Origin of the sequence: Tepidiphilus olei (genome assembly GCF_006980705.1) — a bacterium.
Classification (GTDB): Bacteria; Pseudomonadota; Gammaproteobacteria; order Burkholderiales; family Rhodocyclaceae; genus Tepidiphilus; species Tepidiphilus olei.
The window spans coordinates 1-56,464 of sequence record NZ_SBHO01000001.1; the positions used below are offsets into that span (position 1 = coordinate 1).

General features: G+C 62.7%; 52 protein-coding genes, 2 tRNA genes and 1 rRNA gene (1 of these 55 cut by a window edge). 38 read left to right on the forward strand and 17 right to left on the reverse strand.

Annotated elements, in window-relative coordinates:
- Positions 1–146 precede the first annotated feature (146 nt).
- Positions 147–261: ribosomal RNA gene (gene rrf, locus EPD80_RS00010) — 5S ribosomal RNA — on the forward strand.
- 120 nt (positions 262–381) lie between these two features.
- Here rrf and efp read toward each other — a convergent pair.
- Positions 382–939 (reverse strand): elongation factor P, encoded by a 558-nt coding sequence (efp, locus tag EPD80_RS00015; protein WP_142809299.1) that lies wholly within the window; start codon positions 937–939, stop codon positions 382–384.
- 39 nt (positions 940–978) lie between these two features.
- The gene (earP, locus tag EPD80_RS00020) at positions 979–2,133 is read right to left on the reverse strand and encodes an elongation factor P maturation arginine rhamnosyltransferase EarP (RefSeq protein WP_142808456.1); all 1,155 of its coding nucleotides are present in this window, start codon (positions 2,131–2,133) and stop codon (positions 979–981) included.
- 106 nt (positions 2,134–2,239) lie between these two features.
- Here earP and EPD80_RS00025 point away from each other — a divergent pair, with 106 nt between their 5' ends.
- From EPD80_RS00025 to gstA, 18 genes are all read left to right on the forward strand, one after another.
- Positions 2,240–2,728 (forward strand): MliC family protein, encoded by a 489-nt coding sequence (locus EPD80_RS00025; protein ID WP_185957655.1) that lies wholly within the window; start codon positions 2,240–2,242, stop codon positions 2,726–2,728.
- A gap of 95 nt (positions 2,729–2,823) precedes the next feature.
- Complete coding sequence (gene ndk / locus EPD80_RS00030; protein WP_142805281.1) at positions 2,824–3,249, forward strand: nucleoside-diphosphate kinase; 426 nt, start codon at positions 2,824–2,826, stop codon at positions 3,247–3,249.
- A 41-nt stretch (positions 3,250–3,290) separates the two neighbouring features.
- Complete coding sequence (rlmN, locus tag EPD80_RS00035) at positions 3,291–4,424, forward strand: 23S rRNA (adenine(2503)-C(2))-methyltransferase RlmN (protein ID WP_142805282.1); 1,134 nt, start codon at positions 3,291–3,293, stop codon at positions 4,422–4,424.
- Between the two features lie 113 nt (positions 4,425–4,537).
- A complete protein-coding gene (locus EPD80_RS00040; RefSeq protein WP_185957656.1) occupies positions 4,538–5,236 on the forward strand; it encodes a tetratricopeptide repeat protein in 699 nt (232 codons plus the stop codon).
- An 11-nt stretch (positions 5,237–5,247) separates the two neighbouring features.
- Positions 5,248–6,132 (forward strand): helix-turn-helix domain-containing protein, encoded by an 885-nt coding sequence (locus EPD80_RS00045; RefSeq protein WP_142808463.1) that lies wholly within the window; start codon positions 5,248–5,250, stop codon positions 6,130–6,132.
- 43 nt (positions 6,133–6,175) lie between these two features.
- Entirely contained in the window at positions 6,176–7,435 is a 1,260-nt protein-coding gene (gene ispG, locus EPD80_RS00050; protein WP_142809301.1) for a flavodoxin-dependent (E)-4-hydroxy-3-methylbut-2-enyl-diphosphate synthase, read from the forward strand.
- Positions 7,432–8,727 carry a histidine--tRNA ligase gene (hisS, locus tag EPD80_RS00055; RefSeq protein WP_142808465.1) on the forward strand — a complete coding sequence of 432 codons (1,296 nt, stop codon included), beginning with the start codon at positions 7,432–7,434 and terminating at the stop codon, positions 8,725–8,727. Before ispG ends, hisS begins: the two co-directional genes overlap by 4 nt.
- A complete protein-coding gene (locus EPD80_RS00060; protein WP_142805286.1) occupies positions 8,717–9,343 on the forward strand; it encodes a YfgM family protein in 627 nt (208 codons plus the stop codon). Before hisS ends, EPD80_RS00060 begins: the two co-directional genes overlap by 11 nt.
- A gap of 2 nt (positions 9,344–9,345) precedes the next feature.
- A complete protein-coding gene (gene bamB, locus EPD80_RS00065) occupies positions 9,346–10,500 on the forward strand; it encodes an outer membrane protein assembly factor BamB (protein WP_142805287.1) in 1,155 nt (384 codons plus the stop codon).
- Positions 10,500–11,840, forward strand: a complete 1,341-nt coding sequence (gene der, locus EPD80_RS00070) for a ribosome biogenesis GTPase Der (protein WP_142808467.1) — start codon at positions 10,500–10,502, stop codon at positions 11,838–11,840. The genes bamB and der overlap by 1 nt, the downstream gene beginning before the upstream one ends.
- Positions 11,841–11,937: 97 nt before the next feature.
- The gene (hfq, locus tag EPD80_RS00075) at positions 11,938–12,189 is read left to right on the forward strand and encodes an RNA chaperone Hfq (RefSeq protein ID WP_142805289.1); all 252 of its coding nucleotides are present in this window, start codon (positions 11,938–11,940) and stop codon (positions 12,187–12,189) included.
- Positions 12,190–12,260: 71 nt separating this feature from the next.
- Positions 12,261–13,403 carry a GTPase HflX gene (hflX, locus tag EPD80_RS00080; protein WP_142808469.1) on the forward strand — a complete coding sequence of 381 codons (1,143 nt, stop codon included), beginning with the start codon at positions 12,261–12,263 and terminating at the stop codon, positions 13,401–13,403.
- Entirely contained in the window at positions 13,390–14,646 is a 1,257-nt protein-coding gene (gene hflK, locus EPD80_RS00085) for an FtsH protease activity modulator HflK (protein WP_142805291.1), read from the forward strand. The genes hflX and hflK overlap by 14 nt, the downstream gene beginning before the upstream one ends.
- The gene (gene hflC, locus EPD80_RS00090) at positions 14,646–15,527 is read left to right on the forward strand and encodes a protease modulator HflC (RefSeq protein ID WP_142805313.1); all 882 of its coding nucleotides are present in this window, start codon (positions 14,646–14,648) and stop codon (positions 15,525–15,527) included. Before hflK ends, hflC begins: the two co-directional genes overlap by 1 nt.
- 17 nt (positions 15,528–15,544) lie before the next feature.
- Positions 15,545–15,733: a DUF2065 domain-containing protein gene (locus EPD80_RS00095; RefSeq protein ID WP_142805292.1), complete on the forward strand. Its 189-nt coding sequence runs from the start codon at positions 15,545–15,547 to the stop codon at positions 15,731–15,733.
- A gap of 8 nt (positions 15,734–15,741) precedes the next feature.
- A complete protein-coding gene (locus tag EPD80_RS00100) occupies positions 15,742–16,896 on the forward strand; it encodes an ATP phosphoribosyltransferase regulatory subunit (RefSeq protein WP_142808471.1) in 1,155 nt (384 codons plus the stop codon).
- 18 nt (positions 16,897–16,914) lie between these two features.
- Positions 16,915–18,225 (forward strand): adenylosuccinate synthase, encoded by a 1,311-nt coding sequence (locus tag EPD80_RS00105; protein WP_142805294.1) that lies wholly within the window; start codon positions 16,915–16,917, stop codon positions 18,223–18,225.
- Between the two features lie 84 nt (positions 18,226–18,309).
- Positions 18,310–18,915, forward strand: a complete 606-nt coding sequence (gene gstA, locus EPD80_RS00110) for a glutathione transferase GstA (RefSeq protein WP_142808473.1) — start codon at positions 18,310–18,312, stop codon at positions 18,913–18,915.
- 61 nt (positions 18,916–18,976) lie between these two features.
- Here the strand turns inward: gstA and EPD80_RS00115 are convergent, their stop codons facing one another.
- From EPD80_RS00115 to EPD80_RS00140, 6 genes are all read right to left on the reverse strand, one after another.
- Positions 18,977–20,062, reverse strand: coding sequence for an alkene reductase (locus EPD80_RS00115; RefSeq protein ID WP_142808475.1), 1,086 nt, complete (start codon positions 20,060–20,062; stop codon positions 18,977–18,979).
- Between the two features lie 182 nt (positions 20,063–20,244).
- The gene (gene thpD, locus EPD80_RS00120) at positions 20,245–21,162 is read right to left on the reverse strand and encodes an ectoine hydroxylase (RefSeq protein ID WP_142808477.1); all 918 of its coding nucleotides are present in this window, start codon (positions 21,160–21,162) and stop codon (positions 20,245–20,247) included.
- Between the two features lie 93 nt (positions 21,163–21,255).
- Complete coding sequence (locus EPD80_RS00125; protein WP_142808479.1) at positions 21,256–21,657, reverse strand: ectoine synthase; 402 nt, start codon at positions 21,655–21,657, stop codon at positions 21,256–21,258.
- Positions 21,654–22,964 carry a diaminobutyrate--2-oxoglutarate transaminase gene (ectB, locus tag EPD80_RS00130; RefSeq protein ID WP_142808481.1) on the reverse strand — a complete coding sequence of 437 codons (1,311 nt, stop codon included), beginning with the start codon at positions 22,962–22,964 and terminating at the stop codon, positions 21,654–21,656. The genes EPD80_RS00125 and ectB overlap by 4 nt, the downstream gene beginning before the upstream one ends.
- Complete coding sequence (gene ectA / locus EPD80_RS00135; RefSeq protein WP_142808483.1) at positions 22,961–23,524, reverse strand: diaminobutyrate acetyltransferase; 564 nt, start codon at positions 23,522–23,524, stop codon at positions 22,961–22,963. The genes ectB and ectA overlap by 4 nt, the downstream gene beginning before the upstream one ends.
- Before the next feature lie 269 nt (positions 23,525–23,793).
- Positions 23,794–25,074 carry a chloride channel protein gene (locus EPD80_RS00140; protein ID WP_221928746.1) on the reverse strand — a complete coding sequence of 427 codons (1,281 nt, stop codon included), beginning with the start codon at positions 25,072–25,074 and terminating at the stop codon, positions 23,794–23,796.
- Positions 25,075–25,622: 548 nt separating this feature from the next.
- Here EPD80_RS00140 and EPD80_RS00150 point away from each other — a divergent pair.
- The 8 genes from EPD80_RS00150 to ehuA all read left to right on the forward strand — a co-directional run bounded on the left by EPD80_RS00150 (position 25,623) and on the right by ehuA (position 35,884).
- Positions 25,623–26,417, forward strand: a complete 795-nt coding sequence (locus EPD80_RS00150) for an enoyl-CoA hydratase/isomerase family protein (RefSeq protein ID WP_142805301.1) — start codon at positions 25,623–25,625, stop codon at positions 26,415–26,417.
- A gap of 4 nt (positions 26,418–26,421) precedes the next feature.
- Positions 26,422–28,620, forward strand: a complete 2,199-nt coding sequence (locus tag EPD80_RS00155; RefSeq protein ID WP_221928747.1) for an acetate--CoA ligase family protein — start codon at positions 26,422–26,424, stop codon at positions 28,618–28,620.
- Positions 28,621–28,730: 110 nt separating this feature from the next.
- The gene (locus tag EPD80_RS00160) at positions 28,731–29,705 is read left to right on the forward strand and encodes a TAXI family TRAP transporter solute-binding subunit (protein ID WP_185955426.1); all 975 of its coding nucleotides are present in this window, start codon (positions 28,731–28,733) and stop codon (positions 29,703–29,705) included.
- 28 nt (positions 29,706–29,733) lie between these two features.
- On the forward strand, positions 29,734–32,331 hold the full coding sequence (locus EPD80_RS00165; protein ID WP_142808487.1) for a TRAP transporter permease: 2,598 nt from the start codon (positions 29,734–29,736) through the stop codon (positions 32,329–32,331).
- 328 nt (positions 32,332–32,659) lie between these two features.
- Positions 32,660–33,580, forward strand: a complete 921-nt coding sequence (gene ehuB, locus EPD80_RS00170) for an ectoine/hydroxyectoine ABC transporter substrate-binding protein EhuB (protein WP_221928748.1) — start codon at positions 32,660–32,662, stop codon at positions 33,578–33,580.
- Positions 33,581–33,738: 158 nt separating this feature from the next.
- The gene (gene ehuC / locus EPD80_RS00175; RefSeq protein ID WP_142808489.1) at positions 33,739–34,410 is read left to right on the forward strand and encodes an ectoine/hydroxyectoine ABC transporter permease subunit EhuC; all 672 of its coding nucleotides are present in this window, start codon (positions 33,739–33,741) and stop codon (positions 34,408–34,410) included.
- A 5-nt stretch (positions 34,411–34,415) separates the two neighbouring features.
- Positions 34,416–35,108, forward strand: coding sequence for an ectoine/hydroxyectoine ABC transporter permease subunit EhuD (gene ehuD / locus EPD80_RS00180; protein WP_142805304.1), 693 nt, complete (start codon positions 34,416–34,418; stop codon positions 35,106–35,108).
- Positions 35,105–35,884 (forward strand): ectoine/hydroxyectoine ABC transporter ATP-binding protein EhuA, encoded by a 780-nt coding sequence (gene ehuA, locus EPD80_RS00185; protein ID WP_142808491.1) that lies wholly within the window; start codon positions 35,105–35,107, stop codon positions 35,882–35,884. The genes ehuD and ehuA overlap by 4 nt, the downstream gene beginning before the upstream one ends.
- 254 nt (positions 35,885–36,138) lie before the next feature.
- On the opposite strand, the gene EPD80_RS00190 is transcribed toward ehuA, so the two are convergent.
- Positions 36,139–36,223, reverse strand: a tRNA-Leu gene (locus tag EPD80_RS00190).
- A gap of 375 nt (positions 36,224–36,598) precedes the next feature.
- Here EPD80_RS00190 and rnr point away from each other — a divergent pair.
- Together rnr and rlmB are read left to right on the forward strand one after the other, a co-directional pair.
- Positions 36,599–38,704, forward strand: coding sequence for a ribonuclease R (gene rnr / locus EPD80_RS00195; RefSeq protein WP_390613022.1), 2,106 nt, complete (start codon positions 36,599–36,601; stop codon positions 38,702–38,704).
- On the forward strand, positions 38,701–39,471 hold the full coding sequence (gene rlmB, locus EPD80_RS00200; protein WP_142808495.1) for a 23S rRNA (guanosine(2251)-2'-O)-methyltransferase RlmB: 771 nt from the start codon (positions 38,701–38,703) through the stop codon (positions 39,469–39,471). The genes rnr and rlmB overlap by 4 nt, the downstream gene beginning before the upstream one ends.
- On the opposite strand, the gene EPD80_RS00205 is transcribed toward rlmB, so the two are convergent.
- The 3 genes from EPD80_RS00205 to EPD80_RS00215 all read right to left on the reverse strand — a co-directional run bounded on the left by EPD80_RS00205 (position 39,453) and on the right by EPD80_RS00215 (position 44,422).
- On the reverse strand, positions 39,453–42,698 hold the full coding sequence (locus EPD80_RS00205; protein ID WP_142808497.1) for a mechanosensitive ion channel domain-containing protein: 3,246 nt from the start codon (positions 42,696–42,698) through the stop codon (positions 39,453–39,455). The two genes, rlmB and EPD80_RS00205, sit on opposite strands and share 19 nt — an antisense overlap.
- Positions 42,699–42,742: 44 nt before the next feature.
- Positions 42,743–42,815: transfer RNA gene (locus EPD80_RS00210), tRNA-Thr, on the reverse strand.
- 77 nt (positions 42,816–42,892) lie between these two features.
- Positions 42,893–44,422 (reverse strand): fumarate hydratase, encoded by a 1,530-nt coding sequence (locus EPD80_RS00215; RefSeq protein WP_142803640.1) that lies wholly within the window; start codon positions 44,420–44,422, stop codon positions 42,893–42,895.
- A 178-nt stretch (positions 44,423–44,600) separates the two neighbouring features.
- Here EPD80_RS00215 and acs point away from each other — a divergent pair, with 178 nt between their 5' ends.
- Positions 44,601–46,553: an acetate--CoA ligase gene (gene acs, locus EPD80_RS00220; RefSeq protein WP_142803639.1), complete on the forward strand. Its 1,953-nt coding sequence runs from the start codon at positions 44,601–44,603 to the stop codon at positions 46,551–46,553.
- A gap of 165 nt (positions 46,554–46,718) precedes the next feature.
- Here the strand turns inward: acs and rpmG are convergent, their stop codons facing one another.
- The 5 genes from rpmG to EPD80_RS00245 form a co-directional block, all read right to left on the reverse strand.
- Positions 46,719–46,886 (reverse strand): 50S ribosomal protein L33, encoded by a 168-nt coding sequence (gene rpmG / locus EPD80_RS00225; protein WP_028874582.1) that lies wholly within the window; start codon positions 46,884–46,886, stop codon positions 46,719–46,721.
- A gap of 20 nt (positions 46,887–46,906) precedes the next feature.
- Positions 46,907–47,143 (reverse strand): 50S ribosomal protein L28, encoded by a 237-nt coding sequence (gene rpmB / locus EPD80_RS00230; RefSeq protein WP_142803638.1) that lies wholly within the window; start codon positions 47,141–47,143, stop codon positions 46,907–46,909.
- A 93-nt stretch (positions 47,144–47,236) separates the two neighbouring features.
- A complete protein-coding gene (locus tag EPD80_RS00235; protein WP_221928750.1) occupies positions 47,237–47,632 on the reverse strand; it encodes a GtrA family protein in 396 nt (131 codons plus the stop codon).
- Complete coding sequence (locus EPD80_RS00240; protein ID WP_142803637.1) at positions 47,629–49,206, reverse strand: ArnT family glycosyltransferase; 1,578 nt, start codon at positions 49,204–49,206, stop codon at positions 47,629–47,631. Before EPD80_RS00240 ends, EPD80_RS00235 begins: the two co-directional genes overlap by 4 nt.
- Positions 49,207–49,262: 56 nt before the next feature.
- Positions 49,263–50,252, reverse strand: a complete 990-nt coding sequence (locus EPD80_RS00245) for a glycosyltransferase family 2 protein (RefSeq protein ID WP_206673364.1) — start codon at positions 50,250–50,252, stop codon at positions 49,263–49,265.
- Between the two features lie 54 nt (positions 50,253–50,306).
- On the opposite strand from EPD80_RS00245, the gene EPD80_RS00250 reads away from it, so the two are divergent.
- The 8 genes in view from EPD80_RS00250 to EPD80_RS00285 are tightly spaced (at most 60 nt apart) and all read left to right on the forward strand, a layout consistent with a single transcriptional unit that may run on beyond the window.
- Positions 50,307–51,299, forward strand: a complete 993-nt coding sequence (locus EPD80_RS00250; RefSeq protein ID WP_142803636.1) for a ChbG/HpnK family deacetylase — start codon at positions 50,307–50,309, stop codon at positions 51,297–51,299.
- A gap of 60 nt (positions 51,300–51,359) precedes the next feature.
- On the forward strand, positions 51,360–52,001 hold the full coding sequence (gene ccmA, locus EPD80_RS00255) for a cytochrome c biogenesis heme-transporting ATPase CcmA (protein WP_142803635.1): 642 nt from the start codon (positions 51,360–51,362) through the stop codon (positions 51,999–52,001).
- Positions 52,001–52,669, forward strand: a complete 669-nt coding sequence (ccmB, locus tag EPD80_RS00260) for a heme exporter protein CcmB (RefSeq protein ID WP_142803634.1) — start codon at positions 52,001–52,003, stop codon at positions 52,667–52,669. The genes ccmA and ccmB overlap by 1 nt, the downstream gene beginning before the upstream one ends.
- A 17-nt stretch (positions 52,670–52,686) precedes the next feature.
- Positions 52,687–53,502 (forward strand): heme ABC transporter permease CcmC, encoded by an 816-nt coding sequence (gene ccmC / locus EPD80_RS00265; RefSeq protein ID WP_178086761.1) that lies wholly within the window; start codon positions 52,687–52,689, stop codon positions 53,500–53,502.
- A 4-nt stretch (positions 53,503–53,506) separates the two neighbouring features.
- The gene (gene ccmD, locus EPD80_RS00270) at positions 53,507–53,698 is read left to right on the forward strand and encodes a heme exporter protein CcmD (protein ID WP_142808499.1); all 192 of its coding nucleotides are present in this window, start codon (positions 53,507–53,509) and stop codon (positions 53,696–53,698) included.
- Positions 53,695–54,141 (forward strand): cytochrome c maturation protein CcmE, encoded by a 447-nt coding sequence (gene ccmE / locus EPD80_RS00275; protein WP_142808501.1) that lies wholly within the window; start codon positions 53,695–53,697, stop codon positions 54,139–54,141. The genes ccmD and ccmE overlap by 4 nt, the downstream gene beginning before the upstream one ends.
- A 10-nt stretch (positions 54,142–54,151) precedes the next feature.
- Positions 54,152–56,149, forward strand: a complete 1,998-nt coding sequence (locus EPD80_RS00280; RefSeq protein WP_142808503.1) for a heme lyase CcmF/NrfE family subunit — start codon at positions 54,152–54,154, stop codon at positions 56,147–56,149.
- A protein-coding gene (locus EPD80_RS00285; protein WP_142803630.1) for a DsbE family thiol:disulfide interchange protein crosses the window boundary here: on the forward strand, positions 56,146–56,464 show its 5' portion. The gene runs 278 nt beyond the window's last position; only the first 319 of its 597 coding nucleotides appear in the window; the start codon lies at positions 56,146–56,148; its stop codon lies off the right edge, out of view. The genes EPD80_RS00280 and EPD80_RS00285 overlap by 4 nt, the downstream gene beginning before the upstream one ends.

Here is a 56,464-nt window from a genome sequence, read left to right on the forward strand (position 1 = left end):
AGGGCGCAGGTGTAAGGCGGGTAACCGCTTGAGCTGAGCGCTACTAATTGCCCGTGCGGCTTGATCCTATAGCCGTGCCATGCACCCCACCCCTCACACACACCCCCACCCAACACCCCCTTGCCCCGCTTGTTGCCCCGTCACTGTCTGACGCCCATGGCGCGCCGGCACCACGCCTTCCCATCCCGAACAGGACCGTGAAACGGCGCCGCGCCGATGATACTGGAGCTCCGCCTCCGGGAACGTAGGTCAGCGTCAGACATCCCCTACCCCGCACACAAAAACCCCCCTACCAAACGGTAGGGGGTTCTTGCGTCGACCCGATGCACACACCAAAAAACCCGCTGGCAGCGGGTTTTTTTGTGCTGGACGATCGAAACGTCAAACGCGCCGTTTGTATTCACCGGTTACCGTGTCGATCTCGATCTTGTCGCCAATCTCGACGAAAGCCGGAACCATGATTTCGTGGCCGGTCGGTTTGATGCGAGCCGGTTTCATGACTTTGCCGGAGGTATCGCCGCGTACGGCCGGTTCGGTATACTCGACTTCGCGCACGATGGAGGAGGGTAACTCGACGGCGATGGCTTTTCCCTGATAGAGAACGACCTCGCAGCTCATGCCATCTTCGAGGTAGGGGAGGACGTTCTCCATGTTGTCCTTTTCCACTTCGTATTGGTTGAATTCCTCGTCCATGAACACGTACATCGGGTCGGCGAAGTAGCTGTACGTGCATTCCTTGCGCTCGAGGATCACGGTGTCGAATTTTTCATCGGCTTTGTAGACCGATTCGGTAACGTTGCCGGTGAAGAGATTCTTCAGCTTCATTTTTACGACGGCAGCATTACGACCGGATTTGTTGTATTCGGCCTTCTGGACGACGAAAGGTTCATCCTTGATAAGGACGACGTTTCCGGCGCGCAGTTCTTGGGCTTGCTTCATCATGGGTGTGATTCCCGCAGTTTCGTTGAAAATAAACAATCATTTTATCGCGTTTCTGGCGACGAAGTCGAGCAGCCGGGTACAGAGATCTTCTTGTAGGGTGAGATACTGGCACCAGTGATGGCAATGAGCTTGCCAGAGATCGCGTCGTTGCCATAGACAGCGCCAATCCTCGGGGGTTTCCCTGCCGCGGTTGCTGTTGAGAAACCACTGTGTCGCCAAATCTGCAAGGGATGGGGGGGTGTCGGCGAGGTAGTGCCCGAGGAATGCCTCGAGTTTGGTTAGATGAATGTCGTCTTCCTGGCGATAGGGATGCCAGAGGAAAGGGCGGGCGCTCCATTGAGCGCGAACGAAAGAATCTTCGCCTCGTACCCAATTGAAATCGCAGCTCCACAGTAATCGATCGAAATCGTCCTGCGGTAGCATGGGCAAAGGGACGAATCGCACCTGAGGTGCATGAGGATGGATAAGAATCTTGGTGTCGAGTTCCAGACCCGCGCGGGCGAGCGCTTGGCGCGGCTGTCCCGGGGGAACGAAGACCGCCGTCGCTTGGGGATCGTGAGCGAGCCAGGCAAGGAAGGCACCGAGTTCGGCATCGGCGTAGCAAAAAAGGGTGATTCTCCGCGTCTCTAGCGTTTCGGCCTGCCCGATGCGATCCAGGAATCGAGCAATCCGTTTCGGATCGCCTTGAAAGCGGTTCCGCTGCTCGAGGAGCGTGCGTTCGCGCAAGAGTCCTCCAGTGCGGGGAGTGAAACCGGGGACGAAGAACCATGCGGTGAGTGGTAACCGAGGGTGGGGGGAAGGCAGACCATGGACCTCTTCTGCCCAAAGTTCGGGGGTGAGGTGCTCGAGGTGGATCCAGAGCAGGGGAGGACATTGTCTAGCAAGCGCTCCGAGCCAGGGTTCGCTCAGGCCGCAGCCAAAGGCTTCGATGGCAACGTCGATTTGAGCCAACATTTCGCAATCGCTCTCGTCCGGTTGCGAGCGATCCCAGAGTCGTAGCGTGAGTTTGCCGCACTGCTGCACTTTCTCCGTGGTGCGGATTTCCGGTGCCAATTTGGCGAGGGTGTGGAGATCGTCGATCCAGAGCGTGACGTCTTGGCCGAAGTCGTCTCGCAGTTGGCGGGCGAGGCGCCAGGTGGTGCCCGCGTCGCCGTAGTTGTCGACGACGGCGCAGAAGATGCCGAAACGCATGATGGTCCAAAAATAATGAAAGTCTAGCCCCTCTTGCGGGTTCCGTGGGAGGTGTATAATGTTTTTTCAGGGATTTTTCGGCAGCTGTCTGTTGGGGGAGGTAAAGATGCGCGGGAAAACGATGCGTTGGTTGCTCGCAACGGTGATGGGGGTGTCGTATGCGGGTGTATGGGCCGATGAAGGGGCATTGCCCCAGCTCGATCTCGACTTGCCGAGTGGTGTCTATCGGTGCGAAGAAGGGCGAAAGCAGCTCGGGGTGGAGCGGGTGCGCTACGATAGCGATCAGGTCGTGGTGCGTTGGGAGGGCAAACGCTATACCTTGGCGCGCGATGTTTCGTTCTCGGGGCTGCCCCGTTACGAGGATCGGCAAAACGGCTTGCTGTGGGTCGATCTACCTTGGAAGAGCGTCCTGCTCAACACCAAGACCGAACGGCCGATGGCAGCCGATTGCGTCTATGCCCAAGGGGTCGACCCCTCGGTGCTCGATGCGCCGGTGAAAGTGGCCGATGCCAAGACGAAGAAAAAAGTCGTCGCGCGTTCATCCAAGCCTGAGCCGCAGAAAACGGCCAGTGCTGTGGCCGCTTCGTCCAACTGAAAGGTTCTTCATGCGCGGCGGGCGTGGCGTCGTCGTGACGTCCGCCCGCCGTTGGTTTGATAGAATGTCTTTTTTTGCTTGTCTAGGAGTGATTCATGGCCGTAGAGCGTACGCTATCCATCATCAAGCCCGATGCCGTCGCCAAGAACGTGATTGGCAAGATCTATCAGCGCTTCGAGGATGCTGGTCTCAAGATCATCGCTGCGAAGATGGTGTGGTTGTCGGAAAAAGAGGCCGGCGCTTTCTACGCGGTGCACAAGGAGCGTCCCTTCTACAAGGACCTCGTGGCCTTCATGACCTCTGGTCCGGTGATGGTGCAGGTGCTCGAAGGCGAGAATGCCATCGCCAAGAATCGTGAGCTGATGGGGGCGACCGATCCGAAGAAGGCCGCGCCAGGGACGATTCGCGCCGATTTCGCCGATTCGATCGATGCCAATGCGGTGCACGGTTCCGATGCGCCCGAAACGGCCAGGGTGGAGATCGCTTTCTTCTTCCCCGAAATGAACATTTATTCACGCTAATTGGTCCACTCCGTCGGTGCCTCCCCGCCGACGGTTCGACGATGACCCCGACCAATCTGCTCGATTTCGATCTGCCCCAGCTCACCGACTGGATCCAGTCCCTCGGTGAGCGTCCTTTCCGTGCACGTCAGATCTTTCGCTGGATTCATCGCGAGGGCTGCGAAGACTTCGCGGCGATGAGCGACGTGGCGAAGAGTCTGCGCGCCAAGCTCGCGGAGCAGGCGATCATCGCTGCGCCGAGGGTGCTGCGCGATAGCGTCTCCCGTGACGGCACGCGCAAATGGTTGCTCGACGTGGGTGGGGGCAACGCCGTGGAGACGGTGTTCATTCCCGAGCGCTCGCGTGGCACACTATGCATTTCTACTCAGGCCGGCTGCGCGCTCGAGTGCGCCTTTTGCTCCACGGGCAAGCAGGGATTCAACCGCAATCTCAGCACCGCGGAGATCCTGGGGCAGTTGTGGCTCGCCAACCGATTGCTGGGCGCGGCTAAAACAGAGGGCGATTGGGATACGACCGAGGGCCCAGACAATGGCCGCGTGGTGACGAACGTCGTCCTCATGGGCATGGGCGAACCGTTGGCCAATTTCGAGGCGGTGGTGCGTGCTCTGCGCGTGATGCTCGACGATCACGGTTATGGTCTCTCGCGACGACGGGTCACGGTGTCTACTTCCGGAATCGTGCCGGCCATCGACCGACTGCGCGAGCACTGTCCCGTGGCGCTGGCGGTATCGTTGCATGCGCCCAACGATGCGCTGCGCGATCGACTCGTGCCGATCAACCGCAAGTATCCTTTGCGCGAGTTGCTGGCGGCTTGCCAGCGCTATCTTGAGCGTGCGCCGCGCGATTTCATCACGTTCGAGTATGTCTTGCTCGCGGGGGTCAATGACGAGCCGGAGCATGCACGCGAGTTGGTGGCCTTGGTGCGCGACGTGCCCTGCAAGTTCAACTTGATCCCGTTCAATCCCTTCCCTGGGGCGCCGTTTGCGCGACCCGAAGAGGGACGGATTAGGCGCTTTGCCGCTATTCTGATGGAGGCGGGATTGGTGACGACGACGCGCAAGACGCGCGGTGACGACGTGGCTGCCGCCTGCGGTCAGCTCGCTGGCCAGGTGCGCGATCGGACCCGCCGTTCTCGGGGGGGCGAGCCGATCATTTTTCCTCAGAGGGCGTCGTGATGAAATCTTGGAGGCTTGCTGTTGCCTTGTTTTGTTCCCTTGCATTGGTAGGGTGCGCGAATCAGGCGGTGCGGCCGGCAACGGGGATTTTCGAAACGAGCCATGACCGGCCGATGTTGGAACGTCAGCCGGATCGACCCAATGAGGTGAGGGCGAAGGCACACATCGAGCTCGCTCTCGCCTACCTGGACATCGGACGGGTAGACGTAGCCCTGGACGAATTGCGCGCCGCTGCAGCCGAGGCGCCGGATTATCCTCCCCTTCATTACGCATGGGGCGTGACCAACCTGACGATCGGCGATCGCGTTCAGGCCGAGCGCGCTCTGACTCGAGCCTTGCAGGCCGCGCCGCGAGACCCTGATTTCAACCTTGCTTATGGCTGGTTTCTTTGTACGGGTCCGCAACCTGCCAGTGGTCTGCCTTATCTCCAGCAGGTGGCGGCCAATCCCTATTATGGAAACAAGGCGCGGGTCTACGCCAATCTTGCTTGGTGCCAGGAATTGGCGGGGGAGCGGGAGGCGGCTAGGGCGAGTCTGCAGGAGGCGATTCGTTTGGATCCGCGCAACACCCTGGTGCTCTACCAGGGGGCCCGTTTGGCACAACGCTGGGGTGAGTGGGATCGTGCCTCCGATTACTTGCAGCGCTTGATGAGGGAAGTCGATCCCGATCCGAGCCTGCTGTGGATGGCCATCAATGTCGAGCGCAAGCGCCGGGATACTGCGGCATTCGAGCAGTATGCGCGACGTCTCAGAGCGGAATTCCCCGATAGCCCAGAGGCGGAACTCCTGAGACAGGGGGCTTGGGATCTGTGACGGAGGGAGCATTGATCGAGCCTCGTGAAGTTGGTGTGCTGCTGGCACGAGCGAGGATGGAGCAGGGGCGCAGCGTCGCCGAAATGGCGCAGCAATTGAAGTTGCTGCCGCGCCAGATCACGGCGCTCGAAGAGGGGCGCTTCGATGAATTGCCCGGTCCGGTTTTCGTTCGTGGCTTCGTGCGAAATTATGCACGTGCGCTCGGGTTGGATCCCGAGCCTTTGCTCGCTTCGCTGGAGGTCAAACCCGGTGCCGAGGCGGTGACGCTCACGCCAGCGTCGAATGCCGAAGGGGAGATCCGGATACGGCGCTCTCGCCCGTGGCGAATCGTTCTTCGCTATGTATTGCCCCTGTTCGTTTTGCTTCTACTCGTCACCGTCTATTTCGACTGGTTCCGGATGCCGTCTCCGACACGGCAGGAGACGGCGGTCTTGCTGCCGCCTGCCGTTGAAGCGCAGGATACAACTACGGATGTACTGGGCAGCCATTCACGATCGGCGGTGGCTGAGCCATTTTCCTCGCCTGCCGTTTCGGTCGCTTCAGAGGATGATTCTTTAGGCGAGACGACGCAAAGCGCTCCTGCATCCGATGTCTCTGAGCCAGAAAAGGCTCGCGCTGAGGCGCCGTCGGTAGTCAGCCCAGAAAATCCTTCTGAACCTGAGTCTGTGTTGCGTTTCCGGGCCGAGGGGCGATCCTGGGTCGAGGTGCGTGATGCCAGCGGAACGGTCGTGTTCTCCCGGATACTCGATGCGGGTCAGGAGGCTTCGCTGGACGGCACGCCGCCGTTTTCCCTGGTGGTTGGGAATGCGGCGGTGGTGCGAGTGGAGTTTCGAGGCGAACCCATCGAGATCAAAGAAGTGAGCAAGAATGGGGTCGGCAGAATCAGGTTGCCATGACGAGGTTGAAATGAAGGCGAACGACGCGCTTCTGGAAGAAGTCATGGCCGAGCCCACCGTTGGTCCGCAGCAGCGCCGATCCACCCGGCAGGTGCGCGTGGGGAACGTGACGATCGGCTCGAGTGCACCCATCGTCGTGCAGTCCATGACCAATACCGCGACGAGCGAAGTCGAGTCGACGGTGCGTCAAGTGCTGGCGCTCGCGCGTGCCGGGTCCGAATTGGTGCGGCTCACGGTCAATGACGAGGCGGCTGCGCGCGCGGTGCCCGAAATTCGCGAGCGCCTGGTGCGCGCCGGCTGTCGCGTGCCGCTCGTGGGTGATTTCCACTATAACGGCCACCAGCTGCTGCGCGAGTATCCGGCTTGTGCCGAGGCGCTGGACAAATGGCGCATCAACCCGGGCAACGTCGGACAGGGGGAAAAACGCGACCGACGTTTCGCCGAGATCGTCGAACTCGCCTGTCGGTACGACAAGCCCGTGCGCATCGGGGTGAATTGGGGCAGTCTCGACCCGGCCGTGCTCGCGCGCCTCATGGACGAGAATGCCCGGCGCGAGCGGCCTTGGTCGGCAGGGGCGGTGATGCGCGAGGCGCTCGTGACGTCCGCCCTCGAATCGGCGGCGCTCGCCGAGCGCTACGGCCTCCCTGGTGACCGCATCGTGCTCTCGGCCAAGGTCTCGAGCGTGCAGGATCTCATCGCCGTCTATCGCACACTCGCGCAGCGCTGTGATTATCCGCTGCACCTGGGCCTTACCGAGGCGGGCATGGGCAGCAAGGGCATCGTCGCCTCGACTGCGGCCTTGGCGGTGCTGCTGCAAGAGGGGGTCGGCGACACCATCCGCGTCTCGCTCACGCCTGCGCCGGGGGGGGAACGTACCGAGGAAGTGGTGGTGGCCCAGCAGATCCTGCAGACCATGGGACTGCGGGCGTTCACGCCGATGGTGACGGCCTGCCCGGGATGCGGGCGCACGACGTCCTCTTTTTTTCAGGAGTTGGCCGAATCGACCCAGTCCTACGTGCGCGCGCGCATGCCCGAGTGGCGCGAACGCTACGACGGGGTGGAGCAGCTGACGCTGGCCGTGATGGGCTGCGTCGTCAATGGCCCGGGTGAATCCAAGCATGCCCACATCGGCATCTCTCTGCCGGGCACGGGCGAGGCGCCGGTCGCCCCCGTTTTCGTCGATGGACAGAAGGTGGCCACGCTGCGCGGTTCGGACCTTGCCGCGCAGTTCCACGCCATGATCGAAGCCTACGTGGCGCGGCGTTTTCCGCCGAAGGTCCCGCAATACGACGAGGAAGCATGAGCGCAACGAAATTACAGGCGGTGCGCGGGATGAACGACATCCTGCCGCCCGAATCCGATTGGTGGGAAGAATTCGAGGAGCGGGTGCGCACCTGGGCGCGTGCCTACGGCTATCGCCCCATCCGCACGCCCATCGTCGAGCCGACGGCGCTCTTCAAGCGTGCCATCGGCGAGGTGACCGACATCGTCGAGAAGGAGATGTATTCCTTCGAGGACGTGCTGAACGGCGAACACCTGACCTTGCGTCCCGAGGGGACGGCAGGCTGCGTGCGTGCAGTGATCGAGCACAATCTCCTCTTTCAGGGGCCGCAGCGGCTCTATTACCTGGGCCCGATGTTCCGCCACGAGCGGCCGCAAAAGGGGCGTTACCGGCAGTTCCACCAGGTCGGCATCGAGGCGCTCGGTTTTTCCGGTCCCGACATCGATGCCGAACTCATCCTCATGGGCGCACGTCTGTGGGACGAGCTGGGATTGCAGGACGTGCGGCTCGAGATCAATTCCCTGGGTTCGAGCGAAGAGCGCGCTGCACACCGCCAGTCCTTGGTCGAGTACTTCCGGGTACGCTACGACGAACTCGATGAGGACGGCAAACGTCGCCTCGAGCGCAATCCGCTGCGTATCCTGGATTCGAAAAATCCGGCGATGCAGGAACTCATCGAGGGAGCACCACGTCTGTTGGATTTCCTCGGCGAGGAATCGAAGACGCACTTCGAGCGGGTACTCGCGCTCATCGAGGCAGCCGGCGTGCCCTATCGCATCAACCCACGGCTGGTTCGAGGGCTAGATTACTACAACCGTACCGTCTTCGAATGGGTGAGCCCGCGGCTCGGGGCGCAAGCGACGATCTGCGCCGGTGGCCGCTACGACGGCCTCATCGAACAGCTGGGGGGCAAGCCTGCCCCCGCGGCCGGCTTTGCCATCGGCGTGGAACGGCTGCTGATGCTATGGCAGGCGAGCGGCGGAAAAGTCGTGCCCAAGGTGCCCGACGTTTACGTGGTGCATCAAGGTGCGCGCGCCGAGGCCGTGGCGTTCCAACTCGCCGAGCGCCTGCGTGATCTGGGGCTCGACGTGGTATTGCATTGTGGCGGCGGCAGTTTCAAGAGCCAGATGAAAAAGGCGGATGCGAGTGGCGCGACGCTGGCCTTGATCCTGGGTGAGGACGAGGTCGACAGCGGCACGGTGGGGCTCAAGCCCCTGCGCCAGGAGGCGCCGCAGCAGCGGGTAGCGATCGAAGCCTGCGAAGACGCGGTGATGCAATGGCTCTACGGCCAGGAGGAAGGTAATGGCGCTTGACTTGCAGGAACAGGAGCAGATCGACGAACTCAAGACCTGGTGGCAGATGTACGGCCGCTGGGTGACGATCGCCATCCTCGTGGCGGCGATCGTTTCCTTGGGCTGGAACGGATGGCGCTGGTGGCGCCAGCACCAGGCCCAGGAGGCGGCGCGCATCGAGGCAGAGTTGGTGGTGGCCCTCGAACGAGGGGAGTTGCCCTTGGCACGGGCCGCAGCCCATCGTTTGCGGGAATCACGGACCAATGCCTTGTTGGCCGATCTCTCCGGTTTGAAACTGGGTTACGAACTGTGGCAAGCTGGTGATCACGCAGCCGCAAAAGAAGAACTCGGGCGCGTAGCCGAGCAGGGCTCCGAACCTTACCTGCGGGATGTGGCTCGCTTGCGCGAGGCGGCCGTGTTGCTCGATTCGGGTTCGGCCCAAGAAGCTTTCGAACGGCTCGCCATCGCGCCGGTGCCGGAGTTGGCCGCGCGCTATGAAGAAGCCCGTGGGGATGCGCTCGCGGCGCTCGGACGCCTCGAAGAAGCACGGGTGGCCTATCAGCGAGCCCTCGATCAGGGGACGGATCCTGCCTGGCGAGAACTCGTCGCCCTCAAGCGCGACGGGTTGGGGGGCTGAGCATGAGCGGTCGTTTCTCCCGTGTCGCTGCGCGTCTGCTGGCGCTTTTTGCCGTCGCGACGCTCGTTGCCGGCTGCTCTTCGCTCAATCCCTTTTCGCGCAAAGGACCCCAGATCGCGCCTCTGCCGCCGCTCACCAGTCCCGTGGAAGTGAGCATTGCAGCGCAGACCAAGGTAGGGGGCAGTGAAGGACTTTTCCTCACTCCGGCCATCCTCGACAACGAGGCCATCGTTGCCGGGGGTGACGGGCGCGTTTTGCGCTGGAATGGCGGTACGCGCTGGGAGGCGAAGCTCGAAGACAGGATCATCGCGGGTGTGGGTGCGGACGAGCGCCTGGCCGTGGTCGTCACGCGCAAAGGGGAGGTGGTGGCACTTGCCGTCGACGATGGGACAGTGCGCTGGCGCCATCCGCTCCAGGCCGACGTGATCACGCCACCCTTGGTGGCCGGCGGCTTCGTCGTGGTGCGTGCGGTCGATCATCGGCTCATCGCGCTCGATGCGCGCGACGGCAAGGAGCGCTGGGTTTATCAGCGCAACCTGCCGCCCTTGTCGCTGCGCCAATCGGCCCCGCTGGTGAGCGCCGGCAACGCCATCGTCGCTGGTTATCCGGGAGGGATCGTTGCCGTGGTCGAACCGCGCAGCGGCGCACCGCTCTTCGATCTGACGGTGGCCTCGCCCAAGGGGGCGACCGAAATCGAACGGCTCACCGACGTGGTCGGTCCACCGTTGGTGGCGCGTCAGGAAGTGTGCGCCGCCGCGTATCAGGGGCGTGTGGCCTGCTTCGACGGGCGTACCGCCGAGACGATCTGGACCAAGGATCTCTCTAGCCGCACGGGGATCGATCGTGACTTTCGTTATATCGTCGTCACTGCCGACAACGACGACGTGGTCGCACTCGATGCTTACTCCGGGAGGGAACAGTGGCGCACGGGTGGATTCTCCTGGCGCTTGCTCACGCGTCCGCTCATCCTCGGAGACTGGGTGCTCGTGGGCGATCGCGAAGGTTACGTCCACGTGCTCGATCGCAACGATGGCCGCATCCGTGGGCGGGTACGTGTCGGCTCCGGACCCATCCTCGTCGAGCCGAAATCCATCGGTCCCAACCGGGCAGTGGTGCAGAATACCGATGGAACGGTGGCCGTCGTGGAGGTGCATTGATGGCGGCACTGCCCACCGTCGTGCTCGTCGGGCGGCCCAACGTCGGCAAGTCCACCCTGTTCAACCGGCTCACGCAAAGCCGGGATGCACTCGTGGCCGACGTACCGGGGCTGACGCGTGACCGGCGCTACGGTCAGGGAAAGCTCGGCCCGCGGCCCTATTTGGTCGTCGATACCGCCGGCTTCGATCCGACGAGCAAGGAAGGATTGACTCGCGAGATGGCGCGACAGGCCGAGCAGGCGATCCGCGAGGCCGACGTAGTCCTCTTTCTCGTCGACGGGCGCGCCGGCCTCACGGCGCACGACCGAGACATCGCTGATTATTTGCGCCGGCTCGGCCGCTCGGTGCGGCTGGTGGTCAACAAGACCGAAGGCATGCGGCAGACCTACGCCACCGCCGAATTCCACGCACTCGGGCTGGGCGAACCTTTGGCCATCTCGGCGGTGCACGGTGAGGGCGTGCGCCAGATGATCGCCGAAGTCTTGGCCGATTTTCCCGAAGAAGACTCCAACGAGCCGCCGCAGGAGGAAGACGCGCCGCGCGTGGCGGTGGTCGGTCGTCCCAACGTGGGCAAGTCGACCCTCATCAACGCCCTTGTGGGCGAAGAGCGGCTCATCGCCTACGACCTGCCAGGGACGACCCGCGATGCGATCGAGGTGCCGTTCGTGCGGGGCTCACGCCGCTACGTGCTCGTCGACACCGCTGGTGTGCGCCGCAAGGGGCGGGTCACCGAGGCGGTGGAGAAATTTTCGGTGATCAAGACCCTACAGGCGGTGGAGCGGGCCAACGTGGTCGTGCTCGTGCTCGACGCGGCGCAGGGGATCGCCGATCAGGACGCACACTTGGGGGGATTCATCCTCGAGACCGGCCGCGCGCTCGTGATCGCGGTAAACAAATGGGATGCCGTCGATGACTACCAGCGTAGCTTGGTGAAGACGCAGCTTGCCAGCAAGCTGGGATTTCTGTCGTTCGCGCGCACCGTTTTCCTCTCGGCCGCGCAAGGGCGAGGGCTGGAGCCGCTCCTCAAGGCCGTGGACGAAGCCCATGCCGCCGCGTTTGCCAAGCTGCCCACGCCACAGCTCACCCGGGTGCTCCAGGAGCTGGTCAAATGCCAGGCGCCGCCGCGCCACGGGCTCTTTCGTCCGAAGCCGCGCTATGCGCATCAAGGGGGCAGCAATCCGCCGGTGATCGTCATCCACGGCAACGCGCTCGAGCATTTGCCCAAATCGTACCGGCGCTATCTCGAGCATGGTTTCCTCGAAGCCTTCCGTCTGCGCGGTACGCCGCTCAAGCTCGAATGGCGCACGTCGGAAAACCCCTATGTGAAACGCAGCGATTGAACGGCTGCTGCCCAAAGCCAGCGCGACTGTGCTATCGTTGTTCGTTGTGCTGCACCATTTTTCATGAGACCAAACCCACAACACGAAAGGCCACGACATGAGCAACAAAGCCTTGCAACTGCAAGACCCCTTCCTCAACCTGCTGCGCCGCGAGCACGTCCCGGTGTCGATCTATCTGGTCAATGGTATCAAGTTACAAGGGCACATCGAGTCCTTCGACCAATACGTCGTCCTGCTCAAGAACAACGTCACGCAGATGGTCTACAAGCACGCCATCTCCACCGTCGTGCCGTCGCGCCCGGTGACGCTGCGCGAAGTCCATGAGGACGAACAGCAAGCGGAACAATGATGGATTGTGGGGAACGCCTGCGCGATTGGCGCGTCTCATGAACGTTCCTCTTTCCTCGAAGGAATCTTTCATTGTTCGAACGTCCGCAACGCGGTGAACAAGCCGTGCTCGTCCAGCTCGATATCGGCCAGGGTGCGCTCGCCGAGCGTCTCTGCGAATTGCAACTCCTGGTGGAAAGTGCCGGGGCCGACGTGGTCGGCGTGGTGCGCGGCCGTCGGCCACGCCCCGATCCGGCTTTCTTCGTCGGCCGCGGCAAGCTCGACGAAGTGCGTAGCGCCATCGCCCAAGGAGAGGGCGATTTGGTCGTCTTCGACCATACCTTGTCTCCAGCGCAGCAGCGTAACCTCGAGCGCGAATTGCAGTGTCGGGTGATCGATCGCAATGCCCTCATCCTCGACATCTTCGCGCAGCGTGCCCGCAGTCACGAAGGAAAACTCCAGGTGGAACTCGCCCAGCTGGAATATCTTTCCACGCGCCTCGTGCGCGGCTGGACCCACCTCGAGCGCCAACGCGGAGGGATCGGCCTGCGTGGACCGGGCGAGACCCAGCTCGAGACCGACCGGCGGCTCCTGGGCATTCGGGTCAAGCAGCTGAAGAGCCGGCTCGAGCGGCTCGAGCGCCAGCGCATCACACGCCGGCGCGCGCGCAACCGTCGGGGGGTGCCGCAGGTCTCGCTGGTGGGCTATACCAACGCTGGCAAGTCGACCCTCTTCAACGCACTCACCAAAGCCGGCGCCTATGCCGCCGACCAGCTCTTTGCCACGCTCGACACCACATCGCGCCGCATCTGGCTGCCGCGCGTCGGTGACGTCGTGCTCTCGGATACCGTAGGATTCATCCGTGATCTGCCGCACGACTTGGTGGCGGCCTTCCACGCCACGCTCGAAGAGGTCGCCGAGGCCGACCTGCTGCTACACGTCGTCGATGGGGCGAGTGAGGATCGTGAGGCTCAGCGCGCCACGGTAGACGCGGTGCTCGCCGAGATCGGCGCACAGGACGTGCCACGGATCGAGGTGTTCAATAAAATCGACTTGCTCGCCGAGGTTCCGGCCGAGCGGACCGACGAGTGTGGTAGCATTCGCCGGGTTTGCGTCAGCGCGCGCACAGGAGAGGGGCTCGACTCCTTACGTGCGGTGCTCACCGACCGCCTGTGCCCCCTGTCGCCGATGCGTACGGTGCAATCAAGAAACGAGGAACTCCATGTCATTGAATGATCCCCGTTGGGGCGATCGTAACGACGGACCCGACGATGAGGGGCGCCGTCGTGATCCTCGCCCGGGACGTCCGCCCCAAGGCGAAGGTCCCCCCGACCTCGAGGAAGTCTGGCGTCAATTCAACGAGCGGCTCGCGGTGCTCTTTGGTGGTGGCCGCGGAGGGCGTTCTTCGGGCCCTGGAGGGGGTCGCTCCTGGGATGGCAAGCAATTCGGTGCCGGGATCGTCTTGCTCGTCGCCATCGTACTCGTGTTGTGGCTGCTTTCCGGGTTTTACAAGGTCGATGCCAACGAACGCGCGGTGGTACTGCGGTTTGGTCGGTACGTCGAGACGACCGAACCGGGCTTGCGTTGGCGCTTGCCTTACCCGATCGAACGCCATGAGATCGTCGATCTCACCGGCGTGCGCACCGTCGAAGTCGGTTACCGCGGCACCGACCGCAACAAGGTGCTGCGTGAATCGCTCATGCTCACCGACGACGAGAACATCGTCTCGATCCAGTTTGCGGTGCAATACGTGCTCAAATCCCCCGAAGACTATCTCTTCCGCGACCGTGCGCCCGACGAGAGCGTCAAGCAGGCCGCCGAGAGCGCCATGCGTGAAATCGTCGGCAAGTCCAAAATGGATTACGTCCTCTACGAAGGACGTGAGGACATCGCCGTACGCGCTCAGGAGTTGATGCAGACCATGCTCGACCGCTACCGTACCGGGGTGCAAGTGGTGCGCGTCACCCTACAAAACGCCCAACCACCCGAGCAGGTGCAGGCGGCTTTCGACGACGCCGTCAAGGCCGGTCAAGATCGCGAACGCTTGCGGAACGAAGGTGAGGCCTATGCCAACGCAGTGATCCCTCGCGCTCGAGGCACGGCCGCACGTCTATTGGAGGAGGCCAATGCCTACAAAGGTAGGATCGTGGAACAGGCCACTGGTGATGCCGCGCGCTTCACCCAGATCCAGCAGCAATACCGGCAGGCGCCGGCGATCACGCGCGAACGCCTCTATCTCGAGACGATGCAACATATCTTTACCAACACGAGCAAGGTGCTGGTCGATGCACCAGCCCACAACAACCTCATGGTTTTGCCGCTCGAGCGTTTGCTCACCCCTTCCGGGGGCACGACGGCGCCAACTTACCAAGGGCCTAGCAGCGGCGATGGCAGTGCCGAGGCTGCGGCCGAATCGACCCGTAAGGAACGGGACATGACGAGACAAGATCTGCGCAACCGTGAGCGGGGGAGCCGATGATGCAAGCTAGGATCGCCACCGTGCTCGGGGTGTTGCTGCTGATTGCCGCGATCGCCTCGATGTCGCTCTTTACCGTCGACGAGCGCCGCTATGCCATGGTCCTGCAGTTCGGGGAGGTCAAATCGGTAATTTCCGAACCGGGCTTGCACGTGAAACTACCCTTGGTACAGAACGTTCGTCTGTTCGATCGGCGCTTTTTGACCATCGATACGCCCGAACCTGAGCGTTTCATCACTTCCGAGAAGAAGAACGTGTTGGTGGACCACTTCATCAAGTGGCGCATCGCCGACCCGCAGCAGTATTACATCACCATGGGCGGGGACGAGACGCGTGCTCGCACACGGCTACTGCAAACGGTCAACGCCACGCTGCGCGAAGAATTCGGCCAACGCAGCGTGCACGATGTCGTCTCCGGTGAGCGCGACAAGGTCATGGAAATCGTGCGCACCAAGACCGACCGCGACGCGCGCACGTTCGGTGTCGAGATCGTCGATCTGCGCCTGAAGCGCGTCGATCTGCCGGCAGAGGTGTCCGAGTCGGTCTACCGCCGCATGGAGGCCGAGCGCAAGCGCGTGGCCAACAACCTGCGCTCCGAGGGGGCGGCGATCGCCGAGCGTATCCGCGCCGACGCCGACCGGCAAAGCGAGCTGATCATCGCCGAAGCCTATCGTGAGTCGCAGCGGCTCAAAGGTGAAGGGGATGCCGAAGCCACGCGCATCTTCAACGAAGCCTATGGACGCGATCCCGAGTTCTTCAGCTACTATCGCAGCCTCGAAGCCTATCGCGAGAGCTTCTCTCGGCGTGAGGACGTGTTCGTTCTCGATCCAAGCTCCGCGTTCTTCAAACACTTCAAGACGCCACAGTCGTCGGGCAACCGCTGAGCCTTGCCGTCCAGAGCATGTCCGAAATCTTCTGGAAAGCCTTGGGTCTGATGCTCGTTTTCGAGGGCTTGATGCCTTTCCTCGCACCGCATGCCTGGCAGCAAGCCCTGAAGCGTCTGGCAGAGGTGCCTTCCGAGCGCTTACGCTGGTTTGGTGCCGCGGCCATCGTCCTGGGGTTGCTCATCGTCAATGACGTCATCCTGTGAGGCCATCCATGCGTTGGGTTTTGCCCGACTATCTCCGTGACGAGCTGCCCCCGGCGGCGGAGCACCTCGAGCGCTTACGACGCGATCTGCTCGATCTCTTCCGTCTTCATGGCTACCAGCTCGTCGCTCCTCCGCTCATCGAATTCCTCTCTTCGCTCATCGTCGGCGGAGAGGAAGACCTGAGGCTGCGTACGTTCGGGCTCACCGACCAGTTGAGCGGCCAAACCATGGGGGTGCGTGCCGACATTACGCCTCAGGTGGCACGGATCGATGCGCATCTGTTGAATCGTCGGGGCGTCACCCGTCTGTGTTACTGTGGCCCGGTGCTGCACACTCTGCCCGCCTCGCTCACCGCCACGCGCGAGCCGCTGCAGCTCGGTGCCGAGCTCTATGGTCATGGCGGTGTGGAAGCCGACATCGAGATCATTCGCCTGCTGGCGACTGCCCTCGAACGGGCACGTCTACCGGCGGTGCGTATCGACGTCGGGCACATGGGGCTCTTTCGCGCCCTCACCGAGGGCATGGATCACGAGCGGGCAGAGGCGCTCTTCGAACTGCTCCAGGCAAAAGATTCTGCGGGAATCGAGAACTTCCTCGCTACGACCGGCGCCGAGATCGATGAGGCGCGTGCTGTTTCACTGTGCGCCCTGCCTGGGCTCTACGGCGGGATCGAGGTGCTCTCTCTGGCACGGTCTCGGCTCGCACCGCTGCCGGCAGTGGTGCGGGCACTCGAAGAGCTCGAGGCGCTCGCCGAAACGCTCGCCGATTTGCCGCTGGGGTTCGATTTGGCGGATCTTCGTGGCTATCACTATCACACCGGCGTGATGTTCGCTGCCTACGGCGCCAACCACCCTTCGGCGCTCGCCTTGGGCGGGCGTTACGACGGACTCGGTGCGGCTTTCGGACGGGCTCGGCCGGCGACGGGATTTTCGATCGATTTGCGCGAACTCATCGCCCGTCTGCCGCTCGCCCCCTTGCCGGGCGCCATCCTCGCGCCCGCGGTGGACGATGAGGCGTTGGAGGCAGTAGTGGCCCAGTTGCGTGAGGCAGGGCAGGCAGTGGTGCGGGAATTGCCGGGGCATCCGCTCGAAGAATGGCGCGAAGCCGGCTGCGACCGGCGCCTCGTGCAGCGCGCCGGACAGTGGGTCGTGGAACCGTTGTGATCGTAAAAGGAAGGGCTGATGGCTAAGAACGTGGTCGTCGTCGGGACGCAGTGGGGCGACGAAGGTAAGGGCAAGATCGTCGACTGGCTCACCGACAACGCTCAGGGCGTGGTGCGCTTCCAGGGTGGGCACAACGCGGGGCACACCTTGGTGGTGGGGGAGCGTGAATACAAGCTCAACCTCGTGCCCTCCGGCATCGTGCGCGAAGGGGTGGCCTGCTTCATCGGCAACGGGGTGGTGCTCGACGTCCATCACCTACTTGCCGAGATTCGGACGTTGGAGGCTGGCGGGATCGAAGTGCGCTCGCGCCTGCGCGTCAGCCCCGGTTGCCCTTTGATCCTGCCCTATCACGTCGCGCTCGACCGGGCGCGCGAGGCGGCGCGCAGCGCTGGCGACAAGATCGGTACCACGGGCAAGGGCATCGGCCCGGCTTACGAGGACAAGGTGGCCCGTCGTGCGATCCGCCTCTACGATCTCTTCCGTCCCGAGCAATTTCGCGCCAAGCTCGAGAGCAACCTCGCCTGGGTCAATTTCGTGCTCACTCAGGCTTTCCACGCCGAGCCGCTCGAGTTCGAGCCGATCTATGAACAAGCGCTCGCCGATGCGAAAGAAATGTTGCCCTTGGTGACCGACGTCTCCGCCCGACTCTACGAGATCAACAAGGCGGGCGGCAATCTGCTCTTCGAAGGGGCGCAGGGGACGCTACTCGACATCGATCACGGCACCTATCCCTTCGTCACCTCCAGCAACTGCGTCGCCGGTCAAGCCGCCGCCGGCGCCGGGCTGGGGCCGGGGCGACTGCACTACGTGCTCGGCATCACCAAGGCGTATTGCACTCGGGTGGGCGGGGGGCCTTTCCCCACGGAATTGGACATCGACACCGAGGGCACCCCGGGCTGGCAGATGTCGACCAAAGGGCGGGAGTTCGGCACCGTCACCGGTCGCAAGCGACGCTGCGGCTGGCTGGACCTGGCCGCGCTCAAGCGTTCCATCATCATCAATGGCGTCTCGGGTCTGTGTATCACCAAGCTCGACGTGCTCGACGGCCTCGAGGATCTGAAACTGTGCATCGGTTACGAACTCGACGGTGAGCGGATCGAATTGTTGCCGATGGGAGCCGACGAGGTCGCCCGTTGTGTTCCCGTCTACGAGACCTTGCCTGGCTGGCGCGAGAGCACCTTCGGGGCGCGCCGTTGGGAGGATCTTCCCTACGAGGCCCGTGCCTACCTGCACCGCATCGAGGAATTCTGCGAGATTCCGATCGACGTGATCTCGACTGGCCCCGAGCGCGACGAGACCATCCTGCGCCGTCATCCTTTCGGCGCCTGAAACCGTTTTTCTCCGGATGTGCTACAGTGAGAAAGCTCCGTGAGGGGCTTTCAATCATACGAACCACGAAAAAGGAGGAACCCGATGAAACTGTATTTCTCGCCCGGCGCCTGTTCGCTGTCGCCCCACATCGCCCTTCGGGAAGCCGGCGTCGAGCCCGAGCTGGTGCGGGTGGATCTCGCCACGAAAAAACTCGCCGATGGGGGCGATTATCTGGCGATCAATTCCAAGGGCTACGTTCCGGCGCTGCAGCTCGACGATGGGACGATCCTCACCGAAGGCCCGGCGATTCTCATCTACATCGTGCAGAATCTGGCGCGTACGCCGCTCGGCCCCAAAGAGGGGATGGGGCTGGTGCGGTTGGTGGAATGGCTCAACTTCATCGCTACCGAGATCCACAAAGGATTCTCGCCGCTCTTCAAGCCGAACTGCCCGCAGGAATGGAAGGCGGTGGCGAAGGAGAACCTGCTCAAACGCCTGCAATGGGTGGACGGCCAGCTCGCTCAGCGGACCTGGCTTCTCGGGGAAGAATTCTCGGTGGCCGACGTCTACCTGTTCGTCTGCACCACCTGGACTGCCTATGTGCAAATCGACCTCGGTCAATTCCCAGCCCTAGCGCGTTTCGCGGAAAAAGTTTCGCAGCGTCCAGCGGTGCAAGCGGCCTTGAAGGCGGAAGGTCTGAAAAAGTAGTCTTGGGCTTGCGCCGATCAGAAGAAAAAGCCGCCTTGGGCGGCTTTTTCTTCTTTTTTGCTCAAGCGTAGAGGATGGGGTAATCGAGGTAGCCTTTCTCGCCCCCCGTATAGAAAGTGGAAGGATCGGGCGTGTTGAGCGCCGCGCCGTGACGGAATCGCTCGACCAGATCGGGGTTGGCGATGAAAAGCTGCCCGAACGAGATCATGTCGGCCTCGCCGCGAGCGATCGCCGCGTTGGCCGTCTCGAAGGTGTAGCCCCCGTTCGTCATGTAGACGGTGGGCCACAAGGGGCGCAGCGTGCGCAGGTCGAAGGCAGGGCCAGCGACTCCAGGGGATTCTTTGCCCATTTCGGTGATGTGTAGATAGCCGAGATTGAAATCGCCCAGGGCTTTGACGGCGTAAGAGAAAGTTGCCTCGGGGTTGGAGTCGCGCATGTCGTTGAACGGTTGTAGGGGCGAGAGGCGCACCCCCACGCAGCCGCGATCCCATACGCCGAGCACGGCCTCGGTCACTTCCAGGAGAAACCGGGCACGGTTGGCGATGGAGCCGCCGTAGGCGTCGGTGCGACGGTTGCTGCCGTCGCGCAGGAACTGGTCGATGAGGTACCCGTTGGCACCGTGGATCTCCACGCCGTCGAAACCCGCCGCCTTGGCATTGCGCGCGGCCTGAGCGTAATGTTCGATGGTTTCCGCGATGTCTTGCAGGCTCATGGCGCGCGGGGTGACGAAGGGTTTGTTGCCGCTCGGCGTATAGGTCTCGCCGCGGGCAGCGATCGCGGAAGGGCCGATCGGTTCCAATCCCCCATTGACCTCGGGATGTGCCACTCGGCCGCAGTGCCACAATTGGGCAAAGATGCGTCCACCACGGGCATGCACCGCTTCGGTGACGGCTTTCCAACCTTGGATTTGAGCCGGCGTGAAGATGCCGGGAGTGTTGGGGTAAGCGAATCCTTCTGGGGAGATCACCACGCCCTCACTGATGATGAGACCGGCGCTGGCGCGCTGAGCGTAGTAGCGTACCATCATGTCGGTGGGAACGCCGTGGGCACTGGCCCGATTGCGCGTCATCGGCGCCATGGCGATCCGGTTGGGCAGGGTGTAAGGGCCCAGAGCGATGGAGGTGAAGAGATCGCGCTTCTCGGTCATCGATCGATCCTTTCCGTGGTTGTTGTGTGAGCCCAATCACTATAGATCGGCCAAGGAAAAAAACCAATGGCTTCGGTTCGCAATGGGATCAACGGCGTCGTTCGAGCAGGTCGTTGCACCTTTCCGCTGTGATCCGGGTTCCCCGTGGTTGCCCCGATCGAGGCGATTTTCCGTCCAGAGCGCTAGCGTTTCACGGCCTCGGTCAACAGGCCGGTTTGGGGCGTGATCGGTTGGGGCTCGCGGGTTCCGAGAAACCAGGGGCGAGGTTTTTCCGGACCGAAAGGAGCCTGTAATCGGTTTGAGAGGGCGTTGTATACGAAAAAGGCGTTGGAGCGCGGCTGTGGTGTGATGTTGCCGTTCGAACCGTGCATGACGTTGCAGTGAAATACCAACACCGTCCCAGGTTTTCCCCCGGCAACGACGATTCCCTGCTGGTCGACGAGGGTCGCTAGGCTCACATCGTCTGGCACGCCGTATTCTTGCTTTTTCAGGGAGTGGAGGTAGTGCTCCGCGGGCGTCTCGCCTACGCAGGAGATGTAGGTGGTGTGTGACCCCGGGATGAGCATTAGCGCCCCGTTGATCGCATCGTTTTCCGTGAGTAGGACCGAAATCGAGACTGCGCGCATTCGCGGCATGCCATCTTCCACGTGCCAGGTCTCGAAATCGCTATGCCAATAGAATTCTTTGCCTCGAAATCCCGGCTTGTAATTGAGGCGTGATTGGTGGATATAGACCCGATCGTCGAGTAGAAACTCGGCAATTCCGACCAGCCGCCGGTCACTTGCCAGGCGCTGCATCACTGGGGCCTGTTGATGGATGGCGAAGATGGAACGCACCTCGCTGCTGTTGGGTTCGGTGATGAGCGTCTCGGGGTCGAGGACTTGCGCCTGGGTGCGGAGCCGCGCAGCTTCTTCTTGCAAAAGGCGCACTTCTTCGTCGGTGAAAAGTCCGTCGAGGACGAGGAACCCTTCGCGCTCGAAACGGGAGGCTTGGCCGGCCGTGAGAGGAGCTTCCGGCGTCCAAGGGCGATAGAGCACGGGGTCCTTTATGGGGCTCATCATGGCCTCATGGCTGCGACGAGAGGGATAGAGATCTTCCATACAGCCTCTTTTCTGGCTGATTTGCAAAAGCAACGATGGCACCCCTCCTCGACGAAGCGAGGGGTGCCGACGAGGGAGGGGGCGATGCAGCGGCTATTGGGATCGAGCGTATTCGTGCTCGGCCGGGTAGGCGCCGGTCTCGTCATGTACTTCCGCGCCGGTGACCGGAGGATTGAAGGCGCACACACAGACGATGTCCGTGGTCGGGCGTATGATGTGCCGATCGTGCTCATTGAGGGCGTACATGACCCCTGGGCGAAGCACGTGGATTTGACCCGTACCCAGATCTTCGATGGTGCCGGTGCCTTCGATCACCAAGACGGCTTCGAGGTGGTTGCGGTAGTGGAATTCCAGCGTCTCTCCCGAGTAGAGGCGAGTGACGTGATAGGAAAAACCCATACCGTCTTTCTTCAGCAGCAAACGGATGCTGTCCCAGCCTTTGGATTTGACGTGACGCTCACCATCACGCAGCTCGTCGACCGAACGCACGATCATTTGGTTACCTCCAGCGATGCTTCGACGTACTCATTCATGACGTTGGCTACGCATTCTTCGACGATGTCCAAGCCCTTGGCGAATATCTCGTCGTCGATGTTCAGCGGGGCGAGCACTTTGACGACTTCATCGTCGGCTCCGCTCGTCTCGATGATGAGCCCCCGGTCGAAGCAGGCAGCGGTGACCTTGGCTGCAAGTTCACCATTGGGTAGGACGATGCCGCGCATCATGCCGCGGCCGCGGGTTTCGAGTCCGTGTGCTTCGGCCATGCGTTCGAGTCGCTCGGCCAGATATTCGCCGCGCCGCGATACTTCCCCGGCGAACTCGCCGTCACTCCAGAAATGGCGCAAGGCGGCGGTGGCCGTGACGAAGGCATGGTTGTTACCTCGGAAGGTTCCGTTGTGCTCGCCCGGATTCCAGATGTCGAGCTCGCGTCGGAAGAGCGTGAGCGCAAAGGGCAATCCCAGACCCGAGAGCGACTTGGCTAGGGTAACGATGTCGGGTTCGATTCCAGCTTCTTCGAAGCTGAAGAAGCCACCGGTGCGACCGCATCCGGCCTGGATGTCGTCGATGATGAGCAGGGCCCCATGACGCTTGGCCAGGGCGGCGATCTTGCGCAACCATGCGGCCGAGGCGACATTGAGCCCGCCCTCGCCTTGCACCGTTTCCACGAGGATCGCGGCCGGGGCGTCGAGACCGCTCGAGCCGTCGGTGAGGCGACGTTCGAGTAGCTCGGCCGTATCGATGCCTTGGCCATGATAGCCGTCGTAAGGCTCATGCACGACGTTGTCGAGCGGCACTCCGGCGCCCTGACGTTTGGCCGCGTTGCCGGTACAGGCAAGCGAGCCCAAAGTCATGCCGTGGAATCCGTTGGTGAAAGCGATCACGAGGTTGCGCCCGGTCACCTTGCGGGCGAGCTTCAGGGCGGCTTCCACGGCATTGGTGCCCGTGGGGCCGGGGAACATTGCCACATAATCGAGTCCGCGAGGCTCGAGGATGAGTTCATCGAACGTGTGCAGGAATTCTGCCTTGGCCTGGGTGTGCAGATCGAGACCATGGGCGATGCCATCGTTTTGGATGTGCTCGATGAGCGCTTGTTTGAGTACGGGATGGTTGTGACCGTAGTTGAGCGTCGAGCATCCACTCAAGAAGTCGAGATAGCGCCCTCCCTGATCGTCGTACATCCAAGGTCCCCTGGCTTTGACGAACTGTCGGGGCATGGTGCGGCAGTAGCTTCGCACCTTGGATTCGCGGCGCAGGTAAATCGAACGATCGGGTAGTGTATGGGAAGGTTCGGGTCTGCTCATGGCGTATTTCCTCCGGAAGGAGTGGAATGGACGGCAGACAGGGGACCGATCGTCAGTTCCCATTCGGTCTCGTGTCGGCCGGCGAAATGGCGTTCTTTCTCGAATAGCGGCCGCTCGACGATCGAATGGCCATGGCGGGCGGCGAATCCGCGAAAGAATGCCCAGGAAGCATCATTGTCGGGAGTGATGGTGGTGACGATGAAGCGCACGTCGTCGAGCCCGGGCCGGGCGAGCAAGCGTTCGAGCAGGCTGCTGGCGAGCCCCTGACCCCGGGCCGTTTCAGTCACCGCCACTTGCCAGATGAAGAGCTTGTCTGGTGTATTCGGGATACGGTACCCGGAGATCCAGCCCAGCAACTCGTCCTCGTTCGGACGCTCGGCCAGGATGCAGGTATCGGCGAAGTGCGTACACTGCAGCAGGTTGCAATAGGCCGAGTTGGGGTCGAGCGGTGGGCACCGGGCAATGAGGCGCGTGACGCGCGGCCCGTCTTCCGGCCGGGGCTCACGGAATGTGATCGTATCGAGGGACGGGTTTTGGGCTAAAAAATATAAATCATTCATGATAATGATAATGTAATTATATGAGAATGTATTTCATGGAAATGTCCATGAAATTCAAGGGATAGAGTGACGAATAAATTCTATTGTGTTTTTTGTATTTTTACCCTATCACGCGACGAGGGAGAGGTCAACCATTTTTTTATGAGGGTTTTGGTGGGGCTCCCATCCTTCGACGGCGCATTCTTTGTAATCGATATGGGTATCTTCTTCGGTTTCGGGCGATTCTTGCCTCGGGCCGCTGTGCCCGTACGATGAAAACGATGCGCCCTTCAGTTGCCGAGTGTGTCTTGGTGGACGAGCTTTTGCTGCTTGAGGCGCTCGCTTGCCGAGCGTAGGGTGTCACGCGCCAAGGCGTGATAGAGGGGAGTGCGGATGAGGGTGCGGGAGAGGGCGAAGGCGATCAGAGACGTCGCCATGAGAGGTAGCAGCACTTCATGGTTTGCCGTCATTTCCATCACGATCACGAAGGCCGTGATGGGGGTTTGCGTCAGGGCGGACAGAAAGCCCACCATGCCGAGCACGAGGAAGACGTTGGGTGCCGATCCTGGGAAGCCCATGGCGACGAGCGAGCCTAGGCCGGCGCCAACGGCCAGCGCTGGTGCGAATACGCCGCCCGGTATGCGGCTGACGAATGCCAGGGTGATGGCGGCCATCTTGGCGAGGAAAAAGTACCATGGAAGCATGCCTTCGCCTTCCAGGGCCGACTTGACTTGCTGGTAACCGGTGCCGTAAATGTCTCCGCCGGTGACCCAACCCAATAAGGCGGTACCCAGGCCGCAGGCTGCAGCCAGGTAGATCGGGTGTCGTTTGGCCCATTGGCCGGCGCGTCCAGGCAGGCCGTGGTGCGACAAAGCGATCAGCGCGCGCGCATAGAGGCTGCCCATGAGGCCACAGGCGATGCCCATCGCGAGCACCACTTTCCAGCCATCGGCCATGCCCATGGCCAAATCGGTACGTCCGAAATAGGTATAGTTGCCGAGCAGTAGCAGCGAGACGATTCCGGAGAAGATGACGGCCGTCAATAAGGTTCCGTTTGCCTGGAAAGCGCGGCGATGGGACATCTCTTCGATGGCGAAGAGAATGCCCCCCAGTGGGGTGTTGAAGGCGGCGGCCACGCCGGCGCCCCCGCCGGCGACGATCAGCGCATGGCTGGAAGCGAGCCGCCGTCGCTTGCGTTTGCCAGCAAGGGCGTACATCACCGACGAGGCGACTTGTACTGTTGGCCCTTCGCGCCCGATCGAGGCGCCGCAAAGTAGGCCCAGGGTGGTCAGGAGAATTTTACCCAGGGCGATCGGAATCGACAGGAGCGAGCGCCTCAGCCTGCCGTCGGTGCTCAGGCTGGCGGCGATCGCTTGCGGAATGCCGCTGCCGGTGGCCGAGGGAAAGAATCGCAGGGTGATCCAGGCGATGGCGGCGAAACCCAGAGGAGAGAGGAGAAGCCCTATCCAGGGACGGCCATTGAGCAAGGCGGCATGGAATTCGATGGCCCATTCCGCCGCTTTGGCAAAACCCACGGAGAGCAGCCCCACCAGGCAGGCGGCAAACACCATGGGGAGCTCTTCTTCCCAGCGCCTCAAAGAGACCGTCAGCCGTTGCAGTCGCTGCGAACGACGGGTCGATGTGGACGAGGGCTTGTCGTTTTCAGGCATAAAGGAATTTTAGTGCAAAATGAGCCCGAGCTTGCGAAAGACGTGTCTTTGGCTCTATCATGAACCTCGCCGAGGGAGGCGGGATCACGGCGTGTTCCGTCCTATGGGCGTGCGAAAAACTTCCGCGAGCGATTGCAGGTCAGGGGGACGCTGAAGAAATGAGCGAGCGGGATGAAGCGCAAGGCGCACGGAGCGCAGCGACCGAGACATATCGAGTAGATAGGCGAGGGAGCGAGCACCGCGCAACGCAGCGATTCGCCCGCGCAGCCAATTATTCAGCGTTTCCCAAGACGCCTAGGAGGCGACATGCCCCCCTCGATGTGCGGGCATCCATGCGCCGGAGCGAGCCGCGATGCAGCCGTGCAGTCGCTCATTCGTGGTGCCGCACGGGGAAACCGTTTGAATCGTCGAGGGAGATAGCGATGGTAGAGGCGAGTGAGGCGCCGTCCATGAGCGATGAAGAAGGAGAGCCGCTGCGGTATGCGGTGCATGAGGGTTTGGCTGAAATCGCGTTCAATCGCCCGCATCGGCTCAATGCAGTCAATGAAGCCGTCTATGCTGCCATGCACAAAGCATTGCTCCGGGCCGAAGAGGACGAAACGGTCAGGGTGGTGCTACTACGTGGCGAGGGCCGGGCTTTCTGTGTGGGAGCCGACCTCAAAGCGCACGGCAGTGGTCAGCGAACGCCCTACCAGCGTCGCCGTTACCTCGAGGGAGAACAGGAGGTATGCCGGCGCATCCTGCACCTGTCGAAACCGGTGGTGGCGGCAGTGCATGGCTATGCGCTCGGAGCAGGAGCCGAAATGGCACTGGCAGCCGATTTTCTGCTGATGAGCAAAAGTGCCAAACTGGGTTTCCCGGAGTTGTCGATCGGCAACTTCCTTGGCGGGGGGGTCACGTGGTTGTTGCCGCGGCTGGTCGGATTGGCGCGAGCGCGTGAATTGCTGTTTTTTGGCGAACGCCTCGATGGTGAGCAAGCCGAACGCATCGGGTTGGCCAACCGTGCGTTCGACGACGAGGGTTTTCTCGAATCCGCCCGGCTCTATGCACGCGCCCTGGCCGAGAAGGCGCCCATTTCCATGGAACTCGCCAAGCGCACCCTGCTGCTCGCCGCGGGAAATTCGCTGGAAGCAGCCCTTGCCGCCGAGTTGGAAGGAATGACGTTCGTGGCGACCACCGAAGATTGGCGTGAAGGCGTGGTGGCATTTGCCGAGAAGCGCCCACCCAGGTTCCGCGGGAGATGAGCCGATGAATCAGCCTGAGATGCCGTCCGTCGTGTGCAGCGACGCTTCTTCCGACCCGCTCGAGCCTCTGTTCTTCCCTCGGGCGGTGGCCGTGGTGGGGGCGTCCGCCGTCGCAGGGAAACGGGGCTACAAAGCCGTGCAGGGGTTGATCGAGGCAGGCTATCGTGGCGCCATCTATCCCATTCATCCGCGCGAGGAGATGATCCTCGGACGGCGCTGTTACCGCAATGTCGAAGAACTTCCCGATGAGGTCGATTTGGCGGTGATTTGCACCCCGGCCGCCACCGTTCCCGGCTTGGTGGAAGAATGCGGCCGCAAGGGCATCAAAGGGGTGGTGGTCATCGCCGGAGGCTTTCGTGAAAGCGGTCCGGATGGTGAGCGTCTCGAAGAGGCTTTGCTGGCGGCAGCGCAGAAGCATGGTGTGCGCGTGATCGGCCCCAATACCTCCGGCATGTTCAACCTGACCATCGGACTCGACTTGCTGGGTTTGCGGGGGGTGCGTCCAGGACATGTCGCTTTCATCTCGCAGTCGGGCAACATGCTGCTCTCGCTCGTGCTCGAGGCCCAATACCACGGGGAATTGGGATTTTCCATCTACGTTGGCCCAGGAAACCAGACCGATCTGGGTTTCAACGATTACTTGCGTTTTCTGGGTCGCGAATCCCACACGCGGGTCGTGACGATGTACGTCGAGGGGTTCCGCTCAGGGCAGCGCTTTCTCGAGATCGCGCGCGCCGTGTCGCGCCACAAACCGGTCGTGGTCTATAAGTCTGGCGCAACCGAAGCCGGCAAGGTAGCGGCGCGCTCGCATACGGGGGCGCTGGCGGGAAGCTATTCGATGACGGTCGATCTATTGCGTCAAGCCGGCGTGTGCCTGGTGCAGCAATCGGACGAGATGCTGCCGGTGGCCGAGGGGTTGGCGGCCTGGAATGCAGCGCCTGGGTCGCGCGTGGCGGTGCTCTCCGACGGTGGGGGGCAGGCCACGATCGCCGTCGACCGTCTGGTCGAAGCCGGTCTGTCGCTGGCCCCGCTCGAAGAAGGGACGGTAAGGCGGCTTGCGTCCATTCTTCCCCCCCAGGCCTCCCTGCGCAATCCGATCGACGTGGCGGGTGCCTCCGACGACAATCCTGCCATTCTTGCGGAGTGTCTCTCCATCCTCGCCCAGGATGACAACGTCGATGCACTCCTGCTGGTCGGCATGTTCGGAGGCTATGCCATTAGATTCGGCGAGCAGCTCATGGGTAATGAGATGCGCTGTGCCGAAACCTTTGCTGAATGGCGGAATAAACACGAAAAACCCTTGGTGGTGCATAGCCTCTATGCGCCCATCAAACCCCCGGCGGTGCGGCGCCTACGCGAGGCGGGGTTGCCGGTATATGCCTCGATCGAGCATTCCGTTCGGGTGTTGCAGGCCCTGGCCGAGCGTGGCCATCATTTGCGCCGTTGCTCCGAACCGGATGCGCGACACGTGTCACCCCAGCCCTGTGTGAGAGAAGTCTTCTTGCGCGCGGCCCAGGAGGGGCGCAATCCTTATGAGCACGAAGCCAAAGTGGCTCTGGCCGCGCATGGCATCGCCGCCGGAGAGTCGGTGCTCATGCGCGCGCCCGAGCACGTCGAGCAGGTACTCGAACGTTTCGGGGACCGCCCGCTCGCCCTCAAGATCGTCTCTCGCGACATCCTGCACAAAAGCGATGCCGGTGGCGTTCGGCTGGACGTGCGGGGGCGGGAGGCCATCGTCGAATCGTACGAGAGCATCCTCGCGTCGTGCCGGGCGTACGCGCCCAAGGCGGACCTCCATGGGGTTCTCGCCATGCCCATGGCGCCCAAAGGGGTGGAGGTGATCATCGGGATGGTGCGCGATCCCGTCTTTGGCCCGGTGATGATGTTCGGCTTGGGCGGGATCTTCGTCGAGGTGCTCAATGACGTAGCTTTCCGTGCCGTTCCCATGACGCGTGACGACGCCGAATCCATGCTGCGGCAGCTACGCGGGAACAAATTGCTGCACGGCGTCCGGGGACTGCCGCGTGTCGATGAGGCGCGCGTGGTCGATTTGCTGCTCCAGGTGGCCGATTTCGTGCGGGCGTACCCCGAAATCTCGGAGCTCGACCTCAACCCCGTGATCGTGCATGAGCAAGGCTATGCGATCGCAGATGCTCGCTTCTTGCTCAACCCGAACGTACTGCCGCTCGAAGGAGAAGAGTAGGGGGATAGACAGTCGAAACACGCTCCGGTGCGGGTTTTCCCGAACTGGCGCCATGCGCTTCTACGCACTAGACTCGAAAAAACGCAGATTCATCACAGGAGGAGTACGCCATGAAAGGTATCAAAACGATGGGCGCCATCCTGGCGCTGGGGTTGGCGAGCTTGAGTGCGCCTCCGGTCGTGGCGCAGCAAAAATTCGTCACCATCGGTACCGGTGGGGTCACGGGGGTGTACTATGCCGCCGGCGGGGCTATTTGCCGCTTGATGAACAAGGACCGGGCTCAGCATGGATACCGTTGCTCGGTCGAAAGCACGGGGGGATCGGTCTATAACGTCAACACCATCCGGACGGGTGAGCTCGATTTCGGGGTAGTACAGTCCGATTGGCAGTATCACGCTTATCATGGCAGCAGCTCGTTCAAGGACGCCGGACCTTTCCAGGACTTGAGGGCAGTGTTCTCTCTGCACCCCGAGCCGCTCACGCTGGTGGTTCGTCCCGAAATCGATGCAAAGAAAGGGTTGGAAGCCATCAAGGGTAAACGCGTCAATATCGGTAACCCGGGGTCGGGGCAGCGCGCCACGGTCGACGTGTTGCTCCAGGCATTGGGATGGAAGTATTCCGATTTTTCCCTCGTCTCGGAGCTCAAACCCGATGAGCATGGTCCGGCGTTGTGTGACAACAAGATCGATGCCTTCTTCTTCGTCGTTGGGCATCCGAGCGCCAACATCCAGGATCCCCTCGCCACGTGTAATGCCAAACTCGCGAATGTCACGGGCCCGGCGGTCGACAAGCTCCTGGCCGAGGCGCCCTATTATGCGAAGGTCGAAATTCCCGCTGGTCTGTATCCCAATCACCCTGAACCCGTGCCCACGTACGGCGTGCTTGCCACGCTCGTGACTTCGGCCAAAGTGCCCGATGAAGTGGTCTATACGCTGGTGAAGACGGTATTCGAGAACTTCGAGGAGTTCAAGAAACTCCATCCGGCTTTCGGCCATCTGGAGCCGGGGCACATGGTCAAGGACGGCTTGTCGGCGCCGCTTCATCCTGGTGCGTTGAAGTACTACCGCGAAAAAGGCTGGCTCTGATCCCGGGGCATCGACGATGCGATCGGGGATGAAAGAGGGGCGACGGCAGCCTCTGGATGAGCCGGGTCTGCCCGACGAGGCGCTGCGCGAGCTCATCGCCGAGGCCGATACGGGGCGGCGGCAGCCGGCGGGTTGGCAGGGGTGGGTGCTCACGCTGCTGGCGCTCGCCTGGTCGCTGTTTCAGTTGTGGTACGCCTCCCCTTTGCCGTTTTTACTCGACGTCGGCATCTTCAATGACACCGAGGCCCGGTCCATCCATCTCGCCTTTGCCATCGCGCTGGCTTTTCTGGCCTATCCGGCCTTGAAGCGATCACCCCGCGATCACGTTCCACTCTTCGATTGGGGATTGGCTCTGGCCGGCATGGCCTGTGCCGGCTACATCGCGTTCTTTTATCGTGAATTATCTACCCGCCCGGGTTTGCCTTCGCCGATGGACATGACGGCTGCCGTGGTCGGGCTGGCCTTGCTGCTCGAAGCGGCACGTCGCTCGCTGGGTTGGCCTTTGACGCTGCTTGCGCTCATTTTCCTCGGCTATGTCTTCCTCGGTCCCTATATGCCCGATGCAATCGCGCATCGGGGGGCTTCGCTCGCCAAGGGGATGAGCCACTTCTGGCTCACCACCGAAGGGGTGTTTGGCGTGGCTCTGGGCGTGTCGACCAGTTTCATCTTCCTCTTCGTGCTCTTCGGCGCCATGCTGGAGACGGCCGGCGCCGGAGGGTATTTCATCGCCGCGGCCATCTCCCTGTTGGGACGATTCCGCGGAGGACCGGCCAAGGCGGCGGTGGTGGCTTCGGCCTCCACGGGCATCATTTCCGGCTCGTCCATCGCCAACGTCGTCACGACCGGAACCTTCACCATCCCGTTGATGAAACGCGTAGGCTATCCGCCCAAGAAGGCTGCGGCCGTGGAAGTGGCCGCCTCGGTCGATGGGCAGATCATGCCCCCCGTGATGGGTGCGGCGGCCTTTCTGATGACCGAGTACGTGGGCATTCCTTACATCGAAGTGCTCAAGCATGCTTTCTTGCCGGCGGTATTGTCCTACCTCGGCCTGTTTTATCTGGTGCATCTGGAGGCCGTTCGCCATGGTATCGAGGGATTGCCGGCGCGCACCTTGACGCCTTGGCAGCAACGCCTGCTACGTGCCGTCATGGCGTTCGCCGGAATCGTGATCCTGGCGGGCGTGGTCGTGTGGGGGCTTGGGTGGATCAAGGCGCTGTGGCCCCAGGGCTCGTTTTTCGTCGTCTCGGTATTGATGTTTTTCCTCTATCTCGCGCTGGTTCGTCTGGCTGCGCGTATGCCGCCGCTTCCGTTCGACGATCCCAAGGCGGAAATCACCGAGTTGCCCGAAGCGCGAAAGACGATTCCGGCCGGGCTGCATTACCTTTTGCCGGTGGCGATGCTGATCTGGAATCTCATGGTGGAGCGCCTCTCGCCGGGATTGGCCGCCTTCTGGGCGCTTACCTACCTCATCTTCATCATCCTGACCCAGCGTCCGCTCTATGCCTTCTTTCGTGCGGAAGGGTGCTATGGCGCGTCCCTCGCCGAAGGACTGCGCGATCTGTGGATGGCCATGGTGGGCGGGGCGCGCAACATGGTGCCGATCGCCATCGCTACGGCATCGGCCGGGATCATCGTGGGGACGGTCACCCTCACCGGCATCGGTCTGGTGCTCACCGAGGTGATCGAGATGCTTGCCGGCGGCAATTTGTTGTTGCTGCTGTTGTTGGTGGCTCTCATCTGTATGATTTTGGGCATGGGTCTTCCCACCACGGCCAATTACATCGTGGTCTCGACGCTCATGGCGCCGGTGGTGGTGGAGGTGGGGGGGCAGAATGGCCTGGTGGTGCCGCTCATCGCCGTGCATATGTTCGTCTTCTATTTCGGATTGATGGCCGACGTGACTCCTCCCGTGGGTCTGGCCTCGTACGCCGCGGCCGGAATCGCCCGCACAGATCCCATCGCCGTCGGGGTGCAGGCGTTCGTCTATTCCATCCGCACGGCCATTTTGCCGTTCATGTTTCTCTTCAACACCCAGCTCCTTTTGATTGGCGTGGAGAGTTGGACCGGGTTGGTGCTGACGGTGGCCGCAGGGGTGACGGCGATGATGGCATTCGTCGCGGCCATGCAAGGGTGGTTTTTTGCGCGCAATCGATGGTGGGAAGCGGGTTTGCTCTTGTTGGTGGCTTTTACCCTGTTGCGTCCAGGATTCTGGATGGATCGCCTCGTGCCGCCCTATACCGAAGTGCCCGCCGTCGAGCTCGAACGGGTGGTGACCTCTCTTCCCGCAGGCGCCTCGCTGCGACTGTTCGTGGAGGGGGTGAATCTGGAAGGAGCCGAAGTGCGCCGAGGGGTGATCCTTCCCTTGGGAGAGCCGAGCGAGAATGCCCGCGACCGCCTGCGCTCGGTCGGCATTCGGGTGATGCCACTGGGGGATCGGTGGCAGATCGTCGGCGTGGAGTTCGGCTCCTTGGCGGCGAAATTCGGCTTGGAGCCGGGGTTGTCCATTTCTCACGTGGAATTACCCAATCCTGATCGTCCGGCCAAGGAATGGCTCTACTTGCCGGCGTGGGCCGCGATGCTCGCCCTGATGGGGTGGCAAAGGCGGCGTCCGCAGCCGAGTCGGTGAGGCAGGGCTAGCCGGGTATTTTTCAACGCTTCGATCGTCCTGCTACGCGGTTTGATGAAGGCTGGGGGCCGGCTACGGTCCTCACCCATCCACGGGGTAACCTCGCCGAATAAGCGAATGCGCGCACGCACGGCGCCGATGTGCAGGGGGTGCTCGCCCATTTCCCTGTCACGTCTGCCATTATGCCTTCCATGTACTTCGCCTTGCCTTTGCCCGCGAAGTGGTTTTTTGTTATCCGATGTATCTCCATTGAAAATATCATGTTCAATATATATCAAATATTGGTTTGACATAAAAATATATTTTGTCCATTGATTTTCAATGTGTTATGAATTACAATGATAAAACATTCCCTTTGAAGTTGGGTGGGTTGATGATGAAAGTGAATTCAAAAGGCATTTTCCGCGTTCTGCTCGTCTTCTGTTTTTCCCTGTTGTCATTGGTCATGTACGATGCCCGCGCGGCTTCGCTCGAAGAGATCAAGGCGCGTGGGGTAATCCGCATCGCCGTGGCCAATGAAATTCCTTATGGATACATCGACATCGATGGCCAGGCCAAAGGGGCCGGTCCCGACGTGGCCAAAGTGTTGGTGGAACAACTGGGGATCGAGCAGATCGAGTGGGTAGGTACGGCGTTCAGTTCGCTCATTCCCGGGCTCAAAGCAGGTCGCTTCGATATGGTCGCCGCTGAGATGGCGATCCTGCCGCAACGCTGTCAGGAGGTACTCTTCTCCAACCCGAATAGTTCTTATGGAGAAGGGTTGTTGGTAAAGAAAGGCAATCCGAAAAAATTGTACTCCTATGAAGACATCGTGGCCAGGCGAGGAGTCAAGGTGGCCATCATGGCCGGAGCAGATCAGCTCGAGATGTTCCAAAAGCTCGGTCTGCCCGAGAAGCGTATCGTCACCATCGCCAGCAATGCGGATGCCATTTCCACGGTGGTTACCGGTCGTGCCGACGCCTACGCTGCTACCAGCTTGACCGTGGCCAATTTGGCTGACAAGAGCAAGGCCGTGGAGCGCGTGAAAGCGTTCAAAGATCCGGTCATCGACGGAAAGCCGGTACGTAGCTGGGGTGGGTTCGTGTTCGCCAAGGGTAACGAGGAACTGCGCGACGCCATCGATGAGCAACTGGCGCAGTTCAAGCAGACGGAAGCGTGGCGTGAGATCCTGCTCGGCTATGGGTTCGGCGAGAATGATCTTGATCATTCGTTCGATCACACGGCCGAGGAGCTGTGCGCCGCGCCCTGATCGCTTTCCGAGGAGACGTGGAAGCGAGCGTGCTCCTCGAGCCATGGGCGCTGGATTGGGGCGCAATCCTGGCGGCTGAGCAGGCTGGCGAGCGAAGCGATCGGTACGGACCATGAGATCTTGGGGCGCACTGGCGCACTGATTCGGGGAGAATCGACGTGGAATGGACGCGCTACATCGACCCTCTGCTTCAGGGATGCTGGGTGACGATTGAGCTCACCGTGTATTCCACCATCCTGGGTACCTTGCTGGCTTTTGGCGCCGGTATGGGAAAGCTGTCGCACAATCCGTTGATCAAGGCTCTGAGCGTCACTTATATCGAAGTCTTCCGCGGTACGTCGCTGCTGGTACAGCTCTTCTGGCTGTATTTTGCCCTGCCGCTACTCGGTGAGCTCATTGGCCTCGATCTTCGTTTCCATCCGGTCACCGTCGGGGTGCTGGCCCTGGGGCTGAACATTGGGGCTTATGGGGCGGAGGTCGTCCGGGGAGCGGTGCAATCGGTGCCACGTACGCAGTACGAGGCGGCAAAAGCGCTCAACTTTACGCGCACTCAGACCTTGTGGCGTATTGCCCTGCCGCAGGCGTTACCGGAGATGATGCCGCCTTTCGGCAATTTGGCGGTGCAGAATCTCAAGGATACAGCGCTCGTGTCACTCATCAGTCTGGGAGATTTGGCTTTTCGTGCCGAACAGTTGCGTAATCTTACCCAGGACAGCACCACCATCTATACCATGGTGCTTTTCATGTACTTTGGGATGGCCTTGGTGCTGGCTGCGTTGATGGGATTGCTCGAGCGCCACGTTGGTCGCTGGCGGCATCGGAGGAGATGAGCGCCATGCTTTTCGGAATAGAATGGGATACGAGCACTTCTTGGGCGTTTGCCTGGTCCATCCTGCCAATTTTGCTGCGCGGAATGGTCGTGACGATCCAAGCCTCGTTGCTGGGATTCTTCGTGGCTTTGGGGCTGGGCTTGCTGTTGGCGTCCCTCAAAGGGGTGCCTCTGAAAATCATTGCTTGGCCGGCTGCGTTCATCACCGAATTCTTGCGTGATACGCCGCTACTCATCCAGCTCTTCTTTCTTTACTACGTCTTGCCTGATTATGGCATCGTGTTGCCCGCGTTTCTCACGGGGGCGCTGGCCTTGGGAGTGCAATATAGCGCCTATACGGCGGAAGTGTATCGAGCGGGTATTCAGGCCGTGCCGCGAGGGCAGAAAGAGGCGGCCCGGGCACTCAACCTTTCCGAAAGGCTCACCTTTATCCATGTGATTCTGCCGCAAGCGGTCGTGCGTATCGTGCCGGCAATGGGGAATTATCTCGTCTCGATCATGAAAGACGTGCCGGTGCTGTCCGTGGTCACCGTGCTCGAAATGCTCAACGTCGCCAAGATCATCGGTGATCGCACCTTCAATTACCTCATTCCGCTCACCATGGTGGGGGCGCTCTATCTCCTCTTGACGCTCGTTGCTGCTTGGGGGGTGCGTGTGCTCGATACCCGTCTGCCAAAAAGAGGGATTCCGTTGAAATGAACGAACCTATCATCCGCTGCGAAGGGGTCGTCAAACGCTTTGGCGAGCTCACCGTGCTCGATCACCTCGATTTCACAGTCGATCCCGGCGAGAAAGTGACCATCATCGGCCCTTCCGGCTCGGGCAAGTCGACCGTGCTGCGCGTTCTCATGACGCTGGAGCGGATCAACGAAGGGGTGGTCTATGTCGATGGGGAGCCATTGTGGCACGAGCAGGGAGCGAAAGGGCTCGAGCCGGCCAGCGAGGCCCATCTGCGAAAGATGCGTCAGAAGATGGGGATGGTTTTCCAGCATTTCAATCTGTTCCCGCACATGACGGTGCTGCGCAACCTCACCGAAGCGCCCCGCTACGTGCTTGGTCTGTCGCCACGGGAGGCGCGCCAGCGCGCCGAGGAATTGCTCGAACTTGTGGGCCTGAGCGACAAGGCCGAGGCTTTTCCCTCGCAGCTCTCGGGCGGACAGCAGCAGCGCGTGGCAATCGCGCGTGCCTTGGCCATGCGCCCCAAGATCATGTTGTTCGATGAGCCAACCTCGGCACTCGATCCGGAATTGGTGGGTGAGGTGTTACGAGTCATTCGTAGCTTGGCCGAGGAGCATGAGCTTACGATGCTGCTGGTGACGCACGAGATGGATTTTGCGCGCCGCATTTCCGATCGCGTTTGTTTTTTCGATCAGGGACGCATTCTTGAACAGGGACCTCCCGAGGAGATTTTCAGTTCGCCCAAGGAACAGCGGACGCGCGAATTTCTGCATGCGGTATTGCATCCGGAAGAATGACGGCTCACTCGCACGTGATCCGAATGATGCAGGAGGCCCCGGTCACCGCTGCACGGCGATACGTTGTCCTAGCGATTGATATAAAGAGGCGCCCAGGATGGGCAATGGAGCTCTGTCGGAAGAGGGTGAATCGAGGGTGTCGTGGGGTGGTACGTACCACTAAAAGGTACGGATGATAACCGGTTTCAAATGATCGTCATGGACGGGGGTCAAAGCGAAATTTTTCGTCCAGCGACAGCCGAGAAAAAATGCGGTGGTGCCCAGAAGAGGACTCGAACCTCCACGCCTTGCGGCACTGGTACCTGAAACCAGCGCGTCTACCAATTCCGCCATCTGGGCGACGAGATGCGTTATTATAAGCGTGCGGCGCGTGTTGTCAACGCCATGTCGGCGTGAGCGCCTGCCGCGTACGCATGCAAGGACTTCCGATTCTCGATGAGCAAAACGTCAAAGAAAAAACCACAGCAACTTCCCGCCGATTCACCTTCTTCTTCCCGTCGGCGGCGATCACCCGCCGCTTTGCTGTCTGCGCCAACGGCTGTGGAGCCGGCGTCACCCTCTTCTGCGATCATCGAGTCGACGGCCGTGCCCACGCCCGAGGTGAGCGAGCGTCGTCGGCGTGATCCCTATTTCGCCCGTGAGGCGGCCAAATATGGGCATCCTTTGCCCAGCCGGGAATACATTCTTCAGGTGCTTACCGAGGCAGGTCGCCCCATGCGCTGGAGCGAGCTCGTGGAGGAGCTCGACATTGCCCCTCACGAGTTCGAACTCTTCGAACGGCGGCTGCGCGCGATGGAGCGCGACGGGCAGATCCTGCGTAATCGCCGCGGGGCTTATCTCCTACCGGAAAAGGCCGACCTCATTCGCGGTCGCGTCCAGGGGCATCCCGACGGATTCGGTTTCCTGATCCGCGACGATGGGGGCGAAGACATCTTTCTCGGTCCCAAGGAAATGCGTCAGGTACTGCACGGCGATCGGGTGATCGTGCGCATCTCCGGTATCGACCGGCGTGGACGGCCCGAAGGGAAAATCGTCGAAGTGCTCGAGCGGGCCAACCAGAAAGTGGTGGGGCGCGTGCTCGTTGAGCATGGGGTCACTTTGGTGGTGCCCGAGGACAAGCGTATCGCCCAGGACATCCTCGTCGCGCCGGGGGGTAAAAAGGCCAAACCGGGGCAGGTGGTGGTGGTCGAGCTCATCGAGCAGCCGACGAAATACGCCCAACCGATCGGGCGGATCGTCGAGATATTGGGCGATTACGACGATCCCGGTATGGAGATCGAAATCGCGTTGCGTAAGTTCGACTTGCCGTTCGAATGGCCGCGCGAGGTGCGCGAGGAGGCGAAGCGCTTGCCCGATGTGGTGCGCCCCAAGGACTTCGCCGGGCGGGTGGACTTGCGTGAATTGCCACTCGTGACCATCGATGGCGAGGACGCCAAGGATTTCGACGATGCGGTTTATTGCGAACCTCAGGGCAAAGGGTTTCGGTTGATCGTGGCGATCGCCGATGTCTCGCACTACGTGCGGCACGGCTCGGCACTCGATGGCGAAGCGTTCAATCGCGGCAACTCGGTCTATTTTCCGCGCCGGGTCATTCCCATGCTGCCGGAGAAACTGAGTAACGGTTTGTGTTCCCTCGTGCCGCGCGAAGATCGACTGTGCATGGCCTGCGACATGATCGTGAGCGCGTCGGGAAAGGTGCAGCGCTATCGTTTCTATCCGGCCGTAATGCATTCCCACGCCCGCCTCACGTACACCGAAGTCGCCGCTGCGCTCTATGAAGGCACGGAAGAGGTGCGTATCAAGCTCGGCGAGCTTCTGCCGCATCTACAGCACCTGGATGCCGTCTTCCGTGTGCTTTTGAAAGCACGGCGCCAGCGCGGGGCGATCGACTTCGAGACGATGGAGACGCGTATCGAGTTCGACGAGAACGGCAAGATCGCGCGCATCGTGCCGCTCGTGCGCAACGACGCGCACCGCTTGATCGAGGAGTGCATGCTCGCGGCCAACGTCTGTGCGTCCGATTTCCTCGCTGAACACGACCATCCCACGCTCTACCGTGTGCATGAGCCGCCGGCACCGGAGAAAGTGGCGGCGTTGCGTGATTTCCTCGCCGGGTTCGGGATCGAGTTGCCCGGGGGCGACGAGCCCACACCCAAGGACTATGCCAAAGTGCTGGAAAGGATCCAGCGGCGGCCGGATGCTCCATTGTTGCAGATGGTGATGCTGCGCTCGCTCAAACAGGCCGTGTATACGCCAGAGAATCGCGGTCACTTCGGGCTTGCGTACGAGGCCTATGCGCACTTTACTTCGCCCATCCGTCGCTATCCCGACTTGCTGGTGCACCGCTGCATCAAGGCGGTGCTCGCCGGGTCGCGCTACGAACCCGGCGACTGGAAGGCGATCGGCGAGCACTGCTCGATGACGGAGCGGCGCGCCGACGAGGCCACACGCGAGGTCATCGGCTGGCTCAAATGCTACTTCATGCAAGATAAAGTGGGCGAGATCTATACCGGAGTGGTCACGGCGGTGGTCCCGTTCGGCCTCTTCGTCACCCTCGACGAGCTCTTCGTCGAGGGTTTGGTACACATTTCCGATCTGGGTGAAGATTATTTTCATTTCGACGAGCGCGCGCATGCGCTGGTGGGTGAGCGCACGGGCGTGCGTCACCGCCTCGCCGACCGGGTAAAAGTGCAGGTGGTTCGGGTCGATTTGGCCACGCGCAAGATCGATTTCCATTTCCTGGAGAACCTCAGCCCGGCGCCGGCCCGGCGCGAAGGCAAGACTGAGCGCACGCGCCGCGCCAAGGCCAAGCAGCGATGAAGGAAGAAACCAGACAACGCCGCGCGGTGCCGGGTTTCCACGCGGTCACGACGCTGCTGCGCCATCGTCCCGAGGACGTCGTCGAGCTCTACATCGATCGACAACGGCAGGATGCGCGGATGCGCTCGCTGCTCGAACGTGCGCAACTGGCCGGGGTGCGTGCCGTGCCCGTCGACACGGCGCGGCTCGATGCGATCGCGGGCGGAGGGCGGCACCAAGGAGTGGTCGCCTTCGTCGCCGCGCAAGCGCGGACGCGCTCACTCGAAGAGGTGCTCGACGCGCTCGATCCGACACGGCCGGCGCTCTTCCTCGTGCTCGACGGGGTGCAGGATCCGCACAATCTAGGAGCCTGCCTGCGGGTGGCCGATGGCGCCGGCGTGGATGCGGTGATCGCGCCCAAGGATCGCGCCGCCGGTTTGAGCGCCGCCGCGGTCAAGGTCGCGAGCGGCGCCGCCGACACTGTCCCCTACGTGACGGTGACGAACTTGGCGCGGGCGCTGCGCACGCTCAAGGAGGCAGGGGTGTGGGTGGTGGGCGCGGCGGGCGAGGCGCAGAAGTCGCTCTACGAGTGCGACCTCGCCGGGCCCGTGGCCTGGGTGCTCGGGGCTGAAGGGGAAGGTCTGCGGCGGCTCACGCGCGAGCTGTGCGACGAACTCGTGCGCATCCCCATGCTCGGCGCCGTCGAGAGTCTGAACGTGTCGGTGGCCGCCGGCGTGTGTCTCTACGAGACGGTGCGCCGGCGCCTGGCTCAAGACTCCGGAGGCTGAAGTGCGTTTTGCCCGGCAGGGAAAGGTCCCGTTCTTGGCCAGGCGATGTCCCGAATATGCAAGTCGCGTTGCGGGAAGGGGATTTCCACACCGTTCTCCTTGAAGATCCGATCGATTTCCTCGTTGAGGCGGCTCATGATGCCAAGGCGCTGATCGACGTTGGCCACGATTGCCCGGATTTCGAAATCGAGCGAGCTTTCCCCGAATCGGGCGAAGATCACACTGGGGGCAGGATCCGACAGAATGCCTGGGGTGGCTTTGATGGCTTCGAGCAAGAGTGCCTCGATCTGTTTGGGATCGCTGCCGTAGGCTACCCCGATCGTGATGAAGATGCGCGCCAGCGAGTTGCTGAGTGTCCAGTTGGTGACTTGCTCCGTGATCAGTTTCTTGTTGGGCACCAGGATTTCGCGGCGATCGAAATCCTCGATCACCGTGGCGCGGATGGTGAGGCGTCGCACGGTGCCGCTGTCGCTGCCGATGGTGACCAGATCGCCCACACGGACCGGGCGTTCGAAGAGGATGATGAGGCCGGAGACGAAGTTGGCGACGATTTCCTGCAAGCCGAAACCCAGGCCCACGCTCAGGGCGGCGAGGAGCCATTGCAGCTTCGACCATGGCATCCCCAACTGCCCCAAGATGAGAATCAGTCCGATGGTGAAGATGGCGTAGCGCAGTAGTGTCACCAGCGCGTACTTGCTGCCCGCATCCAGCCGTGAGGTGCGTTGTAGAGCCAATTCGAGCAATCCCGGAAGATTGCGTGCTGCCACCCACATCGCCGCAAAACCGATCAGGGCGAGGAGCAAGTCGGCCAGGGTGACTTGCATCGTGACCGCCTCGTTGCCCAGCGCCTCCGTGTAGCGCCACAGCACCCATTCGTCCAGGATACGGGTGGCGGGCAGCAGCGACGACCAGAGGTCGAGCAGGACGAAGACGAGGCCGAGCACGAGGGCGAAATTGAGCAAAGTCAAGGTTTGCCGTTCGGATGCATCGATACGTTCCTGCTGCGTTTCGTCGCCATCCTCGGCGCTGCGGCTCCGTCGGCGTTCGAAACGTTGGAGAAAGAAATCGCGCGCGGCGTGCTGCAGCAGCGCGAACGCGAGCAAGATCCAGAGGGTGGACATGAACCGGACGATCAGGGCCGTGGCGGCGTAGAAGTAACCGGCGCTGGCCAACACCGCGCTCACCAATGGCAGACCCGGCCCAAAGAGGGCAGCGGTCACCCGTATCCAGGTGGGCAGAGGGGTATCGGTCAGCAAGCCCCGGCGAATGTGGAAGATGCGCCACAACAGCCAGGAGAGCAAGAGCATCGATAGAACGAAAGGAATGCGGCCCAGTTCGGTCAGGGGGGCATCGAGTTGGATTTGGTTGAGATAGAGTGCTAGGAATCCCAGCGGTAGCACACCCCAGGCGAATCCTTTCAAGGTATGGTTCAGGCGTTGCAGCACGGGCATTGGCCAGTGATAACGGCTGGCGGCAAGGCCTTTCTTGGGTGAGAAAATTCGCTGCCAGAAGAGCACGTTCCAGGCGAAAGGAGCGATCTGGGTCAAAGCGAGTCCGAATGCATGGGCATTTTCGGCAGGAACACCACTATCGAGGATCATCATGCCGAGAGCGTAGGCGACGAGCGGAAAGGGAAGGGACTGAAGGGCTTCGAGTCCCAAGATGGACAAGATGTCGAGGATCCCGGCGCTGCGGGATTCTTTCCGGTCTTTGCCGAGCAGTCGGTCGAGCCGGGCGTTCAGGCGCGGACGTACGAGCAGGAAAATGAGCCCGAGGCCGAGCAGGGTCCAGGCTTTGGCCGTCGTGTGAAAAACGACGGTTTGCCAGGATGCACGATCGATGAGGGCGGCCGCAAGCGTGAGTATCCCCGAGCCCACCGCAGTGAGTTCGGATAAGGGGGAGTGCCAAAGAGAACGCGTGGTCGGCACCCACATCAGGTGCTGCTCGATGAAGGTGGAGAATTCGTTCACGATGCCGAGTTCGCGAAGGAGCACGGATTCGAGGTCGCCGAGGGCGGCGAGCAGTGCCGGGCGCAGCGCATCGAGCGTCTCGAGCGTCAGGGTTCTCGCCGAGAGCGCTTCGATGATGCTTTTTTCCAGGGGGGAATCCGTTGTTTCTGCCAATCCGAGGAGCTGGCGAGCCCGCTCGCGCGGATCGGCGATCAGGCGTTTGGCTTGACGTAGCTCGAGCTCCAGGAGCTGGACCTCTTCCAGCATCGCGCGTACGGCGTTGAGCTCCTGGCGCAGGGTCACGGGAGCGGGCAGGCGGCTGCGGTATTCGAGAAGTAGGTTGCCCACGGCGGGGCTCAGGCCTTGCTGGGCGATGCGTTTTTTCAGGGAGTCGAGCGACTCTCTGCGCTCTTGATGTTCGCGTTGGAGCGTCGCCTGGCGTTCGCGCACGGTCTGCAAACGCTGGCGCAGGGTCTGGAGGCGTGCTTCCCATTCGCGATTGGTGGCTTCCACGCGCGCGAGCCTTGGGTCGAGCGTGCCGGCATCGACCTGGCTGGTTTCCTGGGTGACTTCGGCCGCTGTACTCTTTTCCAGCGCTTCACGTAACTGGCGCAGGCGGGAGAGCTCGACCTCCAGCCGTTCGATGCGGCGCGATAGCAACACCCGAGAATTCTCGGCCAAGCGGCTCTCTAGCAGGGTCGCGCGGCGTAGGGCTTCTTGGGCTTGGCTGGAGACCAAGGTGGCAAGCGTGAGTGCCTGTTGCACCAAGGGATCATTGCTAGGTAGGGAGGGTAGTGGCGCGGGAGAGGGTGCGGTAGCGGTATCGCGACGTTCCTTGGTTTGTTCGAGATCGGCGAGCTGGGCCTTGAGGAATTCTTGCGTCTGACGCCGTGCCCGCTCTTCCTCGAGGATGCGACGCAAGCGCTCGGCTCGTTCGCTCGGCGTCAAATCGTCGGTGAGCCGCAGGTCGGCAAAGTCGGCAGGGCGGCTGGCGGTCAGTTGCTGCAGTTCGCGCTGCGTCTGCTCGATGAGCTTTTCGGCGAGCGCAGCGCGAATCTCGGCCTGCTGTTTGCGGCTTTGCGCTTCCTGGATGCGGTCGAGCAGTTGCTTGAGCGCGGCGGAGGCATCGGCTGGTAGCGTGTTGCGCTGCAGCGCATCCTGAATCAGAGCAAGTCCCGCCTGCACGGGATCATTGCCGGATTCAGCCGCAAAGGACGGAGAGAGTATGCCGACGAGACAAAAAAGAATGAGAGTGCACAGTCGGCGGGTGAAACGCATGGAGCCTCCCTCGGAACGGGTGCGAGCTCGGTGAGCGGAAAGAATGCCGGCAGCCCGATTCGAACGGGCGACCTACCGCTTACAAGGCGGGTGCTCTACCAGCTGAGCTATGCCGGCGCTGGGGCGGTCCGCCCTGGCACGTAGGCAGGGCGGACGTGAAGGATTATACCGTTCCCCGTCGGAGGGAAGAGGTTTCAGGCGGTGACGGGGATCTTGCCGATCTTGACGCGCCACTCGCGCGGGCCGGTTTCATGCACGTTGTTGCCTTGGCTATCGACGGCCACGGTCACCGGCATGTCGCGCACCTCGAATTCGTAGATCGCTTCCATGCCGAGATCCTCGAACGCGACGACGCGTGCCGCCTTGATCGCCTTGGCGACCAGATAGGCGGCGCCGCCCACGGCCATGAGGTAGGCGGCGCGGTTGTCGCGGATCGCCGCCACGGCCTCGGGGCCGCGCTCGGCCTTGCCGACCATGGCGATGAGGCCCGTCTTCTCGAGCATGAGGCGGGTGAATTTGTCCATGCGCGTGGCGGTGGTGGGGCCGGCGGGGCCGACGACTTCGTCGCGCACCGGATCGACCGGGCCGACGTAATAGATGACCCGGTTGGTGAAATCGACCGGCAAGGGCTCGCCGCGGGCGATCATGTCGGCGATGCGCTTGTGCGCGGCGTCACGCCCGGTGAGGAGCTTGCCGTTCAAGAGCAGGATGTCACCGGCCTTCCAGGAGGCGACTTCCTCGCGTGTGAGGGTGTCGAGATCCACGCGCTTGGCTTTCTTGGTGTCGGGCGTCCAGGTGATCTGGGGCCAATCTTCCAGCCGCGGGGGGTCGAGCTGGGCCGGGCCGCTGCCGTCGAGCGTGAAGTGCACGTGGCGGGTGGCGGCGCAGTTGGGGATCATGGCCACCGGCAGGCTCGCGGCGTGGGTGGGGTAGTCGAGTACCTTGACGTCGACCACCGTGGTGAGCCCACCCAGCCCCTGCGCACCGATACCGAGCGCATTGACCTTGTCGTAGAGTTCGAGCCGCAGGCGTTCGGCGGTGGTGAGCTCCTCGCCGCGCTCGGCGCGTGCTTGCAACTCGTGGATGTCGACGGGGGCCATGAGGGATTTCTTGGCGAGCAGCATGGCTTTTTCCGGCGTGCCGCCGATACCGATACCGAGGATGCCCGGAGGGCACCAGCCCGCGCCCATGGTGGGCACGGTCTTGAGCACCCAGTCGACGAGGGAATCCGAGGGGTTGAGCATGGCGAGCTTGGCTTTGTTCTCCGAGCCGCCGCCCTTGGCCGCGCAGATCACTTCTACTTTATCACCCGGTACGAGCTCGACGTGGACCACGGCCGGGGTGTTGTCGCGCGTGTTCTGCCGCTTGCCGGCGGGGTCGCGCAGCACCGAGGCGCGCAAGGGATTGTCCGGATTGGTGTAGGCGCGGCGTACCCCTTCGTCGATGAGTTCCTGCAGGCTGCGGCGCGTGTCGAAACGCACGTCTTGACCGATTTCGAGAAAGACCGTGGCGATGCCCGTGTCTTGACAGATCGGGCGGTGACCCTCGGCGGCCATACGGGAGTTGGTGAGGATCTGGGCGATGGCATCTTTCGCCGCGGGGCTTTGCTCGCGCTCGTACGCTTCGGCGAGCGCCTTGATGTAATCGACGGGATGATAGTAGCTGATGTATTGGAATGCGTCGGCGATCGATTCGATCAGGTCTTCTTCGCGGATAGTGGTCATCACAGGCTCCCTCGCAGAGTGCGCTATTCTAAAACAGGGTGGGCGCCGACGGAATGACCTTTGCCCTCTTGCCCAGTAAGTCTGATGTAAGATAAAGCCGTTTCAATCAAAGGGTGCCCGGATGGACCGGAGTCTGCGCGGTCCGTTCGAACGAACCATTGAAGAGGGAGATCGACCCATGGCTCAGAAAATGTATTATCCGCCGGAAGAACTCGTCAAAAATGCCGCCGTCTCGGGGATGGAACACTACAAACGGCTCGTGGCCGAGGCGGAAAAGGATTACGAGGGCTATTGGGCCAATCACGCTCGCACGCTCCTCGACTGGAAGAAACCCTTCACCCAGGTGCTCGACGAGTCCAACGCTCCGTTTTACCGCTGGTTCGCCGACGGGATGCTCAATGCCTCCTACAATTGCCTCGACCGGCACGTGGCCGCGGGGCTGGGCGACAAGGTGGCCATCATCTTCGAAGCCGACGACGGCAAGGTCACCAAGGTCACTTATCGCGAGCTGCTCGCGCGGGTGAGCCAGTTCGCCAACGCGCTCAAGTCGCTCGGCGTGAAGAAGGGCGATCGTGTCCTCATCTATCTGCCCATGGGCATCGAAGGCGTGGTAGCCATGCAGGCGTGCGCGCGTATCGGGGCGACCCACTCCGTGGTCTTCGGCGGTTTTTCCGCCCTGGCGCTGCGCGACCGCATCCAGGATGCCGGAGCCACCGTGGTGGTCACGTCCGACGGTCAGTTCCGCGGCGGCAAGGCCCTGCCGCTCAAGGCCATCGTCGAAGAGGCGTTTGCCATGGGCGGGTGCGAATCGGTGCGCCACGTGATCGTCAATAAGCGCACCGGAATGGACATCGAATGGCATCCGGAGCGCGACCTGTGGTGGAGCGAGGTCATCGCCGGCCAGAGCGAGGTGTGCGAGCCCGAGTGGGTCGAGGCCGAACATCCGCTCTTCCTCCTCTACACCTCGGGCTCCACGGGCAAACCCAAAGGCGTGCAGCACTCGACCGGCGGCTATCTCACGCAGGTCGCGCTGACGATGAAGTGGACCTTCGACATCAAGCCGAACGACGTTTTCTGGTGTACGGCCGACATCGGCTGGATCACCGGGCACAGCTACGTCGCCTATGGACCGTTGGCGGTGGGGGCGACGCAGGTGGTGTTCGAGGGCGTGCCGACCTACCCTGACGCGAGCCGTTTCTGGCGTATGATCGAGGCGCACAAGGTCAGCATCTTCTATACCGCGCCCACGGCGATCCGCGCCCTCATCAAGGCGAGCGACGCCACTCCCGAAGTGCATCCGCGCAATTTCGACCTCTCCAGCCTGCGCATCCTCGGCTCGGTGGGCGAGCCCATCAACCCGGCGGCCTGGGAGTGGTATTACAACGAGGTGGGTCACGGACGCTGCCCCATCGTCGATACCTGGTGGCAGACCGAGACCGGGGCCCACATGATCACCCCGCTGCCCGGCGCCACGCCGCTCGTGCCCGGTTCCTGCACGCTGCCTTTCCCCGGCATCATGGCGGCGGTGGTCGACGAGACCGGTACCGAGCTTCCTTGGGGGCATGGCGGGTTCCTCGTCATCAAGAAACCCTGGCCGTCGATGATCCGCACGATCTGGGGCGATCCGGAGCGGTTCAAGAAATCCTACTTCCCCGAAGATTTCAAAGGGAAGTTGTATCTGGCCGGCGACGGGGCGATTCGCGATCCCGAGACGGGCTACTTCACCATCACCGGGCGCATCGACGACGTGCTCAACGTGTCGGGCCACCGTCTGGGCACGATGGAGATCGAATCCGCGCTGGTGGCGCACGAGCTGGTGGCGGAAGCGGCCGTGGTCGGCCGTCCCGACGACATTACCGGCGAGGCGATCGTGGCCTTCGTCGTGCTCAAGCGTCCGCGGCCCCAGGGCGAGGAAGCCAAGCGCCTCGTCAAGGAACTGCAGGATTGGGTGGCCAAGGAGATCGGCCCCATCGCCAAGCCCAAGGAGATCCGCTTCGGCGAGAACCTGCCCAAGACCCGCTCGGGCAAGATCATGCGCCGGCTGCTGCGTCAGCTCGCCAAGGGCGAGGAGATCACGCAGGATACGTCCACGCTGGAAAACCCGGCGATCCTGGAGCAGCTCAAGGGATAATCGAGGAGAAGAAGGACGGGCGGCCTCGAGACCGCCCGCCTCATGGGAGGAGACGAATTACGGCGCCCGCAAGAGGCGCTTTTTTCTTTGGGGAAGAAATGGGAGAGGGAAAAGAAAAAAGCCATCCGCCAGGGGATGGCTTTTGCGGATTCCTTGTGATGCGGCTTACTTGAGCTTGGTTTCTTTGTAGAGCACGTGTTTGCGCGCTTTGGGGTCGTACTTCATCAGCTCGAGTTTTTCCGGGGTGGTGCGCTTGTTTTTCGAGGTGGTGTAGAAATGCCCGGTTCCAGCGGTGGACTCGAGCTTGATCTTCTCGCGGGCGGCCTTGGCCATGATGCACTCCTATCCAGGATTCAGATTTTCTCGCCGCGGGCGCGCAGCTCGGCGAGCACGGCATCGATGCCTTTCTTGTCGATGGTGCGCAGCGCCGCGTTGGAGACGCGCAGTTTCACCCAACGCTCTTCGGCCTCGCTCCAGAAACGGCGATAGTGCAGGTTGGGCAGGAAACGGCGCTTGGTTTTGTTGTTGGCGTGCGAGACGTGGTTGCCGGTCATCGGACGCTTGCCGGTCACTTGACAGACGCGGGCCATGATGGCTCTCCTGGGAATTCTTCAAAGCGCGAAACGATAGCATGAAAACGCATCCGCGGCAAGGTGTCGATGCCAAACGTACGGAGCACGACCTCAGCCGCGTCGGGCGAAGGTCCAGAGGCGGTTTGCGCCGTAATGCCAGAAGAACAGCAGCCCCGTGACGAGGATTTGGGCGAGCAGATAGGGAAGCTGCAACCAGTCGAGGGCGAGCGCCATGCCGGCGACGTTGCCGGTAAAGCCGGTGGCGGCAACGGCGAGGAACTTGGGCAGGGCGACGACGTGGCGCGCGTCGCTGGCGAAGACCCAGCGTCGCGAACCGAGGTAGTTCGTTATGGCGCCGGCCAGGAAACCCAGCGCCGAAGAAGGGAGCGGCCCGAGCGTGTCCGTTTCGACCAGGGCGATCAGCACGGCATAGTGTACCAGGGTGCCGGAGACGCTCACGAGGGCGAAGCGCGACATGCGTACGAGTTCGGCCAGCGGGTTCATCATGGGTCCGCGGCCTCGTGGTCGATGAGCTCAAGGACCGCCAGCGGTGTGCCCAGGCGCTCGATGTGGGCGATTTCCTTGCCGAGCATCGCCTGGTCGCAGTCATCATGGGTGGTGGCGAGGAAGAGTTCGGCGTCGTCCCACGCTTCGGTGATATGGACGTTGGGTGGCAGCCAGGGTTCGATCTGGAAACCTTCTGCGCAATAGGCGAGCGCCCAGTCTTTGCCGGGAGGTTGTTTGGCGACCCAATCGGCGAGTACGGGCAACAAGGCTCGGGTGGCGTCGCTCCAGTAATCCATTTCCCAACGGTGCTTGGCGCCGGCTAGTCCCCGGGCGAGGTGGTTGTAGTAGAGGTGCTGATAGGGGTGCAGCCGTGCTAGGGTGACGAGATCGTCGGCGGCCGAGAGGACGAGCAGGGCGGCAAGGAGCAATGCGCCATGGCGGCGGCGCAGGGAGATCTCGGTCAGGGGGCGATGGAGTGCCGCGAGCGTGCTTTGCCAGCCCCAGCACGCGAGCAGGGCGAACCACGGGACGAGGAAGAGGAAGTGGCGCAGGCCGTTGTAGAGCGGCGGTCTGCCGATGATGACATAGGCGAGCACGAAGGCGAGCGCGAACAGCAGCGGCCACAGACGAGGGGATTCCTTGATGCGCCGCCCGTGGGCGAGCGCGAGCACGGTGCCTAGAAGCACGAATTCCGGCAGTCGCACGAGGAGGTACTTGGGTAAATAGAGACGCGAGACTTTGGCGTTTTCCACGCGCTCGCCGTCTTCCCAGGTATAGAGGTCGAAGGCGAAGTGCGAGAACTTGGTGAGCGCTTGCCAGACGTGATCCCAGCTCATTACCGACCAGGGCCAGAAAAAAGCCATGAGCGCGAGCGCGAGTGCGATGCCTGGCACGAGGCGCACGAGGAGCGCCGTGAAGAGCCGCGGCCAGGAGGGCAGTAAGCGGCGGCGCGGCCACCATGCGAGCAGGAGGGCCGCACCGAGAAAACCGAAGGCGAGCACGCCGCCCACCCGCAATCCGATCGCGGCTCCGGTGGCGAGCCCCCACAAAAGCACGTGGCGCCAACGCGGTACGGGAATCTCGTCGGCGATGCGGCTCGTGTAGTAGAGCGACCACAGCATGGCCGCGGCAAAAGGGACGTCCTTGGTGTGGGTGAAGATCGCGCCGGAGAAGACCCCGCTGCCCATCGTGGCGGCGAGCGCCGCCGTCCCCAGCCAGGCTCCTCCCAGGAAACGCCCGAAACGTGCCGCGCCCAGAAATGCCAGGGCGCCGAAAGCGGCGGTGAGGAGATGCCGTAATGGCCACCAGTCGATGCCGAAGGCCATGGTGATCCAAGCCGCGGGCAGATCGAAGAGACCTCCGTACAGATAGAGATTACTGAAGTCGAGGAAGGTCTTGTCGGCAAGTCCGCTCCTGTAGTAGGCCACGAGCAGTTCGCCGTAGATGTGCTGTACCCATTCGTCGTTGCTCGGTGCGTGGCGGTCGTAACCGTCGAAGACGTACCAGGCGAAAACGAGCCACAGGAGGAGTGAGAGGCTGCGCGGGGTGAGCAAGCGCTGCAAGAGGAGGCGCATCGGGGATGAACTCGGCACGGAATCGTGCAATCGGATGGGGTGAAGTGGCGAAAGGTTCAACGCGGCGGCGAAGGGGGTTCGGCGAGTTCGTCGGGCAGGTTGACGGTGCGCCCGATGAGGTAGAGCGGCCGGCGTTTGACTTCCTCGAAGACCCGGCCGAGATATTCGCCGAGTACGCCCAGGCTGACGAGCTGCACCCCCGAGAGAAAGAGCGTGGCGACCATGAGCGAGGCGTAGCCGGGCACGTCGCGCCCGAAAAGGAGCGTGCGCACCACCAGCCACAGACCATAGACCACCGAGGCGAGCGCCAGGAGCGCGCCGATCGAGGACCAGACGTACAAGGGGACCGTGGTAAAGGAGACCATGCCGTCGATGGCATAGCGCCAGAGTTTGCGCAGCGACCAGCGGGAGGTGCCGGCGTGGCGCTCGGCGGGCCGGTAGGGAATGGTGACCTGCTCGAACCCCACCCAGTTCGCCAGCCCTTTGAGGAAACGCTTGCGTTCGGGCAGGAGATTCAGGGCTGCCACCACGCGTCGGTCGAAGAGGCGAAAATCGCCCCCGCCCGGTGTGAGGGCGATTTCGGAGATACCGCGATAGAAACGGTAGAAGGCGAGCGAGAGCCAGCGGCGCAAGGGGGAGTCGGTGTCCCGGTCGGTGCGCACGGCCGTGACGATGGCCGCTCCGGCGCGCCAGCGCTCGAGCATCTGGGGAATGAGTTCGGGCGGATGTTGCAAGTCGGCGTCCATGATGACGGCGGCCCGTCCGGCGACGCGATGCAGCCCCGCGGCCATGGCGGCTTCCTTGCCGAAGTTGCGCGCAAACCGCACGCCCTTGACGCGGGCATCGGCTTCGCCGAGCCGCTCGATGACCGCGAAGCTCTCATCGCGGCTACCGTCGTCGACGAGGATCAATTCCCAGGAGAGCGCGAGTGCATCGAGCACGTCCTTGAGCCGTTCGTACAAAACCGGTAACGATGCCGCTTCGTTATACACGGGTACAATCACGCTCAGTTCGACCGGGGTCGGCGGTGCGGAGGCGGGAATCACGGCTATCGGCTCCTGTCGTCAGCGAATCGTAACGGGATGCAAGGCAAGGATCGCATGGACGTCCATTTCGAAAAATCCGGCGTTTTGGCGCTGACGCCGCCTCCTGGACTGGGGGTGCCTCCGGCCGATGTCCCCTTGGAAACGGTTGCACCGGTAGAGCGAACTTTCGTCTTGTGCGCCGACGATTATGGTATCGCACGGGGCGTGGATCGTGCCATCGAGCATCTGATCGAATCGGGGCGGGTGACGGCCACCGGGGCGATGGTGACCATGCCTTGCTGGAAGCGCGATGCGCCTGGCTTGGCGGCTTTGGCGCGCGTAACGGGTGCCCAGGTGGGCTTGCACCTGACGCTCACCGAGCAGCGTTCGGCGAGCCCGGCGCGTGGTTTGGCGCAAGAGGGACGCCTGCCCTCTCTGCGAACGCTACTCTTGAGTGCATTGGCGAGGCGTCTGCCGGCGGCGGCAGTGGCCGAGGAGATTCGGGCGCAGTTCGATGCCTTCGAAGACGTTTGGGGGGCACCACCGGCTTTCGTCGATGGGCATCAGCACGTGCATCTCCTGCCGACGGTGCGCGAGGCGCTCGTTGCCGAGATCCTGAACCGGTATGCGCCGGGTACGCTGTGGGTGCGCGATTGCCGCGAAACCGTGCGGCGCATTCGGATACGGGGTGTGGGGGAGCGCAAGGCGCTCTTTCTGCGTCGCTTGGGACGTGGGCTCAAGGCAGCACTGCTCGCGCACGGTATCGCGCACAACCAGGGATTCTCCGGTCTGCACGATTTCAAGGAAACGCCGCCTTTTCGCGAGAAGATGGGCCGTTTCCTCGCGGCGTTGGGGCCGAGAGCTTTGGTGCACGTGCATCCGGGCCGGGTCGATGCGGCGCTCTTGGCGGTCGACACGCTCACGACCCCGCGCGAATGGGAGTACGAATATCTGGCGAGCGACGCCTTCGTTGCAGATTGTGCGCGGCTGGGTGTGCGGCCAACTACGCCTTCCTGGAGCAATCAACCCCACCGGAGCGAGGAAAATACGCCTTCCCGCGTTGCCTGAAGTCCGCTCCGCGGCCGGCTCTGCTAGACTTACGGTCTCGATCCCTCATTTATCGATGTCATGCTCGAAGCTTCGGCGCTCACCTGCATCAAAGGCGACCGCATCCTTTTCCGCGACCTGACGCACGTCTTTCGCCCCGGCGTGCTCGCCCGCGTAGCCGGCCCCAACGGCGTGGGCAAGACGAGCCTGTTGCGCCTGCTCTGCGGCTTGGCGCAGCCTGATGAGGGGGAAGTGCGCTGGCAAGGGGTGCCGGTGAGGGCGCAAACGGATGCCTGGCACCGCGCGGTATTTTTCCACGGCCATCTGCCGGCGGTGCATGAGCTCCTGAGCCCGAGGGAGAACCTGCGCAGCCTCGCCGCGGTGCAGGGGCTGCCGCACGACGCAGCGGCGATCGACGCCGCCCTCGCGGAGCTTGGCCTCGCGCGGCAACGCGACCTGCCCGTGCGGGTGCTCTCGGCAGGGCAGCGGCGGCGGGTCGCGCTCGCGCGCCTCATTCTGGCGCAGGAGCGTCCCGTGTGGATTTTGGACGAACCCTTCACGGCGCTCGACGTCGCGGCGGTGGCCGCGCTCGCGCGCCGCATCGAAGCGCGGGTGCGCGATGGAGCCACCGTGGTGCTCACGACGCACCAGGACGTGGAATTTTCCTGTGCTTGCGAAACCCTGGAGCCGGGGCGCTTCGCGCCGCGGCGCAAGGTGGCGTGATGGGGGCGGTATTCGCGGCCATGCTGCGGCGCGAGATGGCACTTGCCTGGCGCGGCCGCACCGACGTGCTGCTCGCGCTCTCCTTTTTCGTCGTCGTGGTGTGCCTCTTCCCCTTTGGCATCGGGCCGGAGGCGAATCAGTTGCGTGCGATCGCCCCGGGCGTGGTCTGGGTGACGGCGCTGCTCGCCTCGCTCCTGGCGTTGCCGAGGCTCTTCGAGCACGATCTGAGGGACGGCACGCTGGAGCAGCTGCTGCTCTCACCCGAGCCGGCGGTGGTGTGGGTGCTGGCGAAAGTGACCGTCCATTGGCTCGTCACCGGCGTGCCGGTGGCGCTCTTTGCGCCGCTGCTCGCCGGGCTCTACGATCTGCAGCCGGAAGTCCTGCCCTTGCTGGCGGGAACGCTCTTGTTGGGCACCCCCACGCTCACGCTCATCGGCGCGATCGGGGCGGCGCTCACGCTGGGGGTGCGTTCCGGGGCAGTGCTGCTGGCGCTACTGGTGCTGCCGCTGGCGGTGCCGGTGCTCATTTTCGGGGCAGGAGCGGTGGAAGCGGCCCTGGGTGGGGTATCCTACACCGCGCACCTGGCCCTGCTGGGGGCCGGGGGACTCGCGTCGGTGGCGCTCGCGCCCTGGGCGTGCGTGGCGGCGTTGCGTTTGGCGGTGCAATGAGGGGGAAGAATCGAGGGATGGACGCGACACCAGGAAGGCGGCAGCGTTGGCAGCAGGGAATCGAGGCGCGACAGCGCGCGCCGCGTAGCCTTTGGCGGTTTGCTGCACCGCAGCAGTTCTATCCGCTCGCCGGGCGGCTCGCACCGTGGTTCGCCGCGCTCGCCGCCGTGCTCACCGTGGTGGGGCTGTACCTGGCGTTTTTCGTCGCGCCGACCGACGCGCAGCAAGGGGAGGTCTATCGCATCATTTTCCTCCACGTGCCGGCGGCGTGGATGTCGATGTTCCTCTATCTCGTGATGGCCTTCTGGGGGATCGTCGGCTGGGTGCTCAATACGCGGCTCTCTTTCATGATGGCCCATGCGCTCGCGCCCACGGGGGCGATCTGGTGTTTCATCGCTTTGTGGACCGGCGCCCTGTGGGGGCGCCCTACCTGGGGGACGTACTGGGTGTGGGATGCGCGGCTCACCTCGCAGCTGCTCCTCATGTTCCTCTATTTGGGCTACCTGGCACTCACGCGGGCCATCGAGGATCCTCGCCGTGCCGATCGCGCCGGGGCCTTGCTCGCCATCGTCGGTTCGATCAACGTGCCCATCATCTATTTTTCGGTGCAGTGGTGGAATACGCTGCATCAGGGCGCTTCGGTGAGCCTCACGCGTGCGCCTTCCATGGCCACCGTCATGCTGGTGACCATGCTGATTATGGCGTTCGCCGCCTGGTTCTATTCGATCGCCGTGGCGTTGTGGCGGGTCCGTACGATCATCCTCGAGCGCGAACGGCACACCGACTGGGTGGCCGCCGAGCTCGATCGCCTGGCGGCCAGGGAACGGGGGTGAATGGATGCACTGGGAATCGTGGTCGGCTTTCTGGGACATGGGTGGACGGGGTTTCTTCGTCTGGGGCAGCTACGGCGTGAGTTTCGCCCTCATCGCCCTCGAACTTTATTTCCTCTACCGCACTCGTAAGGCCGTGATCCGCCGTCTGCTGCGCTGGCGGGCGGCACGGCTCGAAGACACGGGAGAAGACGCATGACGGCACGCGGCAAGCGGTTGACTTTGATCCTCGCGGCGCTCGCCCTGCTCGGCGGGGCCACGGCGCTGGTGCTCTCGGCGATGCGCGAGAATCTGGTGTTCTTCCACACGCCTTCCGAGGTGGCCGAGGGCAAGGCGCCTGTGGGAAGGACTTTTCGTATCGGCGGCATGGTGGCCGAGGGCTCGCTCGAACGCTTGCCCGACGGGGTGACGGTGCGTTTTGCCGTCACCGATACGGCCAAGACCATTCCTGTCGTCTATCGCGGCGCGCTGCCCGATCTCTTCAGCGAGGGCAAGGGGGCGGTGGCCCAGGGTCAGCTGGGACCGGACGGGGTGTTCGTCGCCAGCGAAGTGCTCGCCAAGCACGACGAGAACTACATGCCGGTGGAAGCGCAGCACGCCGTGGATCAGGCGCAGCGCGCGGCATCCACCCTCGAGCCATGAGGAGCGCACGATGATCCCCGAGATGGGACAGTTCGCGCTGGCGCTCGCTTGGGCGCTGGCGCTGGTGCAGGCGGTGCTGGGTCTTGCCGGAGCGGCGCGCGGTTCGGCCGGGGCGATGGCGGCAGCGCGGCGCGCGGCGCTCGTACAGTTCGCGGCGCTCGTTCTCGCCTATGCTTGTCTGACGGCTTCCTTCCTGCGCATCGATTTTTCCGTGCTGTTGGTGGCGGAACACTCGTCGACGCGCACACCGTGGGTCTATCGTCTCACCGGCGTGTGGGGTAATCACGAGGGGTCGATGCTCTTGTGGTCGCTGGCGCTGGCGGGCTGGCAGGCAGCGGTGGCGGCTTTCTCGCGCACGCTCACCGCGGCCTTTCGCGCGCGCGTGCTCGGGGTGCTGGGCGCGGTGAGCGTGGGGTTCCTCGCCTTTCTCATCCTGACTTCCAACCCCTTCGAGCGGCTGGTGCCGGTGCCAGTGGAGGGGCGTGATCTCAACCCCTTGCTGCAGGATCCAGGCATGATCATCCATCCGCCGCTCCTGTACATGGGCTACGTGGGCATGGCGGTGGCGTTTTCGTTCGCGATCGCGGCATTGCTTTCGGGGCGAATGGACGCGGCCTGGGCACGCTGGTCGCGGCCCTGGACCCTGGTCGCCTGGGTGTTCCTCACGCTGGGTATCCTGGTGGGATCGGCCTGGGCCTATTACGAGTTGGGCTGGGGGGGGTGGTGGTTCTGGGACCCGGTGGAGAACGCCTCGCTCATGCCTTGGCTGGTCGGAACCGCTTTGTTGCATTCGCTCATCGTCACCGAGAAACGGGGGGCGTTTCGCAGTTGGACGGTGCTGCTGGCGATCGGGGCGTTCTCGCTCTCGCTGCTGGGAACGTTCCTGGTGCGCTCGGGCGTGATCACTTCGGTGCACGCCTTTGCCACGGATCCTACCCGTGGGGTGTTCATCCTGGGTTTGCTCGCGCTCACCGTGGGGGTGTCGTTGTTGCTCTTCGCCTGGCGCGCGCCGCGGCTCTCGGGAGGGGGGGCGTTCGCGCCGGTTTCGCGCGAGGGCTCGCTCCTGGTCAATAACGTGCTGATGGCGGCGGCTGCCGGGGCGGTGTTGCTCGGTACGGTCTATCCCTTGATCATCGATGCGCTGCAGGGAGCCAAACTCTCGGTCGGGCCGCCGTACTTCGAAAAGGTGTTCGTGCCGCTGATGATTCCGGCGGTGGTGCTGATGGCGCTGGCGCCTTTCCTGCGTTGGAAGCGGGACGTGCTCTCGCGGGTGCTGCGCCGGGTGTGGCCGGAAACGATCGGGGCGCTGATCATCGCGGCGCTGGGCGTGTGGGCGATGGATCACGTCACGGTCGGTGCCTTCCTGGGGATCGCTTTGACGGCCTGGGTCGTTCTGGCCTCGTTGCGCCTGCTCGTCGATCGTCTACGCCAGGGGGCAGCTTCGGGGATGACGGCGCGGCTGCGCGGCATTCCCGGCTCTTGGTGGGGGATGTGGTTGTCTCACCTGGGAGTGGGGGTGTTCATTCTCGGCGTGACGCTCGTGGGGGCGTTGGAGCAGCGGCTCGACGTGAAGATGATGCCCGGGCAGGAAGCGGAGCTCGCCGGCTATCGTTTCGTGCTGCGTGGCGTGAGCGAGGTGCCGGGACCCAACTATACCGCCCAGCGCGGCGCGGTGGAGGTGTGGCGCGAAGGGCGGATGCTCACCGTGCTCGCGCCGGAGAAACGCGCCTACTTCCGTTCGGCCATGCCGATGACCGAGTCGGCGATCGATTGGGGAGTATTCCGCGACGTCTATGTGTCGCTGGGAGATCCCACCGGCGATGGTGGCTGGGTCGTTTTGCTCTTCTATAAACCCTTCATTTCCTGGATCTGGTTTGGTGCGGTACTGATCGCGCTCGGTGGTGTGGCTGCCGCGCTCGATCGGCGCTACCGGCGGCTCGCACGACGCACGGCTGCGGTCTCTGCGTCGGAGCAGTCCCACGAACCGGTGGCGGAGGCGGTGCGATGAAGCTGAAGCATCTGATTCCTTTTTTCATCTTCGTTGCGTTGCTCGGGCTCTTTGCCTATGCTTTTCGCCTCGATCCGCGGGAGGTGCCTTCCCCGCTCGTGGGCAAGCCGGCACCGACTTTCGCCTTGCCGCGGGTGGATGCGCCCGAGACGATCGTCGGCCCGGACGATTTGCGCGGTCGACCGTGGATGCTCAACGTCTGGGCCACGTGGTGCGTCGCCTGTCGTGAGGAGCACGCCATGTTGATGCGGCTCGCCCGTGAGGAGGGGGTGACGCTGCTGGGGCTGAATTACAAGGAGATCCGCGGCGATGCAT

Bases quoted from the DNA above. Each gene is read 5' to 3' on its own strand.
- efp (WP_142809299.1), bottom strand. From the start codon at position 939: ATGAAGCAAGCCCAAGAACTGCGCGCCGGAAACGTCGTCCTTATCAAG.
- earP (WP_142808456.1), bottom strand. From the start codon at position 2,133: ATGCGTTTCGGCATCTTCTGCGCCGTCGTCGACAACTACGGCGACGCG.
- EPD80_RS00025 (WP_185957655.1), top strand. From the start codon at position 2,240: ATGCGCGGGAAAACGATGCGTTGGTTGCTCGCAACGGTGATGGGGGTG.
- ndk (WP_142805281.1), top strand. From the start codon at position 2,824: ATGGCCGTAGAGCGTACGCTATCCATCATCAAGCCCGATGCCGTCGCC.
- rlmN (WP_142805282.1), top strand. From the start codon at position 3,291: ATGACCCCGACCAATCTGCTCGATTTCGATCTGCCCCAGCTCACCGAC.
- EPD80_RS00040 (WP_185957656.1), top strand. From the start codon at position 4,538: ATGTTGGAACGTCAGCCGGATCGACCCAATGAGGTGAGGGCGAAGGCA.
- ispG (WP_142809301.1), top strand. From the start codon at position 6,176: ATGGCCGAGCCCACCGTTGGTCCGCAGCAGCGCCGATCCACCCGGCAG.
- hisS (WP_142808465.1), top strand. From the start codon at position 7,432: ATGAGCGCAACGAAATTACAGGCGGTGCGCGGGATGAACGACATCCTG.
- EPD80_RS00060 (WP_142805286.1), top strand. From the start codon at position 8,717: ATGGCGCTTGACTTGCAGGAACAGGAGCAGATCGACGAACTCAAGACC.
- bamB (WP_142805287.1), top strand. From the start codon at position 9,346: ATGAGCGGTCGTTTCTCCCGTGTCGCTGCGCGTCTGCTGGCGCTTTTT.
- der (WP_142808467.1), top strand. From the start codon at position 10,500: ATGGCGGCACTGCCCACCGTCGTGCTCGTCGGGCGGCCCAACGTCGGC.
- hfq (WP_142805289.1), top strand. From the start codon at position 11,938: ATGAGCAACAAAGCCTTGCAACTGCAAGACCCCTTCCTCAACCTGCTG.
- hflK (WP_142805291.1), top strand. From the start codon at position 13,390: ATGTCATTGAATGATCCCCGTTGGGGCGATCGTAACGACGGACCCGAC.
- hflC (WP_142805313.1), top strand. From the start codon at position 14,646: ATGCAAGCTAGGATCGCCACCGTGCTCGGGGTGTTGCTGCTGATTGCC.
- EPD80_RS00095 (WP_142805292.1), top strand. From the start codon at position 15,545: ATGTCCGAAATCTTCTGGAAAGCCTTGGGTCTGATGCTCGTTTTCGAG.
- EPD80_RS00100 (WP_142808471.1), top strand. From the start codon at position 15,742: ATGCGTTGGGTTTTGCCCGACTATCTCCGTGACGAGCTGCCCCCGGCG.
- EPD80_RS00105 (WP_142805294.1), top strand. From the start codon at position 16,915: ATGGCTAAGAACGTGGTCGTCGTCGGGACGCAGTGGGGCGACGAAGGT.
- gstA (WP_142808473.1), top strand. From the start codon at position 18,310: ATGAAACTGTATTTCTCGCCCGGCGCCTGTTCGCTGTCGCCCCACATC.
- EPD80_RS00115 (WP_142808475.1), bottom strand. From the start codon at position 20,062: ATGACCGAGAAGCGCGATCTCTTCACCTCCATCGCTCTGGGCCCTTAC.
- thpD (WP_142808477.1), bottom strand. From the start codon at position 21,162: ATGGAAGATCTCTATCCCTCTCGTCGCAGCCATGAGGCCATGATGAGC.
- EPD80_RS00125 (WP_142808479.1), bottom strand. From the start codon at position 21,657: ATGATCGTGCGTTCGGTCGACGAGCTGCGTGATGGTGAGCGTCACGTC.
- ectB (WP_142808481.1), bottom strand. From the start codon at position 22,964: ATGAGCAGACCCGAACCTTCCCATACACTACCCGATCGTTCGATTTAC.
- ectA (WP_142808483.1), bottom strand. From the start codon at position 23,524: ATGAATGATTTATATTTTTTAGCCCAAAACCCGTCCCTCGATACGATC.
- EPD80_RS00140 (WP_221928746.1), bottom strand. From the start codon at position 25,074: ATGGTGTTTGCCGCCTGCCTGGTGGGGCTGCTCTCCGTGGGTTTTGCC.
- EPD80_RS00150 (WP_142805301.1), top strand. From the start codon at position 25,623: ATGAGCGATGAAGAAGGAGAGCCGCTGCGGTATGCGGTGCATGAGGGT.
- EPD80_RS00155 (WP_221928747.1), top strand. From the start codon at position 26,422: ATGAATCAGCCTGAGATGCCGTCCGTCGTGTGCAGCGACGCTTCTTCC.
- EPD80_RS00160 (WP_185955426.1), top strand. From the start codon at position 28,731: ATGAAAGGTATCAAAACGATGGGCGCCATCCTGGCGCTGGGGTTGGCG.
- EPD80_RS00165 (WP_142808487.1), top strand. From the start codon at position 29,734: ATGAAAGAGGGGCGACGGCAGCCTCTGGATGAGCCGGGTCTGCCCGAC.
- ehuB (WP_221928748.1), top strand. From the start codon at position 32,660: ATGAATTACAATGATAAAACATTCCCTTTGAAGTTGGGTGGGTTGATG.
- ehuD (WP_142805304.1), top strand. From the start codon at position 34,416: ATGCTTTTCGGAATAGAATGGGATACGAGCACTTCTTGGGCGTTTGCC.
- ehuA (WP_142808491.1), top strand. From the start codon at position 35,105: ATGAACGAACCTATCATCCGCTGCGAAGGGGTCGTCAAACGCTTTGGC.
- rnr (WP_390613022.1), top strand. From the start codon at position 36,599: ATGCGCTGGAGCGAGCTCGTGGAGGAGCTCGACATTGCCCCTCACGAG.
- rlmB (WP_142808495.1), top strand. From the start codon at position 38,701: ATGAAGGAAGAAACCAGACAACGCCGCGCGGTGCCGGGTTTCCACGCG.
- EPD80_RS00205 (WP_142808497.1), bottom strand. From the start codon at position 42,698: ATGCGTTTCACCCGCCGACTGTGCACTCTCATTCTTTTTTGTCTCGTC.
- EPD80_RS00215 (WP_142803640.1), bottom strand. From the start codon at position 44,422: ATGACCACTATCCGCGAAGAAGACCTGATCGAATCGATCGCCGACGCA.
- acs (WP_142803639.1), top strand. From the start codon at position 44,601: ATGGCTCAGAAAATGTATTATCCGCCGGAAGAACTCGTCAAAAATGCC.
- rpmG (WP_028874582.1), bottom strand. From the start codon at position 46,886: ATGGCCAAGGCCGCCCGCGAGAAGATCAAGCTCGAGTCCACCGCTGGA.
- rpmB (WP_142803638.1), bottom strand. From the start codon at position 47,143: ATGGCCCGCGTCTGTCAAGTGACCGGCAAGCGTCCGATGACCGGCAAC.
- EPD80_RS00235 (WP_221928750.1), bottom strand. From the start codon at position 47,632: ATGATGAACCCGCTGGCCGAACTCGTACGCATGTCGCGCTTCGCCCTC.
- EPD80_RS00240 (WP_142803637.1), bottom strand. From the start codon at position 49,206: ATGCGCCTCCTCTTGCAGCGCTTGCTCACCCCGCGCAGCCTCTCACTC.
- EPD80_RS00250 (WP_142803636.1), top strand. From the start codon at position 50,307: ATGGACGTCCATTTCGAAAAATCCGGCGTTTTGGCGCTGACGCCGCCT.
- ccmA (WP_142803635.1), top strand. From the start codon at position 51,360: ATGCTCGAAGCTTCGGCGCTCACCTGCATCAAAGGCGACCGCATCCTT.
- ccmB (WP_142803634.1), top strand. From the start codon at position 52,001: ATGGGGGCGGTATTCGCGGCCATGCTGCGGCGCGAGATGGCACTTGCC.
- ccmC (WP_178086761.1), top strand. From the start codon at position 52,687: ATGGACGCGACACCAGGAAGGCGGCAGCGTTGGCAGCAGGGAATCGAG.
- ccmD (WP_142808499.1), top strand. From the start codon at position 53,507: ATGCACTGGGAATCGTGGTCGGCTTTCTGGGACATGGGTGGACGGGGT.
- ccmE (WP_142808501.1), top strand. From the start codon at position 53,695: ATGACGGCACGCGGCAAGCGGTTGACTTTGATCCTCGCGGCGCTCGCC.
- EPD80_RS00280 (WP_142808503.1), top strand. From the start codon at position 54,152: ATGATCCCCGAGATGGGACAGTTCGCGCTGGCGCTCGCTTGGGCGCTG.